This is a genomic window from Candidatus Bathyarchaeia archaeon (genome assembly GCA_041447175.1).
Taxonomy (GTDB): domain Archaea; phylum Thermoproteota; class Bathyarchaeia; order Bathyarchaeales; family Bathycorpusculaceae; genus JADGNF01.
Genome location: CP166960.1, coordinates 1 through 53,527 on the forward strand (window position 1 = coordinate 1; position 53,527 = coordinate 53,527).

At 47.0% G+C, this 53,527-nt stretch carries 68 protein-coding genes, 1 tRNA gene and 3 pseudogenes (1 of these 72 cut by a window edge); 49 read left to right on the forward strand and 23 right to left on the reverse strand.

Annotation, left to right across the window (positions count from 1 at the left end):
* Window positions 1-259: 259 nt before the first annotated feature.
* From hypE to ACBZ72_00020, 4 genes are all read right to left on the reverse strand, one after another.
* The gene (hypE, locus tag ACBZ72_00005) at window positions 260-1,327 is read right to left on the reverse strand and encodes a hydrogenase expression/formation protein HypE (GenBank protein XES77286.1); all 1,068 of its coding nucleotides are present in this window, start codon (window positions 1,325-1,327) and stop codon (window positions 260-262) included.
* 90 nt (window positions 1,328-1,417) lie between these two features.
* Window positions 1,418-3,703, reverse strand: coding sequence for a DNA polymerase domain-containing protein (locus ACBZ72_00010; GenBank protein ID XES77287.1), 2,286 nt, complete (start codon window positions 3,701-3,703; stop codon window positions 1,418-1,420).
* A gap of 1 nt (window position 3,704) precedes the next feature.
* The gene (locus ACBZ72_00015; protein ID XES77288.1) at window positions 3,705-3,995 is read right to left on the reverse strand and encodes a hypothetical protein; all 291 of its coding nucleotides are present in this window, start codon (window positions 3,993-3,995) and stop codon (window positions 3,705-3,707) included.
* On the reverse strand, window positions 3,995-4,723 hold the full coding sequence (locus ACBZ72_00020; protein ID XES77289.1) for a hypothetical protein: 729 nt from the start codon (window positions 4,721-4,723) through the stop codon (window positions 3,995-3,997). Before ACBZ72_00020 ends, ACBZ72_00015 begins: the two co-directional genes overlap by 1 nt.
* 572 nt (window positions 4,724-5,295) lie before the next feature.
* On the opposite strand from ACBZ72_00020, the gene rplV reads away from it, so the two are divergent.
* The 17 genes and pseudogenes from rplV to ACBZ72_00105 all read left to right on the forward strand — a co-directional run bounded on the left by rplV (window position 5,296) and on the right by ACBZ72_00105 (window position 14,014).
* Window positions 5,296-5,784 (forward strand): 50S ribosomal protein L22, encoded by a 489-nt coding sequence (gene rplV / locus ACBZ72_00025; GenBank protein ID XES77290.1) that lies wholly within the window; start codon window positions 5,296-5,298, stop codon window positions 5,782-5,784.
* Complete coding sequence (locus ACBZ72_00030) at window positions 5,784-6,716, forward strand: 30S ribosomal protein S3 (GenBank protein XES77291.1); 933 nt, start codon at window positions 5,784-5,786, stop codon at window positions 6,714-6,716. Before rplV ends, ACBZ72_00030 begins: the two co-directional genes overlap by 1 nt.
* Window positions 6,716-7,003 carry a 50S ribosomal protein L29 gene (rpmC, locus tag ACBZ72_00035; protein XES77292.1) on the forward strand — a complete coding sequence of 96 codons (288 nt, stop codon included), beginning with the start codon at window positions 6,716-6,718 and terminating at the stop codon, window positions 7,001-7,003. The genes ACBZ72_00030 and rpmC overlap by 1 nt, the downstream gene beginning before the upstream one ends.
* Window positions 7,003-7,284, forward strand: a complete 282-nt coding sequence (locus ACBZ72_00040; GenBank protein XES77293.1) for a ribonuclease P protein component 1 — start codon at window positions 7,003-7,005, stop codon at window positions 7,282-7,284. Before rpmC ends, ACBZ72_00040 begins: the two co-directional genes overlap by 1 nt.
* Entirely contained in the window at window positions 7,284-7,601 is a 318-nt protein-coding gene (locus ACBZ72_00045) for a 30S ribosomal protein S17 (GenBank protein XES77294.1), read from the forward strand. The genes ACBZ72_00040 and ACBZ72_00045 overlap by 1 nt, the downstream gene beginning before the upstream one ends.
* A gap of 43 nt (window positions 7,602-7,644) precedes the next feature.
* Window positions 7,645-8,043 (forward strand): 50S ribosomal protein L14, encoded by a 399-nt coding sequence (locus ACBZ72_00050; protein XES78699.1) that lies wholly within the window; start codon window positions 7,645-7,647, stop codon window positions 8,041-8,043.
* 9 nt (window positions 8,044-8,052) lie between these two features.
* Entirely contained in the window at window positions 8,053-8,553 is a 501-nt protein-coding gene (gene rplX, locus ACBZ72_00055) for a 50S ribosomal protein L24 (protein XES77295.1), read from the forward strand.
* A 1-nt stretch (window position 8,554) separates the two neighbouring features.
* Complete coding sequence (locus ACBZ72_00060) at window positions 8,555-9,316, forward strand: 30S ribosomal protein S4e (GenBank protein ID XES77296.1); 762 nt, start codon at window positions 8,555-8,557, stop codon at window positions 9,314-9,316.
* A gap of 7 nt (window positions 9,317-9,323) precedes the next feature.
* The gene (locus ACBZ72_00065; protein ID XES78700.1) at window positions 9,324-9,848 is read left to right on the forward strand and encodes a 50S ribosomal protein L5; all 525 of its coding nucleotides are present in this window, start codon (window positions 9,324-9,326) and stop codon (window positions 9,846-9,848) included.
* A 13-nt stretch (window positions 9,849-9,861) separates the two neighbouring features.
* Window positions 9,862-10,026 (forward strand): 30S ribosomal protein S14, encoded by a 165-nt coding sequence (locus ACBZ72_00070; protein XES77297.1) that lies wholly within the window; start codon window positions 9,862-9,864, stop codon window positions 10,024-10,026.
* Window positions 10,027-10,040: 14 nt separating this feature from the next.
* Window positions 10,041-10,424 (forward strand): 30S ribosomal protein S8, encoded by a 384-nt coding sequence (locus tag ACBZ72_00075; protein XES77298.1) that lies wholly within the window; start codon window positions 10,041-10,043, stop codon window positions 10,422-10,424.
* Window positions 10,425-10,437: 13 nt separating this feature from the next.
* Window positions 10,438-10,983 carry a 50S ribosomal protein L6 gene (locus ACBZ72_00080; protein XES77299.1) on the forward strand — a complete coding sequence of 182 codons (546 nt, stop codon included), beginning with the start codon at window positions 10,438-10,440 and terminating at the stop codon, window positions 10,981-10,983.
* Between the two features lie 31 nt (window positions 10,984-11,014).
* Window positions 11,015-11,374, forward strand: a pseudogene (locus ACBZ72_00085) (50S ribosomal protein L32e).
* Between the two features lie 179 nt (window positions 11,375-11,553).
* Complete coding sequence (locus tag ACBZ72_00090) at window positions 11,554-12,009, forward strand: 50S ribosomal protein L19e (protein ID XES77300.1); 456 nt, start codon at window positions 11,554-11,556, stop codon at window positions 12,007-12,009.
* Between the two features lies 1 nt (window position 12,010).
* Window positions 12,011-12,592 (forward strand): annotated as a pseudogene (locus tag ACBZ72_00095) (50S ribosomal protein L18).
* Window positions 12,593-12,870: 278 nt separating this feature from the next.
* Window positions 12,871-13,524, forward strand: coding sequence for a 30S ribosomal protein S5 (locus tag ACBZ72_00100; protein ID XES77301.1), 654 nt, complete (start codon window positions 12,871-12,873; stop codon window positions 13,522-13,524).
* A gap of 1 nt (window position 13,525) precedes the next feature.
* Window positions 13,526-14,014 (forward strand): 50S ribosomal protein L30, encoded by a 489-nt coding sequence (locus tag ACBZ72_00105; protein ID XES77302.1) that lies wholly within the window; start codon window positions 13,526-13,528, stop codon window positions 14,012-14,014.
* 155 nt (window positions 14,015-14,169) lie between these two features.
* On the opposite strand, the gene ACBZ72_00110 is transcribed toward ACBZ72_00105, so the two are convergent.
* Entirely contained in the window at window positions 14,170-14,967 is a 798-nt protein-coding gene (locus tag ACBZ72_00110) for a hypothetical protein (GenBank protein ID XES77303.1), read from the reverse strand.
* A gap of 502 nt (window positions 14,968-15,469) precedes the next feature.
* Between ACBZ72_00110 and ACBZ72_00115 the strand changes: the two genes are divergently transcribed.
* The 9 genes from ACBZ72_00115 (at window position 15,470) to ACBZ72_00155 (ending at window position 21,612) form a co-directional block, all read left to right on the forward strand.
* The gene (locus ACBZ72_00115) at window positions 15,470-15,937 is read left to right on the forward strand and encodes an Hsp20/alpha crystallin family protein (GenBank protein XES77304.1); all 468 of its coding nucleotides are present in this window, start codon (window positions 15,470-15,472) and stop codon (window positions 15,935-15,937) included.
* Window positions 15,927-16,358, forward strand: coding sequence for an uL15 family ribosomal protein (locus ACBZ72_00120; GenBank protein XES77305.1), 432 nt, complete (start codon window positions 15,927-15,929; stop codon window positions 16,356-16,358). The genes ACBZ72_00115 and ACBZ72_00120 overlap by 11 nt, the downstream gene beginning before the upstream one ends.
* 13 nt (window positions 16,359-16,371) lie before the next feature.
* A complete protein-coding gene (gene secY, locus ACBZ72_00125; protein XES77306.1) occupies window positions 16,372-17,802 on the forward strand; it encodes a preprotein translocase subunit SecY in 1,431 nt (476 codons plus the stop codon).
* Window positions 17,803-17,993: 191 nt separating this feature from the next.
* A complete protein-coding gene (locus ACBZ72_00130) occupies window positions 17,994-18,806 on the forward strand; it encodes a hypothetical protein (GenBank protein ID XES77307.1) in 813 nt (270 codons plus the stop codon).
* An 18-nt stretch (window positions 18,807-18,824) separates the two neighbouring features.
* Entirely contained in the window at window positions 18,825-19,457 is a 633-nt protein-coding gene (gene cmk / locus ACBZ72_00135; GenBank protein XES77308.1) for a (d)CMP kinase, read from the forward strand.
* A 188-nt stretch (window positions 19,458-19,645) separates the two neighbouring features.
* Window positions 19,646-20,035: a hypothetical protein gene (locus tag ACBZ72_00140; protein XES77309.1), complete on the forward strand. Its 390-nt coding sequence runs from the start codon at window positions 19,646-19,648 to the stop codon at window positions 20,033-20,035.
* A gap of 2 nt (window positions 20,036-20,037) precedes the next feature.
* Entirely contained in the window at window positions 20,038-20,511 is a 474-nt protein-coding gene (locus ACBZ72_00145; GenBank protein ID XES78701.1) for a glycosyltransferase family 2 protein, read from the forward strand.
* Window positions 20,465-21,343, forward strand: coding sequence for a glycosyltransferase family 2 protein (locus tag ACBZ72_00150; GenBank protein ID XES77310.1), 879 nt, complete (start codon window positions 20,465-20,467; stop codon window positions 21,341-21,343). Before ACBZ72_00145 ends, ACBZ72_00150 begins: the two co-directional genes overlap by 47 nt.
* Window positions 21,340-21,612, forward strand: a complete 273-nt coding sequence (locus ACBZ72_00155) for a hypothetical protein (protein ID XES77311.1) — start codon at window positions 21,340-21,342, stop codon at window positions 21,610-21,612. The genes ACBZ72_00150 and ACBZ72_00155 overlap by 4 nt, the downstream gene beginning before the upstream one ends.
* A 17-nt stretch (window positions 21,613-21,629) precedes the next feature.
* Here ACBZ72_00155 and ACBZ72_00160 read toward each other — a convergent pair whose 3' ends face one another.
* The 3 genes from ACBZ72_00160 to ACBZ72_00170 all read right to left on the reverse strand — a co-directional run bounded on the left by ACBZ72_00160 (window position 21,630) and on the right by ACBZ72_00170 (window position 24,572).
* Entirely contained in the window at window positions 21,630-22,655 is a 1,026-nt protein-coding gene (locus tag ACBZ72_00160; GenBank protein XES77312.1) for a radical SAM/SPASM domain-containing protein, read from the reverse strand.
* 625 nt (window positions 22,656-23,280) lie between these two features.
* A complete protein-coding gene (locus ACBZ72_00165) occupies window positions 23,281-23,919 on the reverse strand; it encodes a hypothetical protein (GenBank protein ID XES77313.1) in 639 nt (212 codons plus the stop codon).
* Window positions 23,920-23,930: 11 nt separating this feature from the next.
* Window positions 23,931-24,572 carry a hypothetical protein gene (locus tag ACBZ72_00170; GenBank protein XES77314.1) on the reverse strand — a complete coding sequence of 214 codons (642 nt, stop codon included), beginning with the start codon at window positions 24,570-24,572 and terminating at the stop codon, window positions 23,931-23,933.
* A gap of 122 nt (window positions 24,573-24,694) precedes the next feature.
* Between ACBZ72_00170 and ACBZ72_00175 the strand changes: the two genes are divergently transcribed.
* Both ACBZ72_00175 and ACBZ72_00180 read left to right on the forward strand, forming a co-directional pair.
* On the forward strand, window positions 24,695-25,465 hold the full coding sequence (locus ACBZ72_00175) for a glycosyltransferase family 2 protein (GenBank protein XES77315.1): 771 nt from the start codon (window positions 24,695-24,697) through the stop codon (window positions 25,463-25,465).
* 118 nt (window positions 25,466-25,583) lie between these two features.
* Window positions 25,584-26,339, forward strand: coding sequence for a glycosyltransferase family 2 protein (locus ACBZ72_00180; GenBank protein ID XES77316.1), 756 nt, complete (start codon window positions 25,584-25,586; stop codon window positions 26,337-26,339).
* On the opposite strand, the gene ACBZ72_00185 is transcribed toward ACBZ72_00180, so the two are convergent.
* Together ACBZ72_00185 and ACBZ72_00190 are read right to left on the reverse strand one after the other, a co-directional pair.
* The gene (locus ACBZ72_00185) at window positions 26,325-27,335 is read right to left on the reverse strand and encodes an AIR synthase family protein (GenBank protein ID XES77317.1); all 1,011 of its coding nucleotides are present in this window, start codon (window positions 27,333-27,335) and stop codon (window positions 26,325-26,327) included. The two genes, ACBZ72_00180 and ACBZ72_00185, sit on opposite strands and share 15 nt — an antisense overlap.
* 18 nt (window positions 27,336-27,353) lie before the next feature.
* Window positions 27,354-27,899, reverse strand: a complete 546-nt coding sequence (locus ACBZ72_00190) for an ECF transporter S component (GenBank protein XES77318.1) — start codon at window positions 27,897-27,899, stop codon at window positions 27,354-27,356.
* Between the two features lie 139 nt (window positions 27,900-28,038).
* Here ACBZ72_00190 and ACBZ72_00195 point away from each other — a divergent pair, with 139 nt between their 5' ends.
* Window positions 28,039-28,449: a tetratricopeptide repeat protein gene (locus ACBZ72_00195; GenBank protein ID XES77319.1), complete on the forward strand. Its 411-nt coding sequence runs from the start codon at window positions 28,039-28,041 to the stop codon at window positions 28,447-28,449.
* Between the two features lie 52 nt (window positions 28,450-28,501).
* Here ACBZ72_00195 and ACBZ72_00200 read toward each other — a convergent pair whose 3' ends face one another.
* Entirely contained in the window at window positions 28,502-29,092 is a 591-nt protein-coding gene (locus tag ACBZ72_00200) for a hypothetical protein (protein ID XES77320.1), read from the reverse strand.
* Window positions 29,093-29,231: 139 nt separating this feature from the next.
* On the opposite strand from ACBZ72_00200, the gene ACBZ72_00205 reads away from it, so the two are divergent.
* The 5 genes and pseudogenes from ACBZ72_00205 (at window position 29,232) to ACBZ72_00225 (ending at window position 34,862) form a co-directional block, all read left to right on the forward strand.
* Entirely contained in the window at window positions 29,232-30,548 is a 1,317-nt protein-coding gene (locus ACBZ72_00205; GenBank protein ID XES77321.1) for an ATP-dependent DNA ligase, read from the forward strand.
* 24 nt (window positions 30,549-30,572) lie between these two features.
* Window positions 30,573-30,944: pseudogene (locus ACBZ72_00210) on the forward strand (hypothetical protein).
* A 10-nt stretch (window positions 30,945-30,954) separates the two neighbouring features.
* Complete coding sequence (locus tag ACBZ72_00215; protein XES77322.1) at window positions 30,955-32,016, forward strand: ThiF family adenylyltransferase; 1,062 nt, start codon at window positions 30,955-30,957, stop codon at window positions 32,014-32,016.
* Window positions 32,017-32,085: 69 nt separating this feature from the next.
* Complete coding sequence (locus tag ACBZ72_00220) at window positions 32,086-32,601, forward strand: DUF6114 domain-containing protein (GenBank protein ID XES77323.1); 516 nt, start codon at window positions 32,086-32,088, stop codon at window positions 32,599-32,601.
* A gap of 209 nt (window positions 32,602-32,810) precedes the next feature.
* Window positions 32,811-34,862, forward strand: coding sequence for a copper-translocating P-type ATPase (locus ACBZ72_00225; protein XES77324.1), 2,052 nt, complete (start codon window positions 32,811-32,813; stop codon window positions 34,860-34,862).
* Here ACBZ72_00225 and ACBZ72_00230 read toward each other — a convergent pair.
* Both ACBZ72_00230 and ACBZ72_00235 read right to left on the reverse strand, forming a co-directional pair.
* Window positions 34,859-35,776 carry a DUF4255 domain-containing protein gene (locus ACBZ72_00230; GenBank protein ID XES77325.1) on the reverse strand — a complete coding sequence of 306 codons (918 nt, stop codon included), beginning with the start codon at window positions 35,774-35,776 and terminating at the stop codon, window positions 34,859-34,861. The two genes, ACBZ72_00225 and ACBZ72_00230, sit on opposite strands and share 4 nt — an antisense overlap.
* Before the next feature lie 95 nt (window positions 35,777-35,871).
* Entirely contained in the window at window positions 35,872-37,062 is a 1,191-nt protein-coding gene (locus ACBZ72_00235) for a cation:proton antiporter (protein ID XES77326.1), read from the reverse strand.
* 171 nt (window positions 37,063-37,233) lie between these two features.
* Between ACBZ72_00235 and ACBZ72_00240 the strand changes: the two genes are divergently transcribed.
* The 3 genes from ACBZ72_00240 to ACBZ72_00250 all read left to right on the forward strand — a co-directional run bounded on the left by ACBZ72_00240 (window position 37,234) and on the right by ACBZ72_00250 (window position 39,319).
* Window positions 37,234-37,306 (forward strand) — tRNA-Cys (locus ACBZ72_00240).
* A 232-nt stretch (window positions 37,307-37,538) separates the two neighbouring features.
* Window positions 37,539-38,642, forward strand: coding sequence for a DUF1512 family protein (locus tag ACBZ72_00245; protein XES77327.1), 1,104 nt, complete (start codon window positions 37,539-37,541; stop codon window positions 38,640-38,642).
* A gap of 23 nt (window positions 38,643-38,665) precedes the next feature.
* Entirely contained in the window at window positions 38,666-39,319 is a 654-nt protein-coding gene (locus ACBZ72_00250) for a proteasome subunit beta (GenBank protein ID XES77328.1), read from the forward strand.
* Between the two features lie 213 nt (window positions 39,320-39,532).
* On the opposite strand, the gene ACBZ72_00255 is transcribed toward ACBZ72_00250, so the two are convergent.
* Together ACBZ72_00255 and ACBZ72_00260 are read right to left on the reverse strand one after the other, a co-directional pair.
* Complete coding sequence (locus ACBZ72_00255) at window positions 39,533-40,258, reverse strand: winged helix-turn-helix domain-containing protein (protein ID XES77329.1); 726 nt, start codon at window positions 40,256-40,258, stop codon at window positions 39,533-39,535.
* Window positions 40,259-40,575: 317 nt separating this feature from the next.
* The gene (locus tag ACBZ72_00260) at window positions 40,576-40,779 is read right to left on the reverse strand and encodes a hypothetical protein (protein XES77330.1); all 204 of its coding nucleotides are present in this window, start codon (window positions 40,777-40,779) and stop codon (window positions 40,576-40,578) included.
* A 174-nt stretch (window positions 40,780-40,953) separates the two neighbouring features.
* Between ACBZ72_00260 and ACBZ72_00265 the strand changes: the two genes are divergently transcribed.
* The 6 genes from ACBZ72_00265 to ACBZ72_00290 all read left to right on the forward strand — a co-directional run bounded on the left by ACBZ72_00265 (window position 40,954) and on the right by ACBZ72_00290 (window position 45,384).
* Window positions 40,954-41,649 (forward strand): ABC transporter substrate-binding protein, encoded by a 696-nt coding sequence (locus tag ACBZ72_00265; protein XES77331.1) that lies wholly within the window; start codon window positions 40,954-40,956, stop codon window positions 41,647-41,649.
* A 1-nt stretch (window position 41,650) separates the two neighbouring features.
* On the forward strand, window positions 41,651-42,427 hold the full coding sequence (locus ACBZ72_00270) for a hypothetical protein (protein ID XES77332.1): 777 nt from the start codon (window positions 41,651-41,653) through the stop codon (window positions 42,425-42,427).
* Window positions 42,428-42,436: 9 nt separating this feature from the next.
* A complete protein-coding gene (locus tag ACBZ72_00275) occupies window positions 42,437-42,997 on the forward strand; it encodes a cobalt ABC transporter permease (protein ID XES77333.1) in 561 nt (186 codons plus the stop codon).
* A gap of 180 nt (window positions 42,998-43,177) precedes the next feature.
* Window positions 43,178-43,831, forward strand: a complete 654-nt coding sequence (locus ACBZ72_00280) for a hypothetical protein (GenBank protein ID XES77334.1) — start codon at window positions 43,178-43,180, stop codon at window positions 43,829-43,831.
* 48 nt (window positions 43,832-43,879) lie between these two features.
* Window positions 43,880-44,656, forward strand: coding sequence for a hypothetical protein (locus tag ACBZ72_00285; protein XES77335.1), 777 nt, complete (start codon window positions 43,880-43,882; stop codon window positions 44,654-44,656).
* The gene (locus ACBZ72_00290; protein XES77336.1) at window positions 44,596-45,384 is read left to right on the forward strand and encodes a hypothetical protein; all 789 of its coding nucleotides are present in this window, start codon (window positions 44,596-44,598) and stop codon (window positions 45,382-45,384) included. Before ACBZ72_00285 ends, ACBZ72_00290 begins: the two co-directional genes overlap by 61 nt.
* 407 nt (window positions 45,385-45,791) lie before the next feature.
* Here the strand turns inward: ACBZ72_00290 and ACBZ72_00295 are convergent, their stop codons facing one another.
* The gene (locus tag ACBZ72_00295) at window positions 45,792-46,196 is read right to left on the reverse strand and encodes an SRPBCC domain-containing protein (GenBank protein ID XES77337.1); all 405 of its coding nucleotides are present in this window, start codon (window positions 46,194-46,196) and stop codon (window positions 45,792-45,794) included.
* 116 nt (window positions 46,197-46,312) lie between these two features.
* On the opposite strand from ACBZ72_00295, the gene ACBZ72_00300 reads away from it, so the two are divergent.
* Entirely contained in the window at window positions 46,313-46,480 is a 168-nt protein-coding gene (locus ACBZ72_00300) for a type II toxin-antitoxin system HicB family antitoxin (GenBank protein ID XES77338.1), read from the forward strand.
* Window positions 46,481-46,557: 77 nt separating this feature from the next.
* Here the strand turns inward: ACBZ72_00300 and ACBZ72_00305 are convergent, their stop codons facing one another.
* Window positions 46,558-47,094, reverse strand: coding sequence for a hypothetical protein (locus ACBZ72_00305; GenBank protein XES77339.1), 537 nt, complete (start codon window positions 47,092-47,094; stop codon window positions 46,558-46,560).
* Between the two features lie 156 nt (window positions 47,095-47,250).
* Here ACBZ72_00305 and ACBZ72_00310 point away from each other — a divergent pair, with 156 nt between their 5' ends.
* Together ACBZ72_00310 and ACBZ72_00315 are read left to right on the forward strand one after the other, a co-directional pair.
* The gene (locus ACBZ72_00310; protein ID XES77340.1) at window positions 47,251-48,006 is read left to right on the forward strand and encodes a 4-hydroxy-tetrahydrodipicolinate reductase; all 756 of its coding nucleotides are present in this window, start codon (window positions 47,251-47,253) and stop codon (window positions 48,004-48,006) included.
* 145 nt (window positions 48,007-48,151) lie between these two features.
* The gene (locus tag ACBZ72_00315) at window positions 48,152-48,784 is read left to right on the forward strand and encodes a hypothetical protein (protein XES77341.1); all 633 of its coding nucleotides are present in this window, start codon (window positions 48,152-48,154) and stop codon (window positions 48,782-48,784) included.
* Between the two features lie 89 nt (window positions 48,785-48,873).
* Here the strand turns inward: ACBZ72_00315 and ACBZ72_00320 are convergent, their stop codons facing one another.
* Window positions 48,874-49,389 carry a hypothetical protein gene (locus ACBZ72_00320; protein XES77342.1) on the reverse strand — a complete coding sequence of 172 codons (516 nt, stop codon included), beginning with the start codon at window positions 49,387-49,389 and terminating at the stop codon, window positions 48,874-48,876.
* Window positions 49,390-49,548: 159 nt separating this feature from the next.
* Here ACBZ72_00320 and ACBZ72_00325 point away from each other — a divergent pair, with 159 nt between their 5' ends.
* Together ACBZ72_00325 and ACBZ72_00330 are read left to right on the forward strand one after the other, a co-directional pair.
* Complete coding sequence (locus ACBZ72_00325; GenBank protein ID XES77343.1) at window positions 49,549-50,034, forward strand: DUF3795 domain-containing protein; 486 nt, start codon at window positions 49,549-49,551, stop codon at window positions 50,032-50,034.
* Between the two features lie 107 nt (window positions 50,035-50,141).
* Window positions 50,142-50,510, forward strand: coding sequence for a hypothetical protein (locus ACBZ72_00330; GenBank protein ID XES77344.1), 369 nt, complete (start codon window positions 50,142-50,144; stop codon window positions 50,508-50,510).
* 166 nt (window positions 50,511-50,676) lie between these two features.
* Here the strand turns inward: ACBZ72_00330 and ACBZ72_00335 are convergent, their stop codons facing one another.
* The 4 genes from ACBZ72_00335 to ACBZ72_00350 form a co-directional block, all read right to left on the reverse strand.
* Complete coding sequence (locus ACBZ72_00335) at window positions 50,677-50,877, reverse strand: helix-turn-helix transcriptional regulator (protein XES77345.1); 201 nt, start codon at window positions 50,875-50,877, stop codon at window positions 50,677-50,679.
* Window positions 50,877-51,212, reverse strand: coding sequence for a DUF2178 domain-containing protein (locus ACBZ72_00340; GenBank protein XES77346.1), 336 nt, complete (start codon window positions 51,210-51,212; stop codon window positions 50,877-50,879). The genes ACBZ72_00335 and ACBZ72_00340 overlap by 1 nt, the downstream gene beginning before the upstream one ends.
* A gap of 1 nt (window position 51,213) precedes the next feature.
* Window positions 51,214-51,429: a hypothetical protein gene (locus tag ACBZ72_00345; GenBank protein ID XES77347.1), complete on the reverse strand. Its 216-nt coding sequence runs from the start codon at window positions 51,427-51,429 to the stop codon at window positions 51,214-51,216.
* A gap of 335 nt (window positions 51,430-51,764) precedes the next feature.
* A complete protein-coding gene (locus ACBZ72_00350) occupies window positions 51,765-52,376 on the reverse strand; it encodes a DUF4145 domain-containing protein (protein ID XES77348.1) in 612 nt (203 codons plus the stop codon).
* Window positions 52,377-52,587: 211 nt separating this feature from the next.
* Between ACBZ72_00350 and ACBZ72_00355 the strand changes: the two genes are divergently transcribed.
* Window positions 52,588-52,857 carry a hypothetical protein gene (locus ACBZ72_00355; protein XES77349.1) on the forward strand — a complete coding sequence of 90 codons (270 nt, stop codon included), beginning with the start codon at window positions 52,588-52,590 and terminating at the stop codon, window positions 52,855-52,857.
* A 517-nt stretch (window positions 52,858-53,374) separates the two neighbouring features.
* Here ACBZ72_00355 and ACBZ72_00360 read toward each other — a convergent pair.
* Window positions 53,375-53,527 carry the 3' portion of an HTH domain-containing protein gene (locus ACBZ72_00360; GenBank protein XES77350.1) on the reverse strand. Its footprint extends 390 nt past the window's final position, so 153 of the gene's 543 nt are visible here — the last part of the coding sequence; the start codon falls outside the window, past its right edge; it ends in the stop codon at window positions 53,375-53,377.

Consider the following 53,527-nt stretch of genomic DNA (forward strand, 5'->3'; position numbering starts at 1 on the left):
CGCAGCCGCAGCACTCGTCCTAAGAAGACGCAAATAAACCAACAACCAACCCTTTTTTTTGTTTCTTTCAAAAACCTCGGTCAAGGAGAGAGAGCTGAGTGGGTTTGAAGGAGCAGAGTAACGAAGAATCATCGGGTTTCATTCTTCCTCTCCGTTTAGGGTTCAAACCCCAGCAAACCTTTTCTCCTTTAGAAACTGAAAACTTTTGATACTGTGCAATAACTGTTGCAGTGTCAGTTATGTAGGCAAAGTCAGTTAGTTAGCAGATTCTGGGAACTGGGTCGCCGACAGGTCGTGCAAGGATGCGTTTGCCACCCACTACAGTCTGTATCGCCACCCCGCTAAACTCTGCGGTGACCTCGCCGATTATTTGAGCATCTTTACCCTCAGGAGTGCCCTGCAAGAACTTGACAATTTCTTGAGCTTTATCTGCAACGGCGCCTATGACAATTTTGCCTTCGTTGCCAACCTCCAACGGGTCCAACCCCAGCATCTCACATGCTGCACGCACATCCTCGCGTATAGGTACCTTATTTTCCTGTATGAGCATGCCCATCTGGGATTTCTCGGCGTATTCATGCAGGCAGTCTGCTAAGCCACCGCGGGTAGGGTCTTTGATGGCTACCACGCCGCCCACCTCACCAAGCATCCGCTGAATAAGGTGATTTAACGGTTTAACATCGGAAAGGATGTTGCTGCCAAACTTGAGACCCTCCTGCGCGGAAAGAACCGCCAAGCCGTGGTCGCCAACCGTGCCTGACAAAATGATTTTATCGCCTAGCTGAAGATTGCTGTCGGTCATCCACCGCGCCGAAAAGCCGCCACGATACTGTTTAACTACTTCAAGGTCATGTTCCAAGGCAGCGGTTCTTTTGCCTATGCCGCTTACGTTCATGACGCAGCCGCCCAACGCTCCTTTTTCGACAACCTTCGTATCGCCCGTAACGATGCCTACACCTGCTTCAATGCAGGTTGCCCGCATGCTGGCAAGAATCCGCTCTAAATCCACCATGGCTAACCCCTCTTCCAAAATGAACCCACATGCCAACGCCCGCGGCGCCGCGCCTAAACAACTGATGTCGTTAACAGTACCTGAAATGGAGAGGCGCCCGATGTCGCCGCCTGGAAAGAAGATGGGTTTTACGGCGTGGCTATCACTTTTAAGGACGATGTTGTCGACGACTGCGGCGTCGTCCATGGCTTCTATGGGGACTTCGGCGTCGCTTAACCCACCAAACGCCTTCACGATGTGGTCTTTGACGAGGTTGTGCATGACGGTTCCGCCTGCGCCATGCATCATGGTAATTTTACCGTTAGTTTCCTTCAATATGACTCTGCCTTCCCGTATGGTAGGTTCAGAGCAAAAAATAAACCCACCGCCAATAAACCCCCAAACTGTCCAGCAAGAGCCGCTGATTCATGTTTTGTGTTGATTGATGAATTTGTCCAGTGTTTTGCAGTTTTGACCACGCACCGCGTCATGAACCGTTTTTGGAGTGTAACCCGCAAAGCTAAGCAGACTGGCAGCCGCGTCGTAGAGTAACATCAGGTATTTTCTGGTGTCAGGATGGGTTCCTTTTTCAATCAGCGGCTGCGCTTTAACTCTGCGACTGCACCGTTTATTTTGGGCATCGGTTATGAGAAAGCTCACGTTGGTGCCTGCATGAATTTCCTCTCCTTCGGCGCTTAGCTGTTCTGCAGCTATGACCTGAGCGACCTGTTGCTTGTACTCTGACGGCTGCTTTGACATACGTTTCTTAATAACCAACTCCCAAACTGGGACCTCCCCCTCCAGCAGCCTACGCCGATACTCCTTAACTACCTCAAGCGCTTTGGGTATGAGGGCGTAAAACTCCTGCCCGTTACGGGCAGGCGACAAAGCCGCAATCATGTCTATTTGGGCGTCGTAAACAAACTGGGGCGTGTCCGCGCGGCGCACTTCTATCCCCCTCACCTTCACTTTTCCATCATCCATGACGCCATAGTAACGGTTCAACACGCCAATGTTTGGGTGCATCTTGCTGGGCAAAAACACAATCCACCGATAATGCCCCTCAAAATGAAGCGGCACCCCCGTTTTCCGCGAAACCTCCCCACAAAGCGCTGTGCAGTCATGGGCGGTGGCTTTGTCTTTTTTTAGCCACAGCGAATCGACGATGCCGTGGATGACGGTGAACCCCCTTTTCTCTGCCATCCGAGCCGCCTTCAAGAAGGTGTCCCTGCTAAACGCGCAGACCGCAATGTGGCCGTCTATGGTTCCGAACTTGGCGTTTCGGTAGCCTAAGTAGCCAAAGCAGCACACGGAAATCCATTTGAGCCCTGACTTGCGGCTGTCAAACGCCTCCTTGAGCGCGGCGTCCTGGGTTTGCTCGATTAGTTTCTGGTACTGCAGCTTCTTTTCAACAATGATTTTGAGCGATTTGGGGACGATGCCTAAGCGTTTTTCGCATATGTGGTAGTTGAGTTCTGGAACCCGCAGCTTGGAGTTTGGGCAGCATTTGCATAGGACGTTTTCGGCGGAGATGTTGTTTTTCAGCATAAGACTGGGGTACATGGAGGAATAATCCACTTCATAGGCATCTTCATGAATTCCCACAATGGGTTCGTATACGAATCCGCCTCGGTCGGCGATGAGCAGTTCATAGGCGGACTTGAAGTTCTCAGGTATGAACTTGTTTCGGGGAACCAAAACGTCGTCTTTTAGGGCTTGGTAAAGCTGCAGCGAGGACATGCTGGAGCCTATGGATGACCGCGCGGCAGTGTGCAGGGGTATGCGGCAGGTTCGGGAAACTTCAAAAAGCCCCTGCAGGTTGCTTTCGTTCATGATGAACGTGTTTTTGCAGTCTATGTGTATGCGTCCAAACAGGCGGCTAGTCGGCGCCTTAAAGAACGTGCGTCCATACGAAAAAAAGGTCCTGCCCTGCTTAGAGTGCACCGCAAGCTGCATGGGGTCGCGGCTAAGCAGAAGCTTCCCCAAAACACCGTTAACATTTGCCCTCTGCGCCAAGTACGTGAACAGAAAGCTGTCTCCGCCTTGCGTCAAGACAAGGTCAGGGTCAAGCCTCTCCACCGCATCAACCAGCCCCATCAACTTGTCTTCTTCGTCACCGCCGTCTATGCAAAATTTTTCTTGGTTCTGCGTAACAGTTATGCTGCCGAGGGGGTCCTCAGTTTTTGCTAGTTTGCCCTGTTTTTCTATCTGAACCGCCAACTCCATGGTTCTAAACGGCGGCAACCTGTAATCGGTGCTCTCAGTGGAATCCAAAACCCTGTACTTTAACCCTGCTTTTCCTGCTGCAACCTCCACATACGCCAGCGGAAACAAGTCATGGACATACAGGTAAGTGCGGTCGCCGTGTATGTCACAGTTGTGCACCTCATATCGCAAATAATCCCCCAACCTGAGCACTTCCTGCGTGAACCCAAAAACTCGTCGGCAGTCTTTGAGAGTAACTTCCAGCACTCGGGACTTTTGTGTATCCGTAGGGTAGGCATACTTGTAGGCAAAGTTCCATGTGGATATGTCAGGGTTAGAGAAGAAACGGCTTGCCAACTGCTCAAGGGCTTCTTGTTTAGCTGAAACGTAAACTTTTGGCTGAAAAAGGTCGGTTAATCTGATTCTTTGATTGTTATCGGTGATTATCCAAACTGCCATTTCGCCAAAGCCCGAAGGGTAAACATCCAGCAGCCAACCCCGCCGCATGTTACAACTGACCTATCTGATGCTTAAGCGCCTGCAGGTCCTCTGTGAGGACTCGGATTTGTTTCCTGAGTTTCTGCACCTCTTTCTGCTGCGAAAGCGCTATGCACATCAGCATGGGCTCAAAAACTATGGGGCGCGTGGCGTTGCTTGCTGCGGACGCGTGGCTGCGGCAGGCATCCATTAGGGCATCGAAAGCTTCTTTATCGTCTATTCGCAATGCTTTGGCAAAGCCTCTCCACGTGTTTATTTCATCCTCCAACGCCATACGGTAAGACTCAACGGTTCTCCCCATCAGTTTGTGCCTCCGAAAAACTCGGGCAACGTGGGACACGCAGAAGGGAACTCTGCTGAACCTAAACCGTACCGCGGATGCTTTTGCAACACAAAATATCGGCGATGTTCTGAGGACATGATTGAGGCTGCAACGTTCGCTTTCTCATAGGTGGCTGCTTGAAGAGCGGTGTTCCGTTTTGTCTGGTTATGCGGCAGGTACGTGGCGACCATTATGAGCTGTTTCTTTTTAGCCAACGCCGCCAAAAACGTGACCACTTGCTGGTAAATTGCTTGAGCTTCTTCGTCGGCGATTTCTTCATCCAAAAACAACCCTGCACTGTCTGATAAGATGGCAAGTTTAGCGCCCGTTGCCCCTGCTGCCTTTGCCAATTTCTCCATTATCAGCGCGGTCATTTGGTAGGCAGTGAAGGCGCGTGCAATGTGGATTTGCTTAAGAACCTGCTTGGGGTTTAAGCCCCGTTGTTGGGATAGCTTGGCGATTTGGTAGAGCCTAAAAGAGTTTGCGCCGTCAACAAAAACTACCTTGCTGGATAAGCCTCCGAGCTGACGGGGCAACTGCGCGTTTATGCAGAGAACCGAAGTTAGGTAGGAAACTGCTCTGGACCCAGAGAGGACGGCGAAGTCCCCCAACTCCAGACTTGGCAGCACCTGCATGACTGTGGGGATGTTGAGGGCAAGTTTGTTTGCGGCAGATTTGGGGGTTGTGATGGTTATGGTTTGAGACAAACGCTTAGCCTCCAATTGTGCAAGGGAATTCAAGGCGCAAAAGACAGCTTTAAAACTATACCCGAAACAACCCGCCCACACAGCAGAGAGACCCACGTTAAAATCGTTAAAATAAAGCCGAACCAGTCCGAGAACAGGCGCATTTGTAGCAAACCAGTAAAACCCGCCGCCGCAAAAACACTAACCTCCTTTAAGGTGCTCCTGCGACTGGTAAACTGCGAACCTATTTGGAGCCTATTTGGATGCCATTAACAATTGTATGCAGAACCTATAGAGGGGATAGGGCAGGTCAAAACGTAGCTAACCTATCTGACTGCCTCAGAATAAGAAAAGTGACTAGAATAGGTGGTGGGAGCCGAAATCGCATGTCGGAGAGGCACCCGTAGGCATTCGGTCATGGAAAACCCTTAAAAGTGCCCTTGGCATCACTGTTTGCTACACCTCACAGCATCGAATTCGCGGTTTCCCATAGGCAACTTACCTAGCTCACTTAGTCTAAAAACTACTTGTGTTATGGAAAGCCATATAAATCGCGTTTACGCTGTTGTGTTGCGCAGTTGGAGAAATACAAGATGCCAAAATGGGGATACTCCGTAATAACCGAAGAATTGGACCCTGAGACAACCGTCAAAGCAAGTGGACGTGAAGTTAGGGTATCCCATAAACACACACGTGAAGTGTGCCGAACCATTAAAGGAATGATGCTTACCAAAGCCAAAGAGTACCTGCTTGACGTCACTGAGAAAAAACGTGCCGTCCCCTTCCGCAGGTACCAGAAAAAGGCAGGTCACCGTCACGGACTTGACCATGCATTTGCAGGCCGCTACCCCGTTAACGCCGCCACCAAAGTTCTCAAAGTCCTCCAAAACGCCCAAGCCAACGCTGAAAACAAGAGCCTTGATGTTGACCGCCTTCAAATCATCCATGCAGCCGCATACCCTGGCATGAAAATTAAACGCTACACTCCAAGAGCCCACGGCCGAGCATCACCAAAATATGACACCCTATCCCACATCGAAATTGTCCTAGCCGAAAAACCAGAACAAGGAGAACAAGCTTAATGTCCATAGTTAAACGCTTCATCTCAGAAGCCATAAAAAACGCGGAAATCGACGAATTCCTCCAAAAGAAACTTGAACGCGCAGGATACGGCGGTGTAAACATCTCCAAAACCCCTCTGGGCACACATGTTGTCGTCTACGCTATGCGTCCAGGAATCGTTATTGGTCGTGGAGGAGAAACCATCCGTGAACTTGCAGCTATTCTTGAGCAAAGCTTCAAAGTTGCAAATCCTCAAATTTCTGTTTCTGAAATAGAAGTGCCTGAGCTCAACGCTTATGTTGTTGCTGGGCGTGTCACTTCTGCCTTGCAAAAAGGCATCCACTTCAGACGCGCAGGCTTCTGGGCAGTTAACCAAGTTATGGAAGCAGGCGCATTGGGCGTTGAAATCGTCATCAGCGGCAAACTCCGCACTGAACGCGCCCGTTTTGAAAAATTCCGCGCGGGCTATTTCCCACGATGTGGTGACCCCGCTTTGAAATTCACCCGTAAAACAGAGGCTCATGTTCAGCTAAAGGCTGGCATGTTTGGCGTCCGCGTAAAAATCATGCCTCCAGACGCAGACTTTCCTGATAAAATAAAAATCCTCAAAGAACTTCCACCTTCACTGGTTGAAAAAGAGCCCGAACCAAAGGCACCCGAAACCCAAGTTCAGCCTAAAAAAGAGCCAGTTCGCGAGCAAATTGTGGTTGTTGAAAACGAACCCGCACCCGAACCAGCTCCTGAACCTGCCCCTGAGCCTCAAGAGGCACCAGTTGAAGCCCAAGCCGAGACTGCTGAAACCCCAAAAACTGAAGCTCCAGAAACCACTGCTGAACCCGAAGAAACTAACCCTGAACCTGAAGAAAACTCCGCCCCAGAAACCACCGAAAACTCTGAGCCTCAAGCAGCTCCAAGTTCTGCCGAGCCAAAAACTGAGGAGGTAAAAGAGTAATGCCAATTTTACGCATGAAAGAAATAACCGCAATGTCCTCCCAAGACCGAGCCAAGAAACTTGATGAATTGAGGGCAGAATTGTCTCACCTCCGAACGATGATTAGCGCTGGTGGCGCTATTGAAAATCCCATGAGAGCTAGAGAACTTCGCAAAACCATCGCTCAAGTGCTGACGGTGGAAAACGAATACAAACTCGGAATCCGCAGTAGCGACAACTCAGGAAAAGCCACTCCAAAGAAGCCCAAAACTGCAGGGGCTAAAAAACCTAAGGAGCGAAAGGCATAATGAAGATAACCCCTGATATAATCCGAGAAGAATTCGTCGGCACAATGGGCGCAGTAACCCGCAGCAATCATGCTGGTTACTTGGGCATCCAAGGGCAAGTTCTCGGAGAAACACGAAACATCTTAACTCTCCAGCAAGAAGGAAAACCTAAAAACATAGTTAAAGACCAAGCAGTTTTCCAATTCCAATTTTCCGACGGAACAGTTGTTGAAATAGACGGCAAACTTCTCGTAGGAAAACCTGAAGATCGCCTCAAAAAAACAGTAAAGAGGTTATGGTAATGTCGTTTACATACAAGCAACCCAAGAAAACCTGCGACGACAAAAACTGCCCCTTCCACGGAACTCTTCCAGTTCGAGGACGCGTGTTGGATGGCATAGTTGCTAGTTCAAAAATGGATAAAACAGTGGTGGTTGAACGCGAATACATGCAGTTCAGCACCAAATACGTTCGATACGAAAAAAGACGTGGTCACATTCCCTCCCACAATCCGCCCTGCATTGACGCCAAAGAAGGCGACCGCGTAAGAATTGCTGAGTGTCGTCCAATCAGCAAGACGGTTTCCTTTGTAGTTGTCGAGAAAGTGGAGGAGAAGTAAAATGGCGGCGAAAGCGAAAGGAAGAGGTTTAGTCGCAAAAGGTATGCTCGCTCACGGGCAAAAACTTTCCCGCGGGCTACTAGCTGGCTCAATTCTCCGCTGTGCAGACAATACCGGCGCCAGAAAACTTCGCTTGGTGCAAGCTAACAGCTACAAAGGTCGCCTACGACGTTACCCCTCCGCCACAGTGGGCGACAAAGTGACTGTTTCTGTTAGGCAAGGTGCTCCTGACATGCGGAAAAAAATCTTCCAAGCAGTTATAGTGCGTCAACGAAGACCTTTCCGACGCATTGACGGTGTTTGGGTGCAATTTGAAGATAACGCCGCAGTTATCATTACTCCTGAAGGTGAAATGAAGGGCTCCGAAATTCGTGGTCCAGTAGCGCGTGAAGCAGCTGAAAGATGGCCAAGAATTGCAAGCGCCTCAAGTACAATAGTGTAGGTGAAAATTATGCAAAGAACAAAGAATCCAAGAAAACAGCGCAAGATGCTCTTCAACGCGTCTGCTCATGTACGCCACAAGCTGATGTCTGCTCCTCTTTCTCCCGCGCTTCTTGCTCAACGTGGCATCAAAGCGTTACCTGTTAAGAAAGGTGACACTGTTCGTGTAACCCGCGGAGACCACAAAGGCTTCGAAGGAAAAGTTTCAAAAGTAGATTTGGAGCATTACCGCGTTAACCTCGAAGGGTTAACAAGAGAAAAAGTTGATGGGTCAACCGTGTTTGTCGCGGTACATCCTTCAAAAATCATGATAAAGAACCTTAATCTTGATGATAAAGTGCGAAAAGCAGTACTTGAACGAAAGAAGCCCATAATCAAGAAGAAAGGCGAAAAAGCTGCAAAGAAACCTGCTGCACCCAAAACAGCGGTTGAAGTCAAGACAACCGTTGAAGAGCCAGCGGAAGATGCAGCTTCACAAGAAATGACTCCTCAATCTGAAGGAGGAACATAATTTGGGTCGAAAAGGAAAAACAGCAAGATTAAAACCTAAACCAGCGCCAAAATTCTGGCCAATTCACAGGAAAGAAAACCCTTGGGTTTTGAAGCCCTCTGCAGGTCCTCATAGTTTTCATAATTGCCTGCCTGTATCACTTGTCCTACGTGACATGCTATTTGTTGCAGAAAACCGACGCGAAGCTCAGATTGAACTCCATCAACGTCAGGTTTTGGTGGATGGGAAAGCCCGCAAGGACGATTTCCCTGTAGGTCTGATGGATATAATTTCTATGCCTACAGCCGGCAAATACTACCAAGTTTTGCCCAGCCACAAAGGCTTAGTCGTTAGTCCAATAAGCAAAGACGATGCAGACTTCAAACTTTGCCGTATTGACGGCAAAACCTCCGTTCCAGGTGGTATCCAACTTAACCTGCATGACGGATCAAACCTGCTGGTTAAAGTAGCCGACCCCAAAAACCCTCATGAAGACCCATACGACTCCTTTGATGTTCTAAAACTGAACCTAAAGTCTAAAGAAATCGTCGGCTGCATGAAATTCAAAGTAGGCAACACCGTCGCAATTACCGGAGGCAAAAACATCGGCGTGAAAGGTAAAATCGTCGAGATTGAAAAAACCGAAGCCAAAAAACGCAAAAACGCGCTCGTCATCGTTGAAGACGAAAAAGGCGCCCGTTACCAGACCATTTTGGACTTCGTTTTCACGTTAAGTGCTAGTCAACCCTTAACATCACCTGTGGAGGCTGAGGCAGTTGTCTGAAGAAGCCATGGTTAAAAAGTGGGAAGAGCAACCGATGCTTCGACCCCGCATCGAAAAAGTTGTCGTCAACTTAAACGTGGGCAAGTCAGGTGAACCTTTGGAAAAAGCCTTCAAGGTTCTCAAAGAAATCGCTGGGCAAACCCCCGTCAAGAAAAACGCGAAGACTTCCATACGCGACTTTGGAATACGTAAAGGTGAACCCATCGCTTGTGTTGTTACCTTACGCAGGCAACCCGCTATCGATTTCCTAAAGAAAGTTCTGCCTGTTGTGGATAACAAGGTTTCTCACAAATCTTTCGATGACCGCGGCAACTTTGCTTTTGGTCTTAAAGAGCACATTGAAATTCCAGGCGTGAAATATGACCCTGACGTGGGAATTTTCGGCATGGATATCTGTGTTACAATTAATCGACCAGGCGACCGCGTTAGTGACCGTCGCAAACGTAAAGCAAGTGTTGGTCACAAACATGTCTTAACCCCCGAGGAATCAATCTTGTTTACAAAACAAACCTTAGGAGTGGAAATCGTCTAACTGAGGAAGCAGCATGGGAAAACAACAACTTAAAAAAGAACGAAAATTCGGCAAAGGCTCACGCCCCTGCCAACGATGTGGCGCTTATGGGCCCGTGATTCGACGTTACAATTTATATTTGTGTAGGCACTGCTTTAGAGAAGCTGCGCCGAAACTTGGTTTCAAAAAATATGAGTAAAAGGAAGGAACACAATGGACACCCTAACAAATGGATTGACAACAATCATCAACAACGAAATGCGGAACAAACGCGAATGCATCATCAGTCCTGCATCCAAACTATTAGGCCATGTCCTGCGCATCATGCAGCTTAACGGCTACATAGGTGAATTTGAATTCATCGACGATGGGCGGCAAGGCAAATTTAAGGTTCAGCTGATGGGCAGAATTAACAAGTGTGGTTCCGTTAAACCCAGATTCCCAGTAAAAGTGAACGACTTTGAAAACTGGGAGAAAAAGTTCCTGCCCTCCCGAAACGTAGGCATCCTCGTGGTTTCCACCCCCAAAGGTGTGCTTGCCCACAAAGAAGCTATCGATAAAAACGTCGGCGGCAGACTGCTTAGCTTCGTATATTGACAAGGTGTAAGTTATGCGACTACCAGAAATTTCCCGAATAGTCAAGGTCCCTAATGGTGTAGTGGTGAACATCGAGGGACGCCAAGTTACTGTTCAAGGCGAGAAAGCTACCTTGACGCGAGATTTCTCCCACGCTGGGGTCTTTATGGAAGCCAACGGTCAAACCGTGAAGGTTTGGGCAAATTGGCCCCGCAAAAAAGAAGCCTCCCTAGTTGGAACAATTGAATCCCACATCAAGAACATGATTACGGGAGTAACCAAAGGTTACACGTACAAGATGAAAATCGTGTTTTCTCACTTTCCAATCACCGTTAAGCTTGAGGGGCGCTCTGTTTCAGTTGAGAACTTCACAGGGGAACGTAGACCTCGACGCGCAAATATTCTTGGTGACGTGAAGGTAACCTTGGAAACTGACGACATAATCATTCAGGGCTCCAATTTGGAAGATGTCAGTCAAACCGCAGCTAACATTGAGAACATGACTAGAGTCACCAATAAGGACCCGCGTGTATTCCTTGATGGTATATACGTGTATGAACGAAACGTAGGAATGGATTAAGATGACTGAGAAAAAAGAACCCGCATCTGCAATGCAGTCTGCACTTAGAACCAGAGCGCGTGCTCAACGTAAGAAGCCCGCTTTTGTGCGTCCTGAAAGTTGGCGGTACGACAAATTCAGTTTAAGCTGGCGTAGAGCCCGCGGCCTTGACAACAAAGTTCGCCGCAAAATTAAGGGTTGGCCCGAAAGCCCCAGCATAGGCTATAAGGGTCCAAAACTGGTTCGAGGCTTACATTCATCTGGCTTTGAAGATGTCTTAGTCCATAACGTTGCTGAATTGGCAACCCTTAACCCCGTTACCCAGGTCGCACGGGTTGCGCATACTGTGGGTAAGAAGAAACGGGTGGACATCCTTGCTGAAGCTAAGAAACTTAACTTGAAAATTGTGAATGTGAAAGAAGTTAAGGAACCAACTGCGGAAGAGTTGGCTGCTACTGAAGAAGCGGAAGCGAAAGCTGCAAAAGCTGCAGAAAAGGAGAAAGCAAAGCGAGCCAAAGAAGCCAAAGAACGAAAGAAGCAAAAGAAGAAAGCTAAGTCTGAAAAGAAAAACAAGAAAGGAGCTAAGAAACAATGACCAATCTTACTAATCAACGCCGTTTGGCATCCAGCATCCTGAAAGTCGGCGAGAACCGCGTTAAGATTAACCCTCAGAGAATCGACGACGTAGAATCAGCCATCACCCGCGAAGAAATACGCAAGTTAGTTCATGACAAAGCAATTTCCGCTGCTCCCATCAAGGGCGTCAGCCGGGGACGTGCCAAAGTTATCCAGTCAAAGAAACGCCGTGGTCGCAGAAATGGTCCCGGCAGCAAAACTGGCTCTCCTGGCGCTACCATCACCAAGAAAGAAGCTTGGATGACAAAAATCCGTTCCCTACGACGCAAACTCCGCGAATTGAAAGCTAACCGCACCATAACTGAAAGTCACTATCGAGAGCTTTACATGATTGCTGGCAGTGGCAGATTTACCTCTATCGCGGATATGCAACGCTACGCAAAAGCTCATGACATGTGGAGGAAACGCTAAGATGTCTCCTTATGGTTCGCGTTACCGCGTTCCTTTGCGTCGACGCAGAGAGAAAAAGACCGATTACCAAGCTCGTAAAGGCTTTGTCGTTTCAGGGAAACCCCGGCTCGTTGCGCGCAGCAGCCTAAAAAACACGGTTGCCCAGATTATCGTGGCTAAACCCCACGGTGACGAAGTTTTAGCTTCAGCCCACACTAAAGAGTTGGTGAACAAATACGGCTGGAAAGCTGCCACCGGCAATGTCCCCGCCGCGTACCTCACCGGGTTGCTTTGTGGTTTGAAAGCTAAAAAGAACGGCGTGTCAGAAGCAATTTTGGACTTAGGGTTGGTTTCGCCAACAAAAGGCTCCAAAGTGTTTTCCACGATGAGCGGCGTTGTTGACGCAGGCGTTGAGATTCCTCACGACAAGAAGAAAATCATAAAAGGCCGCACCCGAGGCGAGCACATTCAGGAATATGCTGAAAGCTTAGGGGCACCTGAAGAGTACACCCCCCAGTTTTCAACTTACTTAGCTAAAGGTTTGCCTCCTGAGAAGATAAGTGAACACTTCGTGGAAGTCCGTAACGCCATATTAACGGCCTACGGCGCACCTATCCCTCAAGTGGAAGCCAAACCCGCCAAAGCTAAGAAGCCTGAAGCTAAAGCTCCAAAAGCTGCAAAAGCCGAGGCTGAATCTAAGCCGAAAGCAGCAGCTAAACCTAAGCCCGAAGCTAAAGCTGAAACTAAAAAAGCAGCACCTGCGAACGTAAAAGCTGAAACTGTTGAGGCAAAGCCTGAAGCTGAGCCGAAAAGTGAAGCCAAAAAACCTGAAGCCCAAGAAGCTGAGGCGCAGCCTGCTCAAAACGCTGGCGAGGCGAAAGAATGATGTCACAAAGACGAAATAGAGAACGTCCAAAAGTAAACTTGGAAGAATGGGTTCCAAAAACCCGTTTGGGTAAGATGATTCAAGAAGGCAAAATCACCTCTATCGACGAGGTTTTCCTGACCGGCTTAAAGATTGTGGAGCCCCAAATTGTGGATGCACTGCTTCCTGACTTGCAAGAGGAAGTCATTAACATTAACTTGGTTCAGAAACAAACTGACGCAGGCGAGAAAAGCCGCTTTAAAGCCATCGTTTGTGTGGGTAACCGTGACGGCTACCTCGGCTTAGGTTCTGGAAAAGCAGGTCAAGTGCGAAACGCAATCGAGAAAGCTGCTGCTGACGCTCGCCTCAACATCGTGCCTGTTAAACGGGGCTGCGGTAGTTGGGAATGCGGCTGTGGCAGAGGTCACAGTGTTCCCTTCCAGGTTGAAGGTAAATGTGGCAGCGTGCGCGTTGTCATGGTTCCTGGCCCAAGAGGTTTAGGTTTGGTTGCTAGTGAGGTCGCCAAGATTATCTTGGGTTTGGCTGGCGTGAAGGACCTTTGGAGCAGAACTTACGGTTCCACTCGAACTGTTCCGTCTTTCGCGTGTGCTACCTTTGACGCTTTGAAGAAAACGTATAACTTGATTACTCCAATGGATTGGGTGAAGTAGAATGTCTCAGCAAGAAACACAAGCCCTAAAATGCATCGTCGTCGTCAAAGTTCGCGGAACAATCAGCGCCCAACGTGAAACCACCGAAACCCTTACAATGCTCCACTTGTCCCACACTAACCACGCTGTAATCTTGGACAGCCGACCTGAATTTCGAGGCATGCTGATTCGTGCCCAAAGCTACATCACTTGGGGCGAAGCATCAAAAGAAACTGTTGCCTTGATGATTAAACAACGCGGCAAAGCAGGCAGTAGCAAAATCACAGATGAATACGCCCAGAAAGTCGGTTACGAAAACGTTGACGCCCTTGCCGACGCCGTTTTTAACTGCAAAGCGCAATACTGGAAACTTGAAGGTATCACTCCTGTTTTCAAGTTGCGTCCGCCAAAGAAAGGCTACAAGGGTACAACCAAGAAAAGTTTCCGTGCAGGCGGCGAAGCGGGTTACCGCGGCGAAGCCATCAACGACTTAGTCAAACGCATGGTCTAAACAGCCAGCGTCAACCCTGTTTTCTTTATTTATTGAAAATTTTTTGTTAACTATCCATTTGCTCTTAGACGTGCCTTTAAGGATGAGTTTTTCTAACTTCAGTTAATTGTCTTCTAAAAAAAGAAAAGCTTGTTTAGATGCTTTTCGGTGGTCGTCTACTTCTTTCGTGCTCTCATAACCGCTGCGACGGCAATGACTACTGCAGCCACACCCACCGCAACTATAATGTACGTTGCTGTCTGATCAGCGTTTTCGATGTTTTCGGGGGTTGCGGTTGGGTTTGTTGAGGGCGAAGTTGTTGCCTGTTCGGTGGGTGGCGGTGTTGGGGTGGCTGTTTGCATGGGTGATGGGGTAGCCGTGGCTGAAGGTGTGTTGGTGATGGTTACTTGTGTTATGCCTCTTCCCCCCGAGCCTTCCCCGAGTAATCCTTCGGGACCAACCATAATGAGTCGGGGTGCTGGCTGGTAGCTGTCGGGTAGTTCGGTGCCGTTAACCCTGTATGCTAAGATGACTGTGATGGGTTCTGTTTGGTCTTGTAGTTCATTGGTGAGGTTGTTGTATGTTTTGTATTCGCTGTTAATGTCGGTGCCGCTGTATATCATTTCGTAGGTGAAGGTGTTTGTGCCTTGACCCGTAACGGTTATGGTGCTGTCAGGTGTGATGCCTCCAACTTCTTTGCAGAGGGACAACACAGAGACGCCTGTCCACAGACCATTGTTGCCTATTTTCTGGTTTTGCTGATAGAATCCGCCATACATTGAAGTGCTGGGCAGAGCTTCCAGTTCGGTAAGGGTGAAGCTTTTGCTGGTTCCATCTGCGCCTGTGACAAGTACGGTTGCGGTGGGGTCGTTGGCTGCGTAGGCTTGAGGTACTTCAAACAGTTGAATTGTGGCAGAACTGAAAGCAATTAAAGCGAAGGTGATTAAGATACTAAGTAACTTTTTGTTAATCATGGTACCGTCTTCTTTCTTTTGGCTATTGTCTTGAAGTGAACATAAGAATATTTCGTAACCCTACCACAACAGACGGAAACTTGGCTGCGAACATAAAAATAGCTCTTCTGTTTCCCGCTTCTTCGTGGTCTTCATAGGTTAGCTACTTTTCAGATAGCCCCTATCCCCTCTACGTTTTTTCTTTTCTGGTGCTTTTTGGCTTATTTAGTTATGATAGTTCCTCTTAAGGTTCTGCACTGGGGGGGTGATGAATCCATTTATGGCTACTTATGGAGCGGCTATAGTATTGTCTTTTGCAAAAGCTGTAGGTTTTCAGTCAAAACAGTCAAGATAACCCTTGATGTGAATCCCTTTTTTGTTATAAACCAGCTTAAATCATATTTCGAGAACATTTTTTACAGAAATCCCGTGCTTTCTTGTATGCATGTTTTCTAGGTTTTTTTATGCGATATCTTTTATAGTTGCGGATTAGACATCCTCTGGTAATATCTGGGGTGACTACATGAGTGCAAAATGGCGAAGAAGCAGAAAAAAAATCAATTGGTTAAGCATCAAGAGCATCCGAATACTCCCCCAAAAGAAAAACAGCAAAAAACCCAACATTGAGAACTTTAAAAATTCTCGTGTGCACCCAACGAAATACCGCTTACCTAAACGATTCTACAAAGGCAGCTACAAAGACCCCAAACCCTTAATCGACATGTTCCAAGACAAAACGTGGGTTACTGTGGTTGCCCAAATCACTGGCTTTAATCAGGACACATTCAAAATATCCGTCAAGGAACAGAAACTAACATTATCTGCAAAGGCAAAAGACCGCCGATATTATAAAAGTTTAAATCTGCCGAAGGTAGTCATACCCAAGGTCGCACAATCAACCTTCAAGAATGGCGTGCTGGAAATAAAACTTAAAAAAGCCGCAAAAGAAGGAACAATAAAACAACAAGCAGGAATAAACGATGCCCCATAAACTGAGAAAACACCGCAAAATGCGTGGATCCCGAACACAAGGCTACGGAAGAATAGGCCAACACAGGGATGCAGGTTCAAAAGGCTACCGAAAAGTCGGCATGCACAAACACCGTTGGAGCATAGTCGCTAACATGGGCGAAAACTACTTTGGCAAAAACGGCTTCACATCGCCCCAAAGCCTACACCGCAAAGAAAACACCATAAACCTAACCAAACTCGCCGACATGACCACAACAAACAACACAGTCGACCTAACAAGCTCAGGCTACACCAAACTTTTAGGCAAAGGAAAAATCACTCAAGCATTAACAATCACCGTTCCAGCCTGCTCAGCTTCAGCAGCCGAAAAAGTTGCAGCCGCAGGCGGAAAAGTGATAACCGAAGAAGCAGAAGAAGAATTCGTGGAATCTGAACCTTAAGGGTTAGTTTAACATGGCTGGCAGATTCCTAAACCTTTTCAAACCGCTTGGGCGAATTCTGCTTGAAATCAAGTCTCCAGAGCGCAAAGTTAAATTTAATGAGAAAATTTTCTGGACTGCCCTTGTTTTAATTGTTTTTCTTGTTATGTCGGAGGTTCCCCTTTACGGTATCTCTGCAGGTATGGGTGACCAGTTTGCGTCTTTACGCGTCATCTTTGCCTCAAACCGTGGAACCCTCATGGAACTCGGTATCGGACCCATAGTCACTGCAGGTCTGATTCTCCAACTTCTCTCAGGATCCTCACTTATTAAATGCGACATGAGCAACCCTGAAGACAGAGGACTCTTCACCGTCGCCAGCAAAGTCTTCTCCATTATCCTCACAGGCGTCCAAGCAGGCGCATACATCATCAGCGGCATGTACGGACCAATAAACGACCTTGGAGTCGCCGCGATCATAATATTTATCCAATTAATAGCCGCAGGCATAGTCGTTATGCTGCTTGACGAACTCGTCCAGAAAGGTTGGGGTCTTGGCAGCGGCATCAGCCTCTTCATCATGGCTGGCGTAGCCCAGAATATATTCTGGTCTGCCTTCTCGCCGTCAAACGGCTTATTCGTAGGTGCCTTAGGACAACTATTTGCTGCACCCGCAGCAAACGGCGCAGCATACACACTCTTTGACTGGGTGGTCGGAACACAATCAGGCATCTACCCCTCACTCATCGGCTTAATCGCCACAGTAGCAACCTTCCTAATCATCATCTACCTCAACGGCGTCCGCATCGAACTCCCCATGTCATACGCAGGCTACAAAGGCTTCCGCAGCAAATACCCCATCAAACTCCTCTACGTCTCAAACCTGCCCGTAATCTTCGCTGCAGCACTGTTTGCCAACGTCTACTTCTTTAGCCAACTTATATGGAGCACCAACAACCCCAACAACAGCAACATGTGGCTCAACTGGCTAGGCACATACGCCGTACCCGAAGGCGGCTCCGCAACGCCCATAGGCGGTCTTGCGTACTATGTTACTGCACCACATAACATTCAAAGTGTAGCAGCTGACCCCATTCGGGCGCTTGTTTACTTGGGTATACTGGTGGTCTTCTGTGCCGTGTTCTCGCTAGTATGGCTCGAAGTCGGCGGCTTAGGTCCCTCAACGGTAGCCAAGCAACTCATGGACAGCGGCATGCAGATTCCTGGATACCGCCGTTCAGGAAGACCCATAGAAGCTATCCTGAAACGCTACATCCCGGTGGTGGCAGTTTTAGGTGGTATAATCGTGGCGTTAATAGCTGGTCTGGGCGACTTCCTTGGCGTATTCGGTTCAGGCACCGGTATCCTGCTTGCCGTAGGTATCGTCTACCAATACTATGAGCTGCTGATGCGGGAACGTGCCGCAGAAATGTACCCAGCGTTCAGACGAATCATAGGCGAGTAACCGCCGCTTTGAACGCTTTTTGCCCCTTTCTTTTCCCCATCTTTGGGTGGATTTTTGTTTTACGTTTACTTATGCACTGTGCGTGGTTATCTTTATGCAGGGCAAAGGTTGTTTAAAAGGAGAAGGTTTAAAACGTTCACTTAACGTATTCTGTTCACTTGCAAGAAGTTAAGGTAATAGGAGAGTTTGACTTGAAAACGAAAATGTTGATGCTTGCCCTTCTCGTTTTGATGAGCGCAGCATTTCTATACTTGCCAGTCTCAATGGTTCAGGGACAACCAACAGACACTACTGCTATAACCGCGTTTAGTCCACAATCTGTTGCTGCTGCAACAGACTTTACGATGTCCGTTCAAGGTACCCTTGAAACCGCTGATGGGGAGTATCAGATTTTCTTAAGCGACTTATCCGTTTTCAACGGAACCTCCAATGGACACACAGTGAATGCAACGTTCGAGGTTTCTGGCGTGGCGCCTGGTGACTTTAACCTCACTTTGAAAGATGTAGCCTCTAACACAGTGGCTACCGCTGATGAATCCTTTGATGTCTTTGCAGAAGGCTTCGCCGCTATTCCCACGGCTACTTTACTGATTTTAGGCGTTGCTGTCACCATATCTTTTGCAAACATTGGCCTTAACCGCTTCTTAATCACAAAAATGATTGGATGGCACGAATACCGTTCAATGCAAAAAGAAATCTCCGAATTCAACAATCAACGCATGGCGGCTGTTCGGGCAAATAACACGAAAGCTCTCGAGAAACTCAAAAAGAAAGAGTCACAAATCCAAGCCATGCAGACAAAAATGTTTAAGCCTCAAATGCTTTTGTTGCTCATTACGGCGATTTACTTCATTATCTGGCCAATTTTGATAGGGTTCTTCCCGTTCCCAGTGGCTTACATTCCAGGATTTGGGGCAGTTCCATTCTTATACTGGTACATGATTTGCTCGTTCTTCTGGGGAACAATCGCCTCACGTGTGGTTGGCGTCACACCCATACAGTAAACTCGGAGAAACTGTATGATGGACACCAAACCCCCCCCCAACCCGCAAACAAAAAGTATTGTATTATGCATTTCTGGCATGGCAGGGACTGGTAAAAGCACTCTCGCAAAACGGCTTGCTCAAAAATACAACTTGAAGTACTGTTCGGGTGGGGATGCACTTCGCGCGTTAGCTGCCGAGAAAGGCTTCAATTCCACCAAAAACGGGTGGTGGGAAAGCCCTGAAGGTCTGTGTTTTCTCGAACAAAGAACCACTGACGTAAGCTTTGATAGAGCCGTTGACCAAAAGCTTTTGGAGTTTGCCGCAGAAGGAAACGTGCTTTTAGACAGTTGGACAATGCCTTGGCTTGTTGAGGGCGGGTTTAAAATCTGGTTGGCTGCTTCGGTTGAAAAACAGGCAGAAAGAATCTCCAACAGAGACCACATGACCGTTGAGGAGTCTTTGCGGGCGCTTAAAGAAAAAGAGGCGCGAACCAAAGCCATTTACAAGAAGCTTTATGGTTTTGCGTTAAGTGAGGATTTTACGCCTTTTGATTTAATTTTGGACACAGATAATTTGTCGGCGGAGCAAGTTTTCCAAGTTTTATGCAACGTTGTTGATAACATTCTTTTGAAAGAACCCAACCATCTTTCCAGCTGTACTCCTTGTTGAATTCAATGGTTCAGGTAAAAATTTAAAGGTAAACCCAACTTTTTACGCCTGTTTTTGGTTTTTACCTATTCGCATAGTGGTTTTTTTAAAGTCAATAAAAGCTTTTCGTAAGTCTTAAAACTGTTTGCGTCCGATTTAGAGTTGGCTTCGGAATTCAAATGTTGGGGGAAGGGAGGAACACCTGATAAATGAGTTTGATGGTTAATCGTCTGGTTATTTTATTTTTGGGTGAGTACTTGATTTTATGCTTAGTTGCCTCTTTTCGATTTCTAGACGTGCAATCCACAATAACTCTTCTTCTTTTCAGCTTTCTTTTCAGCTCATTGACTTTTCAACTCAACGGCTCCTTCACCCTTAAATTATGCCTGTTAACAGGTGGAAACTTCATCGGCTTATTCTGGAACCTCATATTCTACCACTTCGCCAATGCCGGAACAGAATTGTTTGGTGAATCGTTCAAAACATTCTATGTGCTCATCTATCCTTTCCTAAACTTGATGTGGATTGTGCCTTTCTGGTCTTTCAGCCTCGGGCTTCTCCCCAAAATGCCAAACTCTGCGCGGAGGAACACTCTTTGATTGTGCTGCTCTTGCAACTTGTTTATGTTCTCTCCGTTTTCTTTCTGGTAGTCTATTTAGTAAGGCATTACGTTTTCACTTTTGCAGTTATCCGGCAATCAAAAAAGGTACCCGTTTCTGATGAGGCTTTTTCCGAAATAACTTTTGAACCCACAGTTACCATCCTCATACCCGCGCAAAACGAAGGTCAAGTAATTGGGTTATTACTCCAACGTATGACTGAATTAACTTACCCACAGGATAAACTGCAAGTTATCGTAATCGATGATGCGTCTTCAGACAACACTGGAAAAGTAGCAGACACATACTCAGAAAAATATCCCTTTATCGAGGTATTGCACCGAAGCTTAGAAATCGGCGGGAAAGGAAAAGCCGCCGCCATGAATGCCGGTTTAGCTCGTTCGACGGGCGAAATTGTGCTCTGCTTTGATGCAGATTACTCCCCCCCAAAAAGACATAGTGGAAAAACTGGTTAAACCCTTTGTTGACCCCTCTGTGGGCGCCGTTCAAGGTAGACCCGTCGTTCTGAATGAGCCAACAAATATGGTGACTCGTCTAATTGCTATGGAGCGGATGGGTGGGTATCGTGTAGACCAAGAGGCACGTAACACTTTAGGGCTTATTCCACAGTTTGGCGGAACCGTGGGCGGTTTTCGAAACAGTATCATGCAGCGTTTAGGAGGGTTTGACGAAAAAATGCTCACTGAAGACACCGACTTGACCTTTCACATTGTTCTTTTAGGCTACAAAATCCGCTACGTAGGCGAAGCCGAGTGCTACGAGGAAGCTGTCGAGTCTTGGCAAGCTTACTGGAAGCAAAGGCATAGGTGGGCACGAGGGCACATACAAGTCTGCATGAAACATGTTTTCAACGTCCTAAAAAGCAAAAACCTTAACCACAGAGAGAAAATTGACGGTGTGCTTCTTCTTAACGTGTATTTTGTGCCTGTGGTGACGTTTTTCTCCTTTTTTGTCAGCATTTGCCTTATGATGCTTGGCGCTCCACAACTCGTCACTTCTACGTGGTTTTTTGTGCCTATTACCTTCTACAGTTTCGTCGGTAACTTTGCCCCTTTCTTTGAAATCTCCATTGGCGCTTATCTGGATAACCGAAGCCGAACTCAATGGTTGACTCCCTTTCTGTTCTTTGCCTTCGTTTACAATTTGCTTATCTGTACAAAGGCTTCCTTTGATATTCTCGTGGGGAACCTGTTAGGGAGAAAGCAAGATTGGGCGAAAACTTCTCATTCTGGCAGTGGAAGCCCCTCGTTTGTCAAACCTTCTGTTACACTGGAGAGATCGTCGTGATTGTAGCTGCTTCTCCCCTATTTGACCTAACCCTTCTAGCGGCGCCACTGCTTTTACTCGTTATGCTAGTGCCTGCTGTCTTTGAGTGGCGAAAACCTTCCGATTCTGGACCACGATTAATAATGCCAAAATCTCCCAATGAGACATTTTCTTTGATTCCCGCTGCTGCTTGTCCTTTGCTGGATCTCGAGGAACCTCACTTTTTAGATGCCCGACTTAAACCGTTTATAGGTCAAATTTTAGGTTCCCTGCCCAATATCGACATTTAAAAAATATGAGCGGTTAGTTAAAGCAGTAAGTTCGCGTTTTTCCACTGCTCTTTAGCTAAGGCTAAGTTACCGTATGGGCCGCTATGGAGCGAATAGAAAATGTAGCAGAGGTACGTGCACTGTTTACATTCACGATAGGTTTTGCGTAGATTGTCAAATTCTTCGCTTTCCCACTTTTCGGGCAAATCAAAAATTGAACCGACAAAGTTGTGTCCGTGGCATCCTCCGATTCTGCCTAGGTGGTCAATTATGAAGAAATCTTGGAGGGCACTGCAACGCCATGTTCTTTTGTTCTCTGCGTAGAGACTGCGCATTGCTTTGAAGAGTTTGTTTGTCATGAGGATACGTTTGTTTTTCTTTTTCATTTCAAGAAGTTCATCGCAGAGGTTAACCATTGCTTGTTTGTCTTTTATGAGGAATTCGTCTTGGGCTTTGCCGATTCGGAAAAGTTGATTTTTGTCTGTGGTGTTGTCATAGTTGTAGAGGCAATACCAAACTGGGACACCCATTGATGTGAAGTGGTTAGTTATATCAACGATTTCATCGATGTTTAGCTGCGATATAGTTGGGGTTACAGCGACGTTTACGCCTTCTTCTTGGAGTGTTTCCACCGATTCAAGGGCTTTTTCATAAGAACCCTTTACGCCTTTGATGTAATCCATCTTGGATGGAACTAAACTGTCAAATGATATAGCTGTAAAATCGACTGTGCGCAGGGCGTCGATTTTTTTTGCTGCCATGCTACCGTTATCGTAAACTGTGGTCACAAAAAAACGGCTTGCATACTCGATTATTTCTTGTGCGTCGCTACGCAGAAGTGGATCTCCACCTGAAAACACCATTTCCACTATGCCCATTTTTCGCAGAATGTCAATGCCTCGTTTGATTTGGTCGGTTGAAAGCTCGGTGGGGTCTTGTTCTGTCCAGACGTTGCAGCCTCTGCAGCGGTAGTTGCATTTTCTGGTGATTAACCATTGGACGTGGTGGGGTTTGTTTGGGGTGAGAGAGCGTGCTGCGATGTTTGCGGCTTTGGTCAGCTTCAAATAAATCTTCTCTTCGCGTTTATTGCTACTTGAATATTTATGGGAGAACTATAAAAACCATAAGGCGGTGAGCTTGTTTTTTAGGTTCGAGTTCTGCTGTGAATGTTTCTGTCTGGGCGTGTACTGCTGTTTTTCTTCCATTCCTTCAATTGAAACTTGAGTTTACATGAAGCTATTGTCTGTTTGGTACGTTGCTGTTTTGAAAACCGTTGTCCAAAAAGCCAGCGTAGTTAAGAAGGAGAACGATAAATTTTTTGTGGCTTTTCAGATTAATGCTTTTACTTCTGCAGGCCACTCCTCTTTAGACGTTCCCGCAAGGGGTAAACCGTTTGGCATCATGTTTAGAGGAACTTTGTCTGGTCCTCCCAGTGCCTTGCTGACCTTTTTCCGTCCTCATTCATCTTGTTTGTCACCTTTGCAAAATGTCTGACAAATCCCCGTAATGCGAGTTTCTTATTTTCTAAGTTTTCATATTGCTTAAAGAAAGCGCATTTACTCAAATTTGCGCAGTCACTCATACTCTGTAACCCACCAAATTGACCAATTCTTGATGCGTTTTAAAGCTATTTTCTCACAAATTCCTTTTGAAAAAATGGTTTTTCAGTTCTTCTTTTGAATCCCTATCTCAACCTTGACCGTTCAGTTCAGGAATTATAGTCCAGTTGGACAAAGCTTCCCCCGTGTAAAGAATGTTCGAAGCCACATACGCGTAGGAACCTGCGGCAATTCTGCCCAACTCGATGTAGGTATTGTTTGCTACGGCATCCGCCTGATAAAGGGTCACATGTAACCGCACATTTTCCGCGTCCGTTGTTCCTACATTCCAAATTGTGCCTTCCAGATAAAACCGAATCTGATTTGACCATGGGTGTCCTTCGGCAGGAGACTGCCGCACATCCTTAGCGCCCAGTCTAGTAACAAGTTTGGGCTCTCTTGCGCTACTCTGAGTTACCTGGGTTTGCAGTTTTGCATTTTCTTCTTCAAGGCTTACGTTTTCTTTTTGCAGGCTGTCTGTTAGGTTGTGCAACTCATTCGTTTGATTTCTCAAGGCGTCTACGTGGATTTTCAGTTGTTCTTCTTCCTCTTGCAGCTTCTTTTCTTGCATGTTGAAGTTTAGCAGTTGGTTTTCAAGGTTTGAGGCTTGATTGCGCAGTGCAGTGTTGCTTTGAGTTAACCCTGTCCGTTGAGTGTAAAGGGCAGTGCTGACTAAGATGCTTCCTGAAAGCAGTATTGCGACGATAACGAGTGCATGGTTTGTTTTCATGCTTCCTCCTCCTAATCGTGTTCGGGAATAATAGTCCAACCCGTCAATGCTTCTCCACTGTAGTAAATGTTCTTTGCAACATCAACATAAGACCATGCGTTAATCCTCCCCAACTGAATATACACTTCTTTGGCTACTGTTTCCCCATGAAACAAGGTTACATGAAGCCTACAGTTTTGCGCTGCAACCGTGCCAACATTCCAAACTTCACCCGAAATGTATAAACGCAAATCTTGTCCCGAATAGTTGTAGTGAATATCTCTGGCTCCAAGCCTTGTGACTAGCGTGGGCGGTTTTTCTTGGGTCACGTTTGGCTGGTTCAGCTGGTTTTGAAGCGTGGCATGTTTATTCTGAAGGTTAACGTTTTGGCTTTTTAGAAAACTTGTTTGATTCTGGAGTGCTACCGCTTCCTGCTTAAGTGTTGCCTCTTGATTTTGGAGAATGCGTTTCTCGTTTTCTAAGCTGGCTGTTTGGTTTTGCATGTCAGCAAGCTGGTTCTGAATCTCGAATGTTTGCTGCTTAAGCCTTCGATTTTCTTGAACAAAACCAAGTTGATGTACGTACAAACAAATACTCACTGCAAGGCTCCCCACTAAGGCAAGGCTCAAGACCGCAAGGATAGCCTTCTGTTTTTGCAGCTTGCTTTTTTCCACTCTGCCTCACCTTAAGAGATGTTGCCTCTCATTTTTTATGGAGCCTTTTGTTCCATTTAGCTCTCCCTACAGAACCATAATGTTCTGCTCTGAGAACAGCTTTACCGTGAAGGTTTTTAGGGTTGAACTGCCAAGCCAATAAGCAACGTGAGGCGCTGCAAGTGGAACCTGTAGACGTAGTTCTGTTGACGATGAATAGCGACAGAAAACTTATCGACTGCATTGAATCAGTCTACAGGAACGTACCCGTCAACCAACTAATCGCCATCGACGGCGGCTCCACCGACCAAACCCTGCAGATTCTGGCAGACTTCAACAGCAAATACGGCAACGTTAAAGTTGTAATGGACAAAAACGGAACCCGCGCCTCCGCTAGGCAGAAAGGAATCGAAAACGTGACGGCAGACTGGTTCATCTTTGTTGACAGCGATGTGGTACTTTGTAATGATTGGCATCGGAAGGCACTTGCCTATGTGAACGACGATGTGGGGGCGGTTTGGGGCATTGAGGTTTGGTCAACCATAAAAAGCATGAAAACCCTCAAGATGTTTTTGTTGGTTACCCGAAAAATTTTTGATATCCGAGGCGGAACCCATGACACCTTGATTCGCACCTGCGCCGTAAAAGGCATAAAGATTCCTTGGAGCCTGCATGTTTTTGAAGACGCCTACATCAAAGACTATGTTGAAAAACGTGGTTTCCGCGTGGTTGCCTGCTACAGCCCCTTCTGCATACACTTTAGGCCCAAGACGGTGTGGACAATTCAGGGTAGCTTGGGGATTGTTGCAGACGCTTTTCGGTTTGGTAGCCCCAAGTTGATTGTTCAGTTGATTTTTGCGTACGGTTTCTACACGGTGTACACTGTTTCCCAGATGCTGGGCGGCAAAAAGTAGCCGTTTAACCTTGGGATGTCACGGTTTTGTTGATGCCCCTTTAAATAGTAATTGTGCATAATGAATTCTACCAGATGTCTGTTCAAGTACGGCTTTCCACAATGACTGAGGCACAAGGATGCAGGCAATTGATGTTGTCGTTTTAACCAAAAATAGCGAACACCTACTTGACAAATGCTTAGCTAGCATCTACGAAACCGTGCCCGTGAACAAGCTAATTATTGTTGATGGCTTCAGCACCGACAGCACCCTCAAAATCGTCGAGGACTTTAACCGCCGATACGGCAATGTCGTCATCATAAAAGTCAACGGTTCCCGTGCCCGCGCCCGAGAAAAAGGCATCCTGCAGGTCTCCACCGAGTGGTTTTTGTTTGCTGACAGCGACATCATCCTCAGCAAAGACTGGTACCAAAAAGCCCAAAAAAGCATGCAGCCTGACGTGGGCGCCATTTGGGGCATAAACATCGATGTGATTCCCAGCCTAAAACACAAAAGCATTCTGCGGATGCAGACGTTAATTGCCCACGAATGCTTCCGGCTCCGCGGAGGCACTCACGACACGCTTTTGCGAAGAGACATTGTGAAGGATATAAAAATTCCTGAGCGGCTGCACACATACGAAGACTCCTTTATCATAAACTGGATTAAAAATAAAGGCTACAAAGTGGTCGTGGGCAAGGACATTTGCTGTCTACATTACAAGCCGCCCACAAACTGGAACTTCAGCAACGCAGCCGACGGTGCCCTGCTGGAGCTCAAATGCGGCTTGGTTTACTCCAAAAACTTCCGCTACGCCATCTACTATCCGTTTTTCATGTTCTACTGGTTCCTGCAAATAGGCATCCAAAACATGAAACAGCTATTCTCTACTTAGCGCCCGCCAAAGATGGTCTGAAGCAGGACGCGGCAAAATCTGGCGCTCACCGTTCTCAAGCGTTATCCACCGTTGCGTTTTGTCTGCCACAAATTCGCCTATAGCCGCTGCGGGAATCTGCCTCTGCCCCAAGTTACAAATGATTTCCGCGGCTTTACCTTTTTCCGCCGCGATAAGCAGTGCCCCTGAACCGATAAGCTGCATCGGGTCCAAAGTGAAGTGGCTGCAGATTTTGGTGGTTTCTGTTTCAACCGTGATTTTGTCCCGAAAAATCTGCACCCCTAATCCTGCGGCGTCTGCCATTTCGTGGATGCCTCCTGCGATGCCGCCTTCGGTGGGGTCGTGCATGGCGTGTACTCCGCCTGTTCGGTAGGCGGTTAAGGCGTCTTTGACCACGCTTATGCGGTTGTAAAAGTTTTTGGCGCGGCTTATTTCCTCTGAGCTGAGGGCGTCTTTGAGTTCTGTTTCCCTATCCGAAGCTAAGATGGCGGTGCCCTCGATGCCTGCCGTCTTGGTCATAATGACTGTGTCGCCTGCCTTGGCGTTTGCAGCTGTGACGTAGTTTCCTTTCGGGGTTAAACCCAATGCGCAGCCGACAACGATGGGGTGTGTCAACTCCAGCGTGGATTCTGCGTGTCCCCCCACTATAGCCATGCCTAGCGCGGAGGCGGCTTCCCCCATTTGGCTGCTGATGGTTTCCACCAAGCTTTGGTCTGCGCCTTCAGGCAGCATCAAGCAAGAGAACAGGAATGCTGGTTCCACTCCGCACGTTGCGACGTCGTTGGCGTTTACGTTGACGGCTAGCCATCCGATGCGTTCTTGGGCGCCCGTGATGGGGTCCATGGAGACTATGAGCGATTTTTCGCCCGCATCGATTACTGCGCTGTCTACGCCTGCTTTGGGTCCCAAGATGACTTCTTTGCGGTTGGCGCCAAGGTTCTTGAAAACCACTTCTCTTAAGATGTCTACAGGGATTTTACCGAAAGGCAACTTCATGTTTTGCACATCTTTAGCTTAGTATGCGTTGCTTTTAAGCTGTGGGAAAACTCGCTGAACCGCATGCATAACCGGCACTGCAATAACTAACCCGATTGACATCTGCACCAAATTGAAGGGCACCTCGACAAGTGCAACGGCAAAGGGGTAGCCCAAAACGAATTGCTCATAAAGGAAATACCCTGTCACCATTTCTAACCCGCCACACACTACCGCTATGCAGGCGCAAACGGTGGCGTTGTGGATTCTTTTTTGGAGCTTAACGTTTAGGAACCCAACGATGATGCCTTCAAAGCCTTTGATGATGAGGGTTCCAGGCGCGAAGTAGGCAAACCCCAAGTATGCGTCGGCCAGTGATGCGCCTATACCACCTGCTACTCCTCCAACTATGGGGCCAAACACTAAGGCGGCTATGTAGATGATGGGTTCGCCCAAGTTGAAGTAGCCTGAGGTGGCGGGTATTGTTATTGGGGGAATTAAGCCAGTAACCACAAAGACAAGGGAGGCAAACACCGCGGCGGTTGTAATGATAACTGTTGTTTTTTGGGTTTGCTTTTGAACCATCCGCGTATCACCGTGTTATACGGCTATATTTTGCAGGGGTTACATTTAACTTTATTTCGCGTCTCCTTCCCCTTTTGGGTGGAGGGGAAAATCTAAATGGGAGTTCCCCTCAAAATACCTTGGTTGCGAGTGACAAGTTATGAGCGCAAAACCCGTAAAAGAAGACCCAATTAAAATGCACAAAGATGCCAGCGCCCTGATGGAAAACGGCAAACATGAAGAAGCCCGCGACATGTTCATCAAAACAGCCGAGCTTTACTATAAAGGGCAAAACTACTTTGGCGCATCCGAAATGTACTACAAAGCAGGAGAATGCTCTTCTGCACTTAAAGAATATGAGAAAGCCGTTGAGCTTTTCACAAAAGCCTCCGAGGTTGCCTTAGACAAGGGTTTTGACCGATATGGCCTAAGTGCCCTTGAGCAAGCCCGAGACTGCCAAAACGCCTTAGGCAACACCAAAGAAGTGGAAGAAATCAACAAGAAACTTGCTGAACTCAAAAAGAAAAGCGAAGAGCCCGAAGAAGAATCATCATTCTCGGTGTTCTCTTAACTCTGCACAACTGAATATCTTCCATATCTTTTTTTGTTAAAAAGAAGGAAAGTTAGAGTTTTGTTTTCTGCTGTTTAATTTTTGTGTAACCAACAAATGCTACAATGCACGCCGCAAGGCTAACTAACGCTCCCATTACTCCATATTCAGGCAGTACGAACGGTGATTGCGTTTCCCAGTTCAAGGTGAACTCATACCAGTCTGGTCCACCCAATAGGTCATCATTAACCAGAATTTTCGCTGTGTAGTCGTTGCTGGCTGATGGATACTCTTCGATGGCGACTGCGCCTCTGCCGTCATTTACAACGAGAGACGTTATTGACCACTCTGCTGTCGGATGAGGCAGTGGGCTATCGTATTTATCAGAAAGCGGATCTGTAGACCAATCAGGATACCAAGAATCTCCATCAATGTAGGTGGGTTCATTTGCGCCGTTCCATTTCCCTGGGAGAGCAAAATTGCGATGTTCATACCAGACAGTAGCGCCTCCGCCCTGAATGTACACGTAGTCGCTTCCATCTACGTATGCTCTAAAATTGACTGCCCCTGAGTAGGCAGCATTTGCCATTCCCACAGTTGAAATGGTCAAAGCAAGCACAATAACAAGCATCGTTATGGCTTCTATTTTTTTAATTTTGTTCATTTTTCCGTTTCTCCCATTTTCAAGCCCAATTATCTGAGTCAGATATTTTTTATGTAGATATAAAGATTTGTAAATCATGAATCAAAAGAGATGAATAAGTTGTAAAGTACCTAATAATCATCTGATAAGTGTTAAGCTTATGACCACCCTTTTTCGGTCCATTTCAGAGCTTCTTGAAGAAATCTCTGCAACAAAAAGCCGTCTGCGAGCAATCGCTGCCGTAGCGGAGTTTTTGAAAAATCTTGGACCCAGCGAGGTGGAACCCGCTGTCTCGTTCATGCTGGGTCGTGCTTTCCCAAAATGGCGCCCAAAAACGTTGGAGGTAAGCTGGTCAACCCTAAGCAGCATACTGCAACGGGTCACAGGTGCCGACTGGGGCATCTTTAGCCAAGCTTTCAGCAAAACAGGCGACATCGGATCCGCAACCAAGACCGTTTATGAGCGAACCAAAATGCAACGCCAAACCGTCCTTTTTCAGCAACCCCTGACCTTAACGGAAATTTGCCGCAGCCTAGTAGCCATAGCCGACGCTGAAGGTTCAGGCTCCCGCGAAAAAAAGGAACGCATACTCACTACGCTCCTAAGCCAAGCCTCCCCTTTAGAAGCAAAATATCTTGTGCGAATTTTTGTGGGGGAAATGCGTACGGGTTTTAGTGAGGGGTTGATGGAGCAGGCAGTTGCGAAGGCGTTTGAGGTTCCTTTGGCGGCGGTGCAGAGGGCAAGCATGGCTTTGGGCGATGTGGGCGAAGTGGCAGCCCTCGCCAAAACAGAGGGCAACGCAGGTTTAGCTAAGGTTTCTTTGAAGGTTTTTCGCCCCGTGCAGCTGATGCTGGCGCAAGTTGCCGACAACGTAGCCGACGCATTAAAGGAGCACGGCGGAGAGGCAGCCTTTGAGTATAAGTACGATGGGGCAAGAATCCAAATTCATAAACGCGGCGATGAAGTGCGGGTTTTCAGCAGGCGCCTCACCGACGTAACCCACAGCCTCCCAGAAATCGTGAAAGCCGTGAAAAGCAACGTCACAGCCAAAGAGGCAATTTTGGAGGGCGAAGTTATCGCTGTTGACAGTGCTGGGGTACCGATTCCTTTTCAGCATTTGATGCGCCGCTTCAAACGTGTCCACAGCATCGAAGATATAGCTAAACGCATTCCGCTACGACTGTACCTGTTTGACATACTCTACCTCGACGAAACCAACCTCCTTACCGTACCTTACGTTCAGCGCCGAGAAAAACTCTCTGAAACTGCTGGCGACATACCACTTACAACACAAACAGTCACAGCCACCCCGCAGACAGCTGAAGCTTTCCTCAAAGACGCCTTGGACGCGGGGCACGAAGGGGTAATGGTGAAAAAACTTGACAGCCCCTATACGCCAGGCACCCGCGGCAAACGGTGGCTTAAAGTAAAGCCCGTGCTGGAGCCTTTGGACCTTGTGATTACCGCGGCGGAGTGAGGTTATGGGCGTAGGCACAAGTGGCTCTCAGACTATTATTTGGCGGCGCGGGACGCAAAGTCAGGCGAGTTTTTGGAGATAGGCAAAACTTTCAAGGGCTTAACGGACGCCGAAATGGAAGACTTGACCAAACGACTTCAAGCCTTAGCCGTATCCCACGGCGGACACCGCGTGGTGGTGCTTCCCCAAATCGTGGTGGAGGTCGCCTACAATGAAATCCAGCGTAGCCCCAAATACCCGAGCCAGATGGCTTTGCGGTTTGCGCGTATAACCCGCATCCGAGACGACAAATCCGCCACGGACGCAGACACAATTCGGCGGGTCAGGGCGATTTATGAGCGGCAGTTTGCCAAAAAAGGCAGATATAAAACCGCGGAAAACCACAGTGCACTGTGAGGCTTAATTTATGAGTGGGCAGCCCGCAAAACCAACCGCCACCGCGACCGAGAAGTTTGCCAAAGATTTCTACAGTCGCCAAGTTGCACTTCGAGAACTCGGACAAACTGGGCAAGATAAATTGGCTGCGGCCAAAGTTGCCGTGGTTGGCGTTGGCGGCTTAGGCACTGTTTCCTCGCTTTACCTTGCGTTAGCAGGCGTGGGTTACCTTCGCCTCATCGACATGGATGTGGTGGAAACCAAGAACCTGCACCGCCAAATCCTCTACACCCCCGAGGACGTGAATTATCCTAAAGCGGAAATGGCGGCAAAGCGGCTGCAGCAGCTCAATCCTCTCATAAAAGTTGAAGCCTTCCCCGAAAACGTAAACACAGGCAACGTTGAACGTTTATTGTCGGGTGTGGACCTTGTTGTGGACGGGTTAGATAACATGGCAACCCGTTTCCTCGTTAACCGTGTCTGCGTAAAAAAGAACATTCCCTACGTGTTTGGCGCCGCCATAGGCATGGAAGGCAATCTCTCCGTTTTTGTTCCCTCCGAAACCCCTTGCCTTGAATGCGTAATGCCTAACCTCTCCGACAACGACCTGCTCAAATGCAACACCCGAGGCGTCATAGGTGCAACGCCCGGCATAATCGGCGCCATGCAGGCGTTTGAAGCCATCAAAGTCCTCGCAGGCGTAGGCACACCGTTGAAGGGTAAGTTGATGATTTGCGACTTCACCGACATGTACTTCACCACCATCGACATTGTTAAACGCGCCAAATGCCCCGCATGCCAAGGCACCCTGCCTAGAGCGTTGAAGATGAAGCTGGTTTGGCTTTGTGGGCAAGACACCGCCAACATCAACCCTGAAGCCCCTTTGAACTTGGACCTTGTGCAAGTCAGCGAGCAGGTTCAGCAGCGAGGTCTTCCTGTCAGGGTGAAGTCCAGTTTGGCTTTGATGTTTGAATACAAAGGCATGGAAGTGAGCGTGTTTCGTGATGGACGTATGCTTGTCAAGAATGTGCCTAACGAGCAAGCGGCTTTAGCAGTTCACCGCGAACTTCTGCAGATATTGAAGTTGAGTTAGCGGCTCAAACCTTGAATACCCATTCACATTTGACGGGTCGGGCGTTTTTCTTTGAAGTGTTAAATACTAGTGGTTATCAAAACCGTAAGCATGTCCCAACCCGAGTCATATCTTGACGCAGCGTACATCTTGTCCATTGTCGGCGGAGTATTCATCATGCTTGGAGGCATACTTATCGGCCTAATTAGCACAGTCTTGACCTTTACCGCAAGCAGCTTAGGCGCCGTTGTGGGGCTTTTTGGCATTATCTTGGGCGTAACCATCGTTCTCGTAGCCTTGGGTCTACGCTTTAAGCCTTCACAACACTCAAAATGGGGCGCAATCATCATTATCCTTTCATCACTCAGCTGGATAGGCAGCATAGGCGGCTTCTTTATCGGTTTTTTACTTTCCCTTATCGGAGGTATAATCGCAATCGTTTGGCATCCAACAACAACCCCCGCCTATAACGCAACTGTCCCCGAGGCTTCTCCCCCAGCGCAATTTTGCCCTAACTGCGGACACCACCTTCCCGCTAACGTGGTCTGCTGCCTCAACTGCGGCAAACAAATCCAGCAAAAATTTGTCTTCTCCCCTCCAAACTGAAAAGGTTTCCTGCTCAAGGAGAGGTCTTGTCTGTGCTCAATCAAAGTTAAATATGTCCCCTCCCGTATTTACAGTGTAATCCTTGCAGTACGGCATTTATCACTCACAGTTTTTTGCCTCAACACACTTGGCGGCTGAAAGCAGACTTCGAAAGAAGCTCTAATGATTGCGGTTTCTGAACAACTTGTAGGGAGTATCGAGGGAGGTTAATGTATTCAGAGACTAACCACGCATCACCCAACCACGGCATGCACTCTAACCATTCTGGCATGAAGCATGAAATGAAGCATCATGCTTCAGGTGGTATGATGTATGCTGGGCATGTTGGCATGTTCAAAAAACGCTTCTTCATCTGCCTAGCCCTAACCATTCCCGTTTTAGCCCTCTCCCAAGCAATACAGACATGGTTTAACTATACTCTGTCCTTGCCCTATCAACCCTACATCCTGCTGTCTTTGGCAGTAGTCATTTACGTTTACGGAGGGTGGCCATTCCTGAAAGGTTTAACCCAAGAACTCCGCCGCCATCAGCCCGGCATGATGACCCTCATCGGCACCGCCATCTCCGTAGCTTTCTTCTACTCCGCCACAACCGTCTTTTTCCCCGTAGGCAACGACTTTTTCTGGGAACTCGCAACACTCATCGACGTTATGCTTCTGGGACACTGGATTGAAGCCCGAAGCGTCATGGGCGCCTCAAAAGCACTGGAAGAACTCGTGAAAATAATCCCCACGACCGCGCATCTAATTCAAACCGGCGCGGTCAAAGATGTTCCGGTTTCAGAATTGCAATCTGGCGATGTGGTTTTGGTTCGTCCAGGCGAAAAAATTCCCTCCGACGCCGTGGTGCTTGAAGGGGACTCATTCGTTAATGAGGCGCTTTTAACGGGAGAATCCAAACCTGTACACAAAGGGCGAGACGACAAAGTCATTGGCGGCGCCTTGAACGGTGACGGTGCCCTAAAAGCTCGAATTGAGAAAACAGGCGAAGAAACCTATCTGGCGCAGGTTGTCAAACTTGTTAGGCAAGCTCAAGAAAGCCGTTCCCGAACACAGGATTTAGCTAACCGCGCCGCGGCGCTGCTCTTCTATGTCGCCATTGGGGTAGGTGCAGTGACCTATACGGTTTGGGCGTTGCTTGGCAACCTCGAGTTTGCCCTAACCCGCGCCGTCACAGTCTTAGTGATTGCATGCCCCCATGCACTTGGCTTAGCAATTCCGCTGGTGGTTGCGCTTTCCACCTCGATAACTGCCAAAAGCGGCATTCTCATACGCAACCGACGCGCCTTTGAAATGGTCCGACGCGTAGACGCGGTCGTTTTTGACAAGACAGGAACCCTAACCACAGGCGAATTCGGAGTAACTGATGTGGTCTCCTTTATTCCCGAAAACGAGTTGGTGTCCTTGACGGCTTCTGTGGAGCAAAACTCCGAGCACATCCTCGCCAAAGCCATCACACAATACGCCAACAACAAACACCTCCAAACCTCTGAAGTTGTCGCCTTCAAAGCTCTTCCCGGCAAAGGAGCAGCAGCAAAAGTGGGCGTCAAAGAAGTTTACGTGGGTAGCTCTCAACTGGTAGCGGAACTGGGAATCAATTTGACCGACCAAAAAATGGATGCATTGCATAAGGGGGGCAAAACCGTAGTTTTTACCGTGGTCGAAGGAAAACTTGCAGGCGCTTTCGTGCTGTCAGACCAAATCCGCAAAGAAGCCCAAAAAGCAGTTTCGGAACTCAAAAACAGAGGTATCCGCGTTTTCATGATGACAGGCGATTCCCAGCAAGTTGCCGCAGACGTCTCCCAAAAACTAGCAATTGACGACTTTTTTGCCCAGGTCTCCCCCAGCCAAAAAGCCGAGAAAATAAAACTGCTCAAAGAGAAAGGGTTAAGAGTAGCCATGGTTGGGGATGGCGTGAACGATGCCCCCGCGCTGGTTACAGCTGACGTTGGCATTGCTATCGGGGCAGGCACCGACGTTGCAGTTGAAAGCGCCGACATTATCCTTGTAAAAAATGACCCCCAAGACGTCGCAAAAGTTGCCGTGCTCTCTCAGAAGACCTATTCCAAGATGGTTCAGAATCTTTGGTGGGCTGCAGGATACAACATTGTTGCCCTTCCACTTGCCGCAGGCGTTTTGGCTGGGTTTGGAGTGGTTATTGACCCAGCGGTCGGCGCGATTTTGATGTCGCTAAGCACCGTTATAGTCGCTGTCAACAGCCAAACACTGCGCCGCTATGACCCAACAAAAAACCCCGCTTAACTGCTCAATGCCTCGACCAGCGCTTTGACCTCTGCTATCCACACCGAAATCATCTCAACGTTTTCTTCTTGTTTTTTGGAGATTTTCTTAAGCTCCTTGATCTGCTCGAGTTGATGCTCATAGAATACAGCCAACAGGTTCAGGGGTTTGATGAACTGCGAGGTGGCTAAGTGAAGTTCCAGTTTGTCGCCTAAACTGTTAATCGCTGTTGTCATTTCTTCCACAGACATTTCGGTGTTTTTTTTGAAGTCTTGGTAGACCCATTGCTTTTGTAACAGGTTCCGTTTCTTCCAGCCCTCTGATTGTTCCGTGAACGTTTTTGAAACCGCCTTGTATAACTCAAGGACGCGGTCGTAGTCTACTGCTGTAGCCGATGAGTTGTTCGGTGTTGCAACTCTGGTGATTACTTCATTGCTGCATTTTATGGCTATGGGCGAAACAGAGTAGCAAGCGCATGGCTTAAGTGGGGTGCCCAGAGCTGCCCAAAGGTTGCTCAAGTCCGCCAAGGAAAGCGGCTCCAACTGCATCGTAACCTTAGAATCAGGGTTGACTTGGTCAACAATGACTGGTGACTGGGCAAATGTCTGGATTACTTTTGCAAGTAATAGGTGGTCTGTTTCGGCTTTTCCCGTGCAAGGTGTTACGAGGTATCGAAGGCTTAAAAATTGTTGCACACACGACTGCCCTGAGGGACCGACTGTTGGGGGTCTGGCTTTGCCTGTTGGGTCTTCAGTGATGCTGCAGAGGAAAACGGATAGTTTCTTAGAATTGTCGCCTTCGCAGGTTTTGGGAGAACCTATTGATATCTGTTTTTCGCTGGTTATGATTGCCTGCGTTTGGGCATCATTTTTTAAACTGTTCCATATTAGCTGCGTCAAAGCTATGTCTATTTTTGATGTAAATGCGTCTTCCAAGGCTTGTACCCACACTTAATTGCGGTATGCTCTTAAAAGAGTTTTAGTTTAAAACCCCTTTGCTGCCTGCTGGCGTACGTGTGCTGCTGTGCTTTTCATTGAAGTTCACATGGGGGTTTTTCATGTATTATCTTTCCTGTCAGAAACGGAATCGCCAACGACATAATCAGCGTTGCCAGTATGACCAGTGAGAAGCCTGCCTCGTTAATTGTGCCTTCGCTCAAGGCAACTGTGGCAATTACAATTCCGATGGCGCCTCTTCCCCCCAAAATTCCACCTACCTGCTTGGGAACTATGTCCATTTTTGGCAGAAGGAACTTTTTCGACGCATAATAAGTTAAAGAAACACCCACACCCAACGCAATGGCCACAAGGACGGCTAAACCCACATAGTCAAAGTAACCTATACTTCCAAGCACGACCTCTATGCCTGCGAACCCGAAAAAGAGTGGTATGAAAAAGATTCTATTCATGGTGGATAATGTTTGGGCTAACCGGTCGTAGGCTTTTCGTCCTATCAAGCCGTCGTGGACAATTAACGCCGCAAAAAAAGAACCCAAAATGTAGCTTAAGCCTATATTCTGGAATATGACCGACACGGAAAGCGCTACAATGATTAGGAAAACAAACGAGAAATCTTGCCGTTTGAAAAGTTTTGATGCACGCATCAGGAGCTGTCTGACTGCTTCTGGTCTTCGGTTTAAGGCGTAATCTAAGGATATGAATGCGCCTGCAAAAATCAAAATCTCCAAAATTATCGTCAGGGTGCTCCTAAGCGGGCGAACCACACCTGCAAGAATTACAAAAGCCAGCACGTCGGAAATCGTAACTGACGAAAGAATAATTTGTCCGGTAACAGTTCGAAGCAGATTGTACTCCAAAACAAGAACCGAAATTATCGAAATTGAAGGCACAGCAATTGCCAATGCAACAATAAAGTCTGCTGTAGTGCCGAAAGGAAAGAAAACCGTCGCGGCTAAAACCATGAATACGAGCGGCACCAAAAAACTCGTTATCGACAGCAGCGAGGCACCAAGGAATTTGCCCCGAACCATGTGAGTTCTCATTTCAAAGCCTATGTGGAAGATGATGAAGAACAAGGCGATGGAGGAGACGGCTTGTATGGCGTCGTTGGTGGTCACCAACCCCAGCACGGAGGGACCAATTAGCATGCCTGCCAAGATTTCGCCTACCACGGAGGGAAGGCATATGCGTTCGAACAGTTCTCCAACAAAAAGGGCGGCCGCCAGAACAATCAGGACATCAGTTATGATGGTGTATGGCAAGTCTCCCCGCTCCGGATTTGATGAAAAAACTATTTATGTTCAGGCTAATAAGCATGAACTGTTTTTGGGGTTGCGCGTTTTTGGGGTGGTTACGTTATGTGCTGCTCAAAAGTGGCGGGGTGGCTAACAATGTTTTTATTACTCTCAGTCATAGGTTTAGTGGCACTGGCTGCTGGGGTGGCCGAATGGTTCAGGCGGTAGCCTGCAGAGCTGCTCTATATGGGTTCAATTCCCATCCCCAGCTCTTTAGTATTCATCCCCAGCTTTTGGGAGAAACCATTTTCGTCATTTCTTCGCTTTGTGGGTGGTTTTTCGTTTGTCTTTTTCGCAGACATCATCAAACTATGCCTATCACTGTTGTTTGCGATATATTTGGTTAACGTATAAATAACTGAAATATGCTTCACTTCAATTGACTGCACGGGCAAAAGTCCTGAGAATAAAGTGCAGTGCCATTATAAACATGGGGCGTTTAAATGTCGGTAACTTCACCTGACGATATACTTGGCATAATAATGAACATTGTTTACATAGGCTTCTTTGCGGTGTTCTATTTCTTTTCAACAAAGATTCGAACCCTTCAGAGCACTTTTGCCCTCTCTAGATCATTAAAAAAACTAAGAGCTATGCGCGATAAGACCAAAAATGAAATTATTTCAGCCATGTCCACGGAAAAAACCAACAAAGAATCAATCAACAAACGTGTTAACAATCTGATGGACCAGTTTATCATAAAACCCTCCGATATAGACCCAGCAGGCGTAACCAAAAGGTATGAACATGTACTTGACGCCTCTGATAAAAGTGTCAAAACTGAAATAAAATCGATTGCGCCAACAGCTAGTGAACAGCAAATACAAAATCTGCAAAACCTAATTGAAACTGGGCAAGCATTAAACAAAATGTACCGCGTAGTTCGAAACTACTATATCCTAGGCAAAAAGCAGGGTTCACAATACCAAATGGTTCAAATTGAAATGCAACTGCCCTCAATTATGGAAGAAGCCGAAGCATATGCTGCGTTTACCGATGCGTTTAGAGAGGGCAAACCAATCGGCGACGGAATAGGGCCATTGGCTACGTCAAAACTGATGGTTGAACAGGAAAAGTTTGAGGTAGCTCAAGAAGTTGTTGCAGCAAAAACAGCAATCGACAACAGGCAGGTTATTGTGGCGAAGGCTAAAGGTCCAGGCGGAACCGTTGGCAAGATAGGCGATGCAGTCCAGTATCTTATAGAAGCAAACGGCGGAAACATCTCCTTGATTATAATGGTTGATGCCGCTTTGAAACTTGAAGGCGAGGATTCTGGCAGCATCGCGGAGGGTGTCGGCGCTGCAATTGGTGGTCCTGGAATTGACCAATACAAAATAGAAGAAATCGCGACTAAATACAAGGTTCCTGTTTACGCAATTGTCGTTAAAGAATCAATAAAAGAAGTATTGGCGCCGATGACGTCCGCTATAACGAAAGCGGCTGACAATGTTGTCGACGTATTTAGGAGAGTCATACAGGAAAGAACCCAGAAAAACGATGTAGTGTTGATAATTGGTGTAGGCAACACTATGGGGATAGCACAGTAACAAAATAGGAAAAGGGAAGAATCATGTACCGATATGAACCATACGAACCACAAACACATTTTCAGATGCAAGCTTCAGACCAGCAAATACCAATTTCTGGCGCCACAACAATCGGTGTAGTATGCCAAGACGGTGTCATCTTAGCCTCTGAAAAACGCGTTACCTACGGCAACTTTATCATGAGTAGCAGCGGCAAAAAAGTCTTCAAAATAACAGACAACATAGGCATAGCTTGCGCTGGATTGATTTCAGATATGCAATTCTTCGCTCGTCAGGTTGCGGCAGACTCCGCTATTTATGGTTTGGATGTTGGCAGAGAAATTAGTGTACGTGCAGCATCAAAACTTATGTCAAACACCCTCTTTGACAAACACGCAACGCCCCTTCTCACCCAAACAATCGTTGCAGGCGTAGATGATGAAGGCCCATCTTTGTATGTTCTAGACCCAATAGGCTCGGTGTTACCTGACGACTACGCGGTTGTCGGTTCAGGCACTGAAATCGCAATCGCCGTCATAGAAGAAGGCTACCATAAAGACATAAAACTTGCCGAAGCAAAAGCCCTCCTGACTCGAGCAATCAAGTCCGCCGTAAGCAGAGATGCCATGAGCGGCAACGGTGTGGACTTCATGATAGTAACCAAGACAGGCATGACCGAAGAAACCACCCCCTTCTAAAATTTTCTTTTCTTGATTTGTAACTACTTTTCCCCTCGAAAACAAAGGGCAATCTGCATTTGCCACAATCTGGCGTCAACTACTTCCATGATGGACAGTTGCTACAGCAACTGCACACATATACGTATACGCTTACTCTGCCGCTGGGTATTATACGCATCTTTCTGTCTATGGCAGCTTAGCCAATAGCAATGGTTGGTTGAACTTAAAATTTTAAATAGTATATTTTGGTTCAGGGCGCTTAAAGTCTCTCTTTTTTCCAAAACGATATCCTGCTATGCCACCGATTATTGCTGGAACTGCAAGAAGAGTGATTGTTTCAAATGAGGTATTAACCATTTTTGCTATTGATGGACCGCCAAAGTGTAACGAAAGTATGCTAATTAAGAGGACGCCAAAGAAACTGACACATAAGCCTAACCAAACGCCTAAAGACACGTACATGATTTCGTTAAGAAGTACCCGAGTTTTCTTTGAAAGGATCTCTCTTGTGATATGCTGAATCATATATGCTAAGCCGACACCGCTGAGGATTGAAATTATTCCTTGGTATACGCCAGTGAAATTTAAATTACCTAAAAAATATTCGATTGACACAATAATTGTGCTGATTGTAACAAAAACTGCTGCGCCGATCCAGAATTTTTTCCACCATTTTGGTTTTATTCCTAATTGTTGCCGATTCTCCTCAGGAAAATCTGTTAATAGTTTTGAAACCAGTATTCCTTTCTCGGTGAGTGCGTATGCTCCATCGTCCTTTTTATACAGAAGGTCGGCAAGCGTCTTTAAGTGGTAATTTAGCTTTCCCGTGCTTGTAATTTTTAGTTCAGTCATCAACTCAGTGTATGTTAGGTTATTTTTTTCTTTCAGCAGTAGAATAATCTTTTGTCGGGTTTTATCTTTGAGGATCTTGGGCAATGAAGCAAATGCGGTACTCATAGCTTCACAATGCTGCGTTTAGTGATTTTAGGGTTTTTGACAAAAAACTTAGTCAAATAAAAAAGTGACTGCCTACCCTTCTCTATGTCTGTTTTATCATTTGGTGTATTGGGTGAGCTCCATATTGGAAGAATAGCTTATGGTTGAGTTCGATACAAGAAGCGCAGGGCACGAACGGGCTAACTCTCCCCTATCTCTTTTTTTTGACTTTTCCTTTTGTTTTGTAGCCTTTGTGGGTTGAAAGAAAATCTTGTTGACATTTTAGTCTAAGCGTTACGCTTAGAATCGTGACGGTTACACCCAAGCTGCCTGGCAGTTCACGCGTACCAGTCGGGATGGCGGCTTTGGCGGCACCAGTAGATGGTGTTGTTGTGACCGCATTTTTCGCATTTGTACTCAACCTTTACGCTTTGTTCACATTCTTTTTCGATTCTTGACGCTTTCCGGTGAAGGTCGTCGGGAGGGTAAATCTCAAAGGGTGTTCCGCAGTTAATACAGCAGTACTTTCTGGCTTTCAACACGGCATGCATATCCTTCAAGATCCTTCAATGTATCTAACGTTTTTAGCGTTATTATTCCTTGAGGAAAAACAATCTGTTTTCTCCAGTTTGAAGGGTTTGCATCTTTTTTCAGAGTATATTTATTAACTGAAGCTGTCATGTTTTGGTAAACACATCGTTTACGGCTTGATGTAGATGATTTACGTTGGTTTGGACGACACGGACATTTTGGGTTCTCGAGGCACTGGACGGTTAGCCAGAGACGTTGCTGCAGACCTTTCCCGCAGCTTCCCCGTTTTTGGGGTGACGCGGCATCAACTGCTGGTGCACCCCGACATCCCATTCACGTCCCATAACAGCTGCGCCGTAATCCACGTAGAAGCATCCCAAACAGCGGCGGATGAGGTTTTTGAGGTTGCCAAAGCAGGGGTGCTTAAAGATTTTATTGTGGGCAGTGACCCTGGTTTGGCTGTAGCGGAGGGGTTGGTTTCGCCTGCTGTTGTGGCTTTTGGGCAAGACGCCAAAACCATGGTTGTTTCGCAGGAGCGTGCGTTGCAGGTTGCAAAAAGCTGCGGCGTACGGTTGGAGGGGTTAGGCGGCACCTGCGGCGGCGTAATTGGCGCTTTGGCAGGGGTTGGGTTGGCTTCGCTGGGTTGTGATGGGCGTTTTCTTTTGCGGGGCAAAAACCGTGAACTGCAGGGTACCCGTTCAGTTGCAGAGATTCTTGCGGCGGGCATCGACGAGGTTGTGACGTTACAGGGCAGCCTTCTCAAGGACGGGGATGGGCAAGTGCGTGTTTCCAAGAATGCAACACCCTCGTTTATCCGCGGTAAAGCAGTGTTGTTTGTTGAGTGGCATGATGGCGTGTTCGAGGCATTGAAGAGGGCTTAGATTGAAGTTTTGGTCAAAGTTGGTTGTGGCGTTTGCGGTTTTCGGGTTGCTTATTTTGGGGGTTTTTGCGGTGCAATGGGCTTACTTGAACCAAGATGTAGACATGGCTTCAGGTAACCATTGTTTGGATGAAACCTTTTGGGCTGACAGTTTTCTTTATGGTCCTCAAACTTGGGCGCCATATGCGTCAAAGATGCCTATCTTGCCCGGTAACAGTATTGAGGACGGTTCAGAATTCTATTTGATGTTTGTGGATTTGAACTGCACCAGCAACCTGAATTCAACGTTTCCCTGCGTACAAGTTGACTACACGTTTTCGGGGCTACACGGAACAGCAGCTTTCCACGTTTACGGCTACATCCACGATAACAAAGGGATTTCTTGGACCAACCGTGTGGAGGGTAACGGGGCAAGCGGGTTTCTTGTAACTGGCTCTTCTGCAACGGAAACCAGCGTTCTGCCCAATGCACAGGTTCTGCCTGATTTCAACCACGTTTACGTGCAGGTTTCTAACCCTGAAGGCGCCTCGTTTGATGACTACGGCAACGACACCTACTTCATGAAGTTTGAGAAATCTGGGGGCGGCCTAAATTCGCTGCACATAACCCCTGACTTCCGTGACCCCCAAGGGAACGTGACCCAGACCGATGCGGTTTCAGGAACTTTTTTTGTAGATTTCACGGGCAGCCGCGTGCAGGATGACTTCATTTTGCTGGTTGCTGTGAACGGAACAATCGGGGAGGATTTCGCGCTTCATCTGCGTTCCAGCGCGCCATAGGTGTTTGCCATGACAAAAAAACGTTATTTTTCGCTGTATGAGGTTTGTTTTCTGTCGCTGATGGCGGCTTTAGTGTATGTGCTTAAAACCTTCTTTAAAACGCCGATGAGTCTGCCCGGGCACAACGCGATTTTGTGGGTGATTCCGTTTATTGTCGGAATTGGGTTAACCAAAAAGTTTGGTGCAGGCACATACATCGGGGTCTTGTCGGGTATGCTTATTGGCTCCATCGGGATGGCGGATACAGGCATGCTCAAGATGTTTGAATACATCGCGATGGGCGCAACAATGGACGTGCTGGCGTTAGTTTTCAAGGGACATTTGGGGAACGTGTTTGTTGGGATTATTTTGGGGTCATTTGGCAGCTTTGACAAGTTGCTTGTCAACTGGGCCATCACCAGCGCCTTAAGCATGAACGCCAACGTTCTGCTGGCAGGTATCGGGATTGCGGGGGCTTCACACCTGATTTTTGGCGCTGCGGGCGGCTTAATTTCGGCAATTATCGTGAACAGGGTGCAGGTGCTGCATTTCCCAAACCAACAACCCACACAAAAACCCCCACAGAGATGATTAGGTAAGCAGTTTAGCTGTTGGGGCTAAATCGCGATTCTTGGCCTTCCTCTTTATGGGCGCCTTCGGTTTTCCTGACAACTGCAGCGCAGCGCCATTGCGATTGTGCTCTTTGTCTGTAAACAACCCAACGCACACTGGCTAATCTGCTTTGTGCTCGACGTAATTTTGAGGATTAGGTTGTACCCGAAGAAAAAGGTCATAGTCATCTTGCTGTTGACTATTTTGCTTGTAGGTTCAAGTGCATCTTTTGCCAGTTCGCTTAACAGACTGTACGGACTTACCCACCCAGATTTCGATAGATATTACAAGTTGACGATTAAGCAAACCTATTCGGGGTATGTTTCTCTTTACACAAACACTTCCCAGTTCACCCCTGCTTCAGGCAGCCACAGCATCCCAGGAAACGAAACAGCCTCCCATCCAGTTAGGCTAGTAGCAACTCCATACCTGGGTTACGTTTTTGATTATTGGAAAATAAACGGCAACAACGTACATGCCTCAAACGCCTACACTTTAACCCTTCAAAATGACACAACTGTTGAGGTAATCTTTTCCTCACGAACCCCCTTTAACTCTACCCTTCCTTTGTACCAGAACCTAATTGCATTAGCAAACGCGGTTAACTTCACAGAAACAGCCAACGACAACACGGACCCCCAGTTTGCTTTCATGATTGAGCATTTAGCCGGCGCGCAACTAGGCATTTACAGCACTCAGGAGCTAGCTGACTTTGCTTCTTCTCTTTTTAATCAGAACAAAAGTGATTCTGTTAAAGCGCAGGAAATCCTCTACGCTTACACTGTTTTGATGCCCTACGGCATTGCAAACTAGACTCTAATTGAATGGGCTTTAGACAACCAACCCATGTTGAATAATGGTTTGCCCGACACTGGGGTGTCGTTTAATTTAAAATCCGCGTTTTGGCTTCATGACCGTTATGCGCTTAACGGTTACTACTGGGCGCAACTGTACAATCATGCGGTCTCCCGATGGAACCTGACTTTGGCTTATCATAGTTTCTTGTCGGCTTTGGAAACTCGAACTGATGGTTGCCCCGCAACGCTTTATGTGACCTCTGCTGGCGAAACCTATTGCCATTGGGGTGAGGGGCACCCTCGATATTACGATGAATGCGCCGAAACAATAGACGTGTACTTGTGGTTCTATAAGTTTGGCGTAGCCGATGCCCTTCCAAACGCTGTAGCAGTGTGGAACTACCTAAACGATAACACTTGGTACGCCGACCACTACGTGTACTTTGTAGGCAAAGAATCGTTTGAATGTGAAGCTGGCGGCTTCTATCAAATTGCCCTCAAACTCAAGTACTACGTGCCCTCCTTGCCTTACACTGAACGCTTGGCTATCGATGCATCTACCCGTTTTCTGCAAAACGGCTTTAGCAGTCAACAATGGACTGCCAATCAAGGCGGGTTCGTGGTGCATGACTCCACCATGGATGCGGCATCTGCAAGACTGGAAAACACCCTGATTTCTTGGGCTGCTCTTTATGGTTTGTTTCTCTCTTTTGATGCCTCCCAGCAAACACTTCTTCAAAACATGCTTAACGGCGTAGGAACTGATGGTGACCTCAAAGCTTGGCAGTACACGTTTTCAGTGGATGGCAGCAGGATTCTCAACTGTACAATTCCTACTTAACCCAGTTTCAGTGGCAGACAACTTCGCCGCCAACTTGGGGTCCTGATGCTACCTCGGCGGCGGAAAGCTTGTTAATTCTGCTTGGCGTCACTCCTGTCACCACAACGTTGGCGGTTCCCTTAAGCGAGAATATCTACGAAGATTTAACCTGTATTGTCAATCAAAGAGTCCTCTGCCTAAACCTAAACGTTTCCGTTCTGCAAGTTGCGGTCGCGCCGGAAGGCATGCTGAATTTCAACTATGGCGCTGAGGCGGTCAGTTACATGTTTCCACGTTCAGGCGTTTATGCAATTCAATTTAGCTCCGACTGGAACCAAATACTCGATGTCAATTGGGTGGGTGATGTTCCTGAGGAGTGCCTGTACTTTGAGTCTGCTTTGTCTGCCAAAAGTAGCAGTCAGCCTGTTTGGGTAGTTCAGGACACGTTAACTAACGCGCCAACCGAGGCGTCGATGGTGACTGGGAACGTAACGCAACCCGTTTTCCCCGTGGCTTCTGGTATAGACAAAACGTCGCCTCTTCCTTCTGCTTCTACACAACTAGCTTCAGGACAAATTATCAACAAGGTGTACGTGAGCCTTGATGGCGTTTCCCAAGTTTGGCTGATTGCACCAATTCTCTATTCTCAAATCTTTGTCGGCGCTGCCGTAATTATTTTGGCGGTTTTTAGGCAAGCCCGAACCAGAAACCGCTCTGTTCCCCACCTTCCAATGAAGAACAAACCGTAACTTTCACTCCACCCTCTTTGACTACCCTCCCCTCTATAGGTTCTGCATACAATTGTTAATGGCATCCAAATAGGCTCCAAATAGGTTCACAGTTTACCAGTCGCAGGGGCACTTTCCTAGAACAACCCCAACCAGAGCCTCTTATGCAAGACTGCGCCACTCCACGCTTTGCTGTTTCTTTCTCGGTTGGGCGCCCTTTCTCTGCTTTTTTGGGAAAGGCGTGGTGATGAAAAAGGAGCCTGCCGGTATGATTATTGCTTGGGTGTTTTTTAGTTCCATCTTTTCTGGATAGGCATTCTGTGCCTTGCCTCAATTTCCACCACGGGCATTGGAATCTCCAAATGCAAAACTAACTGTACACATTTTGAAAATATTCTTCCTTCAAATTTTACTCTCTTGACGGGGGCTTATTTTTTGAGGTTTTCTTTTAGGGGTTTCCAGTAGTATTCGTTCCAGCCGTCCGTCAACTCTTCCTCCTGCTCTTTGGGCACATTGCTATGTACCAAAGTGACCTCTGTGCCTGCCGTGACCTCTTTGAACGTTAGCTCAAGCCGCGATGGTGGATACCCTTCTGCCCAGTCGATTGTTTGCCACTCCTGCACCAGCCGCTTCCCCGCCTCCAATTCGAGGAATTTCCCGTAGATGTAGCCGTCCCACGCTGTGAATTTGCCGCCGACTTTGGGTTTGCCGGTGGCTTTGCTTTCGGTGAGTTGGCTGTGTTTTTCGGGATCCGTGAAGGCTTCGTAGACTTCTGTGGGGGATGCTGGGAGAGTGACTTTCTGGGTTATGGTGGTTAGGTTTAGGTTTTTCATGTGGGCAACCGCCTTAAATCACGTTTCGTTGATGGTGCTTTTAACTTTGGCGGTCAAACGGTGCTTTCAATTGGGTTCTTATGTGAGGTCAAGATATTGTACCGTGGAGCCGAAAGATGGTTGCTCGCAAGTTCACAGTGCTTTTAGAACCCGCGGAGGAAGGCGGCTACGTGGTCAAATGCGTAGAGTTTCCTGTGGCTTCTGAGGGCGAAACCAAAGCGGAAGCGTTACAAAACATCAAGGAATCCATCGAGGGCTACTTGGAAGTCAAAGCTGAGCTTTAGGGTGCAAACGTAAGGTTGAGCGGACCAAAGTAGTTGCCAAAGCTCCATCTGTTCTACTGTCTTCATAGCATCTTAGACTACTGAGGTTGGCGTCGTTTTTTCATAAGTTCCTTAGCCCTTTCTGTGTACGGATTCGGGAGCGCCTCGTTTTCAAGTTTGTTGCCTTCCGAAAAAAACTCCTCTACCCCGCGCCCTCTTGCTTTACCCTCTTTAGTGTGCATGTCCAAGGCGAAGTCGGGAATTTCCAGCCGTTTGCCCTCCGCTCTTTCGGTGTAGACCACGTTTTGCAGGTCGTCGACGATTCGGGTTTTGGGGCTGCGGCAAAGACACACGACGGCGTTGACCATGAACAGCTTGTAGGCGTCGTCGTTTAGCCTGCTTTTGGAGGCTTGGTATTCCTTAAACAGGGTCTCCACAAGGATGGGTGCCATGGGGTTAGCGCAGCCGATGTCTTCGGAAGCGATTATCTTAAGCCTGTTCCACAGTGCGGTTGGGTTGAATTCTTCCAATTCGACAGCAAAATGTGCCGCTTCATACTCCATGCCTCGGCGTATGCATTTCTGCAAGGCACTTAGCAACTCGTAAAGGTCGTAGCCGTTTGGCGTGTTTACCATGGATGTTCCCTTTTTCTTCCATTGTGGCTGCGGGGTTAATAGCGTTTGTCCACTTTTTAGAAAATAAAGCCCGTTCGCTATTTTTTTTGCGTAGTTAAACGGTCAGTGAATAAAAACATATATAGAGTAGGTGAATAGTTGGCTGGGGAACTTCTAATGAAAGTGGGGCTCTATGGATTTGGCAGAGCAGGAAAAGCCGTAGCGACGGTGTTACTGCAAAACCAAGAAGCACATCTTTGCTGGGTTATCCGCAAATCAAACGTTCTACAACACCGGTCTGTTCCAGAATTTTTAGGCATAAAAAGCGGGGATGAACAAGGCTTGATCTTCCCTAAAGATGAACTGACCCCCCAGCAACTTTTCGACAAATATCCTGTAGATGTAATTATCGATTTTTCTTCACCTCAAGCCATACTATCCTACGGTGAAGAAGCAGCCAAACGAGGAATAGCCTTGGTAACTGCAATACCCGCGTACCCTGATGAAACCGTTGCTTTTCTAAAAAAAATATCACGCCAAACAAAAGTGCTCTGGTCACCCAACATCACGATTGGCATCAATTTCTTGATGTTGACCGCTAAAATCCTCAAAACCATTGCTCCCTACACCGACATCGAGATCATTGAAGAACATTTCAAAAACAAAAAAGAGGTCTCGGGCACAGCCAGAAAAATATCTGAGATGTTATGTTTGCGAGACATCGATATTAAATCAGTTCGTGCAGGGGGTATTGTTGGTCGTCACGAAATCATCTTCGGGTTTCCCTTTCAGACAGTCCGCTTAATTCACGAATCGATAACACGAGAAGCCTTTGGCAATGGCGCCTTATTTGCAGCTAAGAGCATTATCGAGAAAAAAAACGGCTTCTACTCTATGGAGGACATATTAATACCCTATTTCAACCTGAAATAACCTCTCAACCTCCACCAAACACGGGCGCCTTCATCTATCTTTGTTGTTGCTTTAGGTTCCAACTTAACTTTAAATGCGGTGCCTAAACTTCTGTCTTGGTTATTTTGCGCCATTTAAACACCATCCACGATAAGGAGGTGAAAAAATGAAAAGAACCGTTCTTGCATCTCTAGCGTTGGTAGCAGTGATAGCTGCTTCAGCCATGTTGTTGGTGCCGCAAGCACAGGTCGATTCGCAGTCCACAGCACAAGACTACGTGGGCTACGAGACAAGAATCATCCAGAACGAGCCAACCATACTGAGTATCGATAACAGCAGCATGCCGCAGCTTCTAATTATTGAACAGCAAATAGACGGGCTTACGGAAGGCAATCTCACCATAAACGGGCAAGTTTACGTTTACCCTGACGACTTAAACTTCTCCAGTTACCAGTATGTAGCCTTGAACCCCATGACTGGAGAAGGATTCGTAAGAATCAACGGCAACATCACCCTCAACATGACCGAGCCATCCACCCTTTGCCACTGGGTCGTCGCGCATTTTACCGGTTTACTGTTGGATCCCAACGGAACTATGCTGGCACCTGAAAACTACACCAGCACTAGCACCTTCAGACTAAGCGGCACAGGCATGCTCAGCGACGTTGACGGTTTTGGAGTCGGGGTATCCTCCTTTGTTCCACCCAACTATACAACCCAGGCAATTCACCAGTTCGGCTTCATCAAAGGCTGGCCCGACATGGCTGAATCCACGGGGTCAAATTCCACAAGCTCATGATAATTTCCACAACAGGAATCGTACAATTATTTCCTCCCTTTTTATACTCGGAAAACCCCCGTTTCGAAGGGCATTTGCGGTTGCATTGACTATTTTTTGTGTTCCGCTATGAAGCCCTTGACGTCACTGATGAATTGGAGGGTGCCTTTCTCGATTTGGTCTGCTAAAGCGTCTGGGTTGCTGAAGTCTGGGGTGTCCACTAAAACTGCTTTGGTGATGTAGTCGGTGCCTTTGGTGGTTTCTGCAAGGGGGTGCTTGTTCCAGCCGCCTTCCACAAACCGCTTCCAGTGTTTTGCCTGCGCCGCTTTGTTGTAGCCTGATAGCCAAACCTCAAACGTGACTGTGTCATGGATGAACAGTATTACGATTTTGAGGTTTTGCTGCTTCAACGTTTTGGGGAAGAAGTAGAAATAGGAGAAGTCCATGAGTCCAAACTGGACCTCTGACACAAAGTAATCTGGGTGCCTGTTTTTTAGGTGCAGCCTCAAGTCCTGAAGGTAGCCCATCAAGCCTTCGTATGCTGCTCTCACGGCGCCCTTCCGCAGCTGCTTTCGGTATTCGTCTAAGTATTTGTAGAATGGCTCTTCTTTGGTTGGCTGCTTCATTTCCGTACGCCTCTGACTGCTGGTTGGCTCAGGAGTGAAAATAAACTTTTCGACACTCCCAAAACCTCTCAAACAGACGCAAACAGAGATGAATAACCTAACGAAAACGCCATGAAGCAGTGCACTAAAACTATTAACCGTCCACCCAAATAGAAGGGTATGGCTAACCCTTTAACTGCGGACCTAATCGCGCCCTGCGGCATGAACTGTGGCATCTGCAAAACCTACCTCGCCTACAGCCGCGGCGTGCCCTACAAAAAAGGTGCAGTCTCCCACTGCCCCGGCTGTCTGGTGCGCAACAAGAACTGCGCGTTTATCAAACGGGACTGCGAAAAAACCCGAAAAAAACAGGTTCGCTTCTGCTACGAATGCGCCGACATGCCCTGCCCGAATCTGGCCCGAATTGATGCGTTGTACCGTGCACGTTACGGGATGAGCATGGTGGAAAACCTAAACGCTATCCAAAAAAACGGCATGGACGCCTTCCTTAAAAGCCAAGCCGAAAAGTATCGTTGCCCAAACTGCGGCGACCTCATCTCGGTGCATGACGGGAAGTGTTATGCGTGTGGCTATCAAGGAGAAAAACCTAAAGGCAACAACCCAAAACACCGCTGGACCCCAACAAAAAAGGTGATTAAAAAATAAGCGTTTCAGAGGGTGCTTCTGTGGGAACATACATTCGCGGAGTACTTGGTTCTGCAACAAACGTAAATTAGTCCCTGCTTGATTATACGTTAATGAGGTAGTTTTTCGTGAAGTATGGAATACTTTTCACCGACCAAAATGGCGACTCACACTTCAAGGACGGCGAAGTAGATTTTGAATTGGTAAATTTTGCACCTCCAGCCCCTCCCGTAGGTCTCACAAGCTACACTCCTGCCAGCCAACTTGTCTTTTTTAAACTTCCCCCAGATTGGTTTGGTGACTGGCATCCCGCACCCAAACGGCAGTTCTTTTGCTGTCTTTTAGGCGAAATTGAACTTACAGCCAGCGACGGAGAAACACGCATTTACCGTGCAGGCGAAGTCTTTCTCCTGGAGGATACTTGGGGGAAAGGTCACAAAACAAGGGTTACCTGCAAAGAGGATTTTCTGGCTGCAATTGTACAGTTAGCACAATGAACCCTAAGTGCGCGACTCAGCATTCCACAGTGGAACTCGCAATATTCCATTTTTTCAGCGTTTACCCTAAAGGTCGTGATATAGATGAAATTAGGCAAGTTATCGTTCCTTAGTTGTGTTTGTGTTGATGGCTGGGTGGTTGGGATGCAGTTATTCACTTTGGGTTTTATTCTTCAAAGATGAACAGTTCATCTATTGTGGTTTTTAGTGTTTCAGCTATTTGGTGCGCTAAGACTAATGATGGGTTGTACTTGCCTTTTTCTAGGTAGAGGATTGTTTCTCTTCTGACCCCAACCGTTCTTGCCAGGTCGTCTTGGGTTAGGTCGTAGCGTGCCCTGAACTCTTTGATTCGGGTTTTGAACTTCATCAGAAATCCCCTTTTTTGGCGTAGTACCAACTTAGTAAACCAAACGAGATTCCCGCGACAAGCATTATGGCGATTACAACCCATCCCGTTTCCAGCTCTGGTAAGTTAAAAAACTCGTCCCCAAATATAATTAACATCAATGTGGAAATCATGAATGCGAGGTTTATCCAGTAGGTTCCCATCGCCGCTTTGCCTTGTATCTTTGATGTGCGTTCGTCTTTGCTTGGGTATCCTGCTTTTCTGTCTCTTTGGTTTTTCCAGATGACCAGTATTCCCAGCAGGATAATCAGCGCCGCATTTAGAGTAAGAATTATTGGCCATTCAAACCCGGCCATGTTATTCACCTCCGCGTTTTATTGCTCTTTTTTGGGTTGCGATTAAGCCGATTCCAATTATTCCCAGCACCGTGGCTATGCCTGTTGTTGTTTCGCCCAGAACTGCTCCCTCAAACATCAGCGCCGCGCCAACTAAACAAATCACTATTCCCGAAGCGAAGAGTGCTTTTCTGATTTTGTTCGTGGTTTTCGACCTCCATTTAACTATATCTAACATTTTATTATCTTTTTCTAACATAGAGTTATGTATTTCTAACTAATAAATATTTGGCAACCCCTCCCATCATTAACCAATAAAAAAATCTGCAAACAGAATTTGCCCCCTACCCATAGAGCTACTCGAACTCATCCATGCCCGTTCTCGCTCTACACTTCATCTCTCCCTTCCACCAAAACCCTAAAAACTGGGAGACGATGTTGATTCGTTGGGGGATGATGTTGCCGTCCCAGCCTTAGGGCAAAGTAAAATTTTCTGGAAGTTCTGATTCCTTATGCAGTTACTGTTGTCGCTAGTTATATGTTTTTTCTATCCTAACAAGAACATAGCTGGAATTATGTTATCCCTTTTTTGGCTTTGAAATTTTTAATTCTCATTGGTCTAACAAAGACTTCATCTAGAAATTCATCAGTAAATTGCAACACTTCATCAGCATCGGAAGGTGCAACTTCTTTTAGAGGATCTTTTTGTGGATGTGCGCCCCAATTGCCAATCATTCTTATTGTATGTGCCACATCTTTTAGTGTAGGATTAATTATCCTTCTATTGTATAAATCATCTATTTGGTTTATCAGGTCAGAATTTGGAGCGCCATTTAGTGTACATGCATTTTGTAATGCCCTTCTGCATTGTGTAACTACCGCTTTAGATGCCAAAACGCCTCGGCATTTAATTGCTTCCAGATAATCATCAGCAACATCCTTGGGAATTGCTTGGTCTACATAAGGTACATTTTTGGGATAATAATCAACAATATCGTCTATCTCGATTGGGATAGTATGTTGATACTCGTCTGGAAAACACCTACTATCAGGCATCTGGAAATAAACACCTTTATCACAACCGTTACAAAATAAAACGAAGTCGTGATTTGCGCCCTTTCCAAAAAAAGAGCATTTTGTTTTGCAATGCGGACACATAAAGGATTTAATATATAGTTTAGCCATTTTTTCCCCTCATCACTGATTGCTATCTTATATTGCGAGTTTTTATTAAATGTCTTTTTGGTAGCAGTATTACTAGCAAAAATCGGTAGGTTATTCTTCCGAAAAGTGGTCGTGAGAAAAAAGCGCTTCAAAAGTTAAACAGGTGCGGCTCTTTATTACTTCCGAAGAAGGTTTCTTATAGGCAATTAGGTATATATTGCTTTGAAGTTTAATGTCAGTTGCAGAACTACTTCCCTTTGTAGGAGTCGTCTCACTTGCTATTGCATCAAGCGTTATAGTTTACCATTTTGGAAAATGGCGACAAAAGAACGACTCTGATAGAGAAGAAATGAGAAGGAAAATCGATGAACTTTGTTTAAAAGTCGATAAGATTCCAGAGGAGCTTTTGTCCAAATCAATTGACATGTATAAAATGTGGGAAAAGATGAATGATGATTCCACGGTAAATAGTAAAAACAGGAAGCCTGTAGCAAATGAATAGCCGTAAGGATATGCTTCTTGAAAAAGCTAGGAGTCGGACAATAACAGAAGCTGAAAGCAAGGAGCTTACACGTATTCTAGAAGAGGAAGCACGAATTGCTAAATCTAACGGAGACGTTTTGGGTGCAATCATAATATTGGGACTTCTAGCCTTCTTAGGTGCGTTAGTTGCGGAACTTTTTACAGACTAAAATTTTTTCTAATTCGTTGACTAACTGAAAAAAGGTTCGTAAATAGGAAGATTTTTCCTCTTCCAAAAATAAGAAAAGTCTTTTATGTGTAATCGGCAGCAACCCTTGTGGTTGCTCGCTTCTAATATTTCCTCCTATGTACTCTCTTCTGCATTCATGTCTACTGAGAATTTTTTAGGAGCCCCTCCCAAAGGAGGGGACGCCAACCCCCCGAGAGCGAAGCGAGGTGGGGAAGCTTTGGGTGCCCGAGTCTGGGAGGGTATGGGAACCTGAAGGTACACCCGAGGGGGTAGGTTGGCGCTGAATTGAAAAATTCTCCCCCATGGTTTATGTTTCTGACGACTGTTTATGCCCCTTCGAACCAGACCTTTTGAGACCTCTAAATACACCCTTCAGGCTAGCTTTGAGGCTATTCTGGTTTGCTTGCTCAATTAGTGCTGTCACTTTCTTTAGGTCAAGGTCATCAACGTTTTTTCCTGT

What these genes read in the sequence shown, in the direction of transcription:
- ACBZ72_00295 (XES77337.1), bottom strand. Translation starts at nt 46,196, where the DNA reads ATGAAAAACCTAAACCTAACCACCATAACCCAGAAAGTCACTCTCCCA.
- ACBZ72_00065 (XES78700.1), top strand. Translation starts at nt 9,324, where the DNA reads ATGGTTAAAAAGTGGGAAGAGCAACCGATGCTTCGACCCCGCATCGAA.
- ACBZ72_00300 (XES77338.1), top strand. Translation starts at nt 46,313, where the DNA reads ATGGTTGCTCGCAAGTTCACAGTGCTTTTAGAACCCGCGGAGGAAGGC.
- ACBZ72_00040 (XES77293.1), top strand. Translation starts at nt 7,003, where the DNA reads ATGAAGATAACCCCTGATATAATCCGAGAAGAATTCGTCGGCACAATG.
- ACBZ72_00195 (XES77319.1), top strand. Translation starts at nt 28,039, where the DNA reads ATGAGCGCAAAACCCGTAAAAGAAGACCCAATTAAAATGCACAAAGAT.
- ACBZ72_00165 (XES77313.1), bottom strand. Translation starts at nt 23,919, where the DNA reads ATGAAAACAAACCATGCACTCGTTATCGTCGCAATACTGCTTTCAGGA.
- ACBZ72_00050 (XES78699.1), top strand. Translation starts at nt 7,645, where the DNA reads ATGCTCGCTCACGGGCAAAAACTTTCCCGCGGGCTACTAGCTGGCTCA.
- ACBZ72_00245 (XES77327.1), top strand. Translation starts at nt 37,539, where the DNA reads ATGTCGGTAACTTCACCTGACGATATACTTGGCATAATAATGAACATT.
- ACBZ72_00315 (XES77341.1), top strand. Translation starts at nt 48,152, where the DNA reads ATGAAAAGAACCGTTCTTGCATCTCTAGCGTTGGTAGCAGTGATAGCT.
- ACBZ72_00140 (XES77309.1), top strand. Translation starts at nt 19,646, where the DNA reads ATGAGTTTGATGGTTAATCGTCTGGTTATTTTATTTTTGGGTGAGTAC.
- ACBZ72_00275 (XES77333.1), top strand. Translation starts at nt 42,437, where the DNA reads ATGACAAAAAAACGTTATTTTTCGCTGTATGAGGTTTGTTTTCTGTCG.
- ACBZ72_00200 (XES77320.1), bottom strand. Translation starts at nt 29,092, where the DNA reads ATGAACAAAATTAAAAAAATAGAAGCCATAACGATGCTTGTTATTGTG.
- ACBZ72_00045 (XES77294.1), top strand. Translation starts at nt 7,284, where the DNA reads ATGTCGTTTACATACAAGCAACCCAAGAAAACCTGCGACGACAAAAAC.
- cmk (XES77308.1), top strand. Translation starts at nt 18,825, where the DNA reads ATGGACACCAAACCCCCCCCCAACCCGCAAACAAAAAGTATTGTATTA.
- ACBZ72_00225 (XES77324.1), top strand. Translation starts at nt 32,811, where the DNA reads ATGTATTCAGAGACTAACCACGCATCACCCAACCACGGCATGCACTCT.
- ACBZ72_00150 (XES77310.1), top strand. Translation starts at nt 20,465, where the DNA reads ATGCAGATTACTCCCCCCCAAAAAGACATAGTGGAAAAACTGGTTAAA.
- rplX (XES77295.1), top strand. Translation starts at nt 8,053, where the DNA reads ATGCAAAGAACAAAGAATCCAAGAAAACAGCGCAAGATGCTCTTCAAC.
- ACBZ72_00115 (XES77304.1), top strand. Translation starts at nt 15,470, where the DNA reads ATGAGTGCAAAATGGCGAAGAAGCAGAAAAAAAATCAATTGGTTAAGC.
- ACBZ72_00190 (XES77318.1), bottom strand. Translation starts at nt 27,899, where the DNA reads ATGGTTCAAAAGCAAACCCAAAAAACAACAGTTATCATTACAACCGCC.
- ACBZ72_00010 (XES77287.1), bottom strand. Translation starts at nt 3,703, where the DNA reads ATGCGGCGGGGTTGGCTGCTGGATGTTTACCCTTCGGGCTTTGGCGAA.
- ACBZ72_00100 (XES77301.1), top strand. Translation starts at nt 12,871, where the DNA reads ATGATGTCACAAAGACGAAATAGAGAACGTCCAAAAGTAAACTTGGAA.
- secY (XES77306.1), top strand. Translation starts at nt 16,372, where the DNA reads ATGGCTGGCAGATTCCTAAACCTTTTCAAACCGCTTGGGCGAATTCTG.
- ACBZ72_00110 (XES77303.1), bottom strand. Translation starts at nt 14,967, where the DNA reads ATGATTAACAAAAAGTTACTTAGTATCTTAATCACCTTCGCTTTAATT.
- ACBZ72_00350 (XES77348.1), bottom strand. Translation starts at nt 52,376, where the DNA reads ATGGCTAAACTATATATTAAATCCTTTATGTGTCCGCATTGCAAAACA.
- ACBZ72_00265 (XES77331.1), top strand. Translation starts at nt 40,954, where the DNA reads ATGATTTACGTTGGTTTGGACGACACGGACATTTTGGGTTCTCGAGGC.
- ACBZ72_00335 (XES77345.1), bottom strand. Translation starts at nt 50,877, where the DNA reads ATGAAGTTCAAAACCCGAATCAAAGAGTTCAGGGCACGCTACGACCTA.
- ACBZ72_00180 (XES77316.1), top strand. Translation starts at nt 25,584, where the DNA reads ATGCAGGCAATTGATGTTGTCGTTTTAACCAAAAATAGCGAACACCTA.
- ACBZ72_00080 (XES77299.1), top strand. Translation starts at nt 10,438, where the DNA reads ATGCGACTACCAGAAATTTCCCGAATAGTCAAGGTCCCTAATGGTGTA.
- ACBZ72_00345 (XES77347.1), bottom strand. Translation starts at nt 51,429, where the DNA reads ATGTTAGATATAGTTAAATGGAGGTCGAAAACCACGAACAAAATCAGA.
- rpmC (XES77292.1), top strand. Translation starts at nt 6,716, where the DNA reads ATGCCAATTTTACGCATGAAAGAAATAACCGCAATGTCCTCCCAAGAC.
- ACBZ72_00255 (XES77329.1), bottom strand. Translation starts at nt 40,258, where the DNA reads ATGAGTACCGCATTTGCTTCATTGCCCAAGATCCTCAAAGATAAAACC.
- ACBZ72_00030 (XES77291.1), top strand. Translation starts at nt 5,784, where the DNA reads ATGTCCATAGTTAAACGCTTCATCTCAGAAGCCATAAAAAACGCGGAA.
- rplV (XES77290.1), top strand. Translation starts at nt 5,296, where the DNA reads ATGCCAAAATGGGGATACTCCGTAATAACCGAAGAATTGGACCCTGAG.
- ACBZ72_00075 (XES77298.1), top strand. Translation starts at nt 10,041, where the DNA reads ATGGACACCCTAACAAATGGATTGACAACAATCATCAACAACGAAATG.
- ACBZ72_00340 (XES77346.1), bottom strand. Translation starts at nt 51,212, where the DNA reads ATGGCCGGGTTTGAATGGCCAATAATTCTTACTCTAAATGCGGCGCTG.
- ACBZ72_00320 (XES77342.1), bottom strand. Translation starts at nt 49,389, where the DNA reads ATGAAGCAGCCAACCAAAGAAGAGCCATTCTACAAATACTTAGACGAA.
- ACBZ72_00120 (XES77305.1), top strand. Translation starts at nt 15,927, where the DNA reads ATGCCCCATAAACTGAGAAAACACCGCAAAATGCGTGGATCCCGAACA.
- ACBZ72_00070 (XES77297.1), top strand. Translation starts at nt 9,862, where the DNA reads ATGGGAAAACAACAACTTAAAAAAGAACGAAAATTCGGCAAAGGCTCA.
- ACBZ72_00105 (XES77302.1), top strand. Translation starts at nt 13,526, where the DNA reads ATGTCTCAGCAAGAAACACAAGCCCTAAAATGCATCGTCGTCGTCAAA.
- ACBZ72_00015 (XES77288.1), bottom strand. Translation starts at nt 3,995, where the DNA reads ATGGGGAGAACCGTTGAGTCTTACCGTATGGCGTTGGAGGATGAAATA.
- ACBZ72_00355 (XES77349.1), top strand. Translation starts at nt 52,588, where the DNA reads ATGTCAGTTGCAGAACTACTTCCCTTTGTAGGAGTCGTCTCACTTGCT.
- ACBZ72_00325 (XES77343.1), top strand. Translation starts at nt 49,549, where the DNA reads ATGGCTAACCCTTTAACTGCGGACCTAATCGCGCCCTGCGGCATGAAC.
- ACBZ72_00305 (XES77339.1), bottom strand. Translation starts at nt 47,094, where the DNA reads ATGGTAAACACGCCAAACGGCTACGACCTTTACGAGTTGCTAAGTGCC.
- ACBZ72_00205 (XES77321.1), top strand. Translation starts at nt 29,232, where the DNA reads ATGACCACCCTTTTTCGGTCCATTTCAGAGCTTCTTGAAGAAATCTCT.
- ACBZ72_00310 (XES77340.1), top strand. Translation starts at nt 47,251, where the DNA reads ATGAAAGTGGGGCTCTATGGATTTGGCAGAGCAGGAAAAGCCGTAGCG.
- ACBZ72_00185 (XES77317.1), bottom strand. Translation starts at nt 27,335, where the DNA reads ATGAAGTTGCCTTTCGGTAAAATCCCTGTAGACATCTTAAGAGAAGTG.
- ACBZ72_00250 (XES77328.1), top strand. Translation starts at nt 38,666, where the DNA reads ATGTACCGATATGAACCATACGAACCACAAACACATTTTCAGATGCAA.
- ACBZ72_00090 (XES77300.1), top strand. Translation starts at nt 11,554, where the DNA reads ATGACCAATCTTACTAATCAACGCCGTTTGGCATCCAGCATCCTGAAA.
- ACBZ72_00215 (XES77322.1), top strand. Translation starts at nt 30,955, where the DNA reads ATGAGTGGGCAGCCCGCAAAACCAACCGCCACCGCGACCGAGAAGTTT.